Annotated in this window: 51 protein-coding genes and 1 pseudogene (1 of these 52 only partly in view); 33 read left to right on the forward strand and 19 right to left on the reverse strand. The window is 72.6% G+C overall.

The genetic code is table 11. The annotated features are described in order from the left end of the window. Positions 1–1,522: the start of an FtsX-like permease family protein gene (locus ACWG52_RS02865; RefSeq protein ID WP_389801932.1), read on the reverse strand. 1,799 nt of this gene lie to the left of the window's left edge; the window shows 1,522 of its 3,321 coding nt (coding positions 1–1,522); the start codon lies at positions 1,520–1,522; the stop codon falls past the left edge of the window. A gap of 196 nt (positions 1,523–1,718) precedes the next feature. Between ACWG52_RS02865 and ACWG52_RS02870 the strand changes: the two genes are divergently transcribed. Then, a complete protein-coding gene (locus ACWG52_RS02870) occupies positions 1,719–2,459 on the forward strand; it encodes an ABC transporter ATP-binding protein (protein ID WP_390165825.1) in 741 nt (246 codons plus the stop codon). Here ACWG52_RS02870 and ACWG52_RS02875 read toward each other — a convergent pair. After that, positions 2,454–3,167, reverse strand: a complete 714-nt coding sequence (locus ACWG52_RS02875) for a DUF4232 domain-containing protein (RefSeq protein WP_389801926.1) — start codon at positions 3,165–3,167, stop codon at positions 2,454–2,456. The genes ACWG52_RS02870 and ACWG52_RS02875 overlap by 6 nt on opposite strands. A gap of 221 nt (positions 3,168–3,388) precedes the next feature. On the opposite strand from ACWG52_RS02875, the gene ACWG52_RS02880 reads away from it, so the two are divergent. The 4 genes from ACWG52_RS02880 to ACWG52_RS02895 all read left to right on the forward strand — a co-directional run bounded on the left by ACWG52_RS02880 (position 3,389) and on the right by ACWG52_RS02895 (position 8,509). Next, a complete protein-coding gene (locus tag ACWG52_RS02880) occupies positions 3,389–4,780 on the forward strand; it encodes a helix-turn-helix domain-containing protein (protein WP_453127694.1) in 1,392 nt (463 codons plus the stop codon). A gap of 194 nt (positions 4,781–4,974) precedes the next feature. Continuing rightward, positions 4,975–6,651 carry an FAD-dependent oxidoreductase gene (locus ACWG52_RS02885; RefSeq protein WP_389801921.1) on the forward strand — a complete coding sequence of 559 codons (1,677 nt, stop codon included), beginning with the start codon at positions 4,975–4,977 and terminating at the stop codon, positions 6,649–6,651. Beyond that, a complete protein-coding gene (locus ACWG52_RS02890; protein ID WP_453127697.1) occupies positions 6,648–8,159 on the forward strand; it encodes an ATP-binding protein in 1,512 nt (503 codons plus the stop codon). The genes ACWG52_RS02885 and ACWG52_RS02890 overlap by 4 nt, the downstream gene beginning before the upstream one ends. Then, on the forward strand, positions 8,156–8,509 hold the full coding sequence (locus tag ACWG52_RS02895) for a UBP-type zinc finger domain-containing protein (RefSeq protein WP_266354262.1): 354 nt from the start codon (positions 8,156–8,158) through the stop codon (positions 8,507–8,509). Before ACWG52_RS02890 ends, ACWG52_RS02895 begins: the two co-directional genes overlap by 4 nt. A gap of 17 nt (positions 8,510–8,526) precedes the next feature. Here ACWG52_RS02895 and ACWG52_RS02900 read toward each other — a convergent pair whose 3' ends face one another. The 5 genes from ACWG52_RS02900 to ACWG52_RS02920 form a co-directional block, all read right to left on the reverse strand. Then, complete coding sequence (locus tag ACWG52_RS02900; RefSeq protein WP_389801915.1) at positions 8,527–9,267, reverse strand: DJ-1/PfpI family protein; 741 nt, start codon at positions 9,265–9,267, stop codon at positions 8,527–8,529. A 247-nt stretch (positions 9,268–9,514) separates the two neighbouring features. Further along, positions 9,515–10,297, reverse strand: a complete 783-nt coding sequence (locus tag ACWG52_RS02905; protein ID WP_389801912.1) for a crotonase/enoyl-CoA hydratase family protein — start codon at positions 10,295–10,297, stop codon at positions 9,515–9,517. Between the two features lie 72 nt (positions 10,298–10,369). Continuing rightward, the gene (locus ACWG52_RS02910) at positions 10,370–11,086 is read right to left on the reverse strand and encodes a response regulator (RefSeq protein ID WP_453127700.1); all 717 of its coding nucleotides are present in this window, start codon (positions 11,084–11,086) and stop codon (positions 10,370–10,372) included. A gap of 15 nt (positions 11,087–11,101) precedes the next feature. Continuing rightward, positions 11,102–12,412 (reverse strand): sensor histidine kinase, encoded by a 1,311-nt coding sequence (locus ACWG52_RS02915; RefSeq protein WP_389801907.1) that lies wholly within the window; start codon positions 12,410–12,412, stop codon positions 11,102–11,104. Between the two features lie 321 nt (positions 12,413–12,733). Continuing rightward, entirely contained in the window at positions 12,734–13,522 is a 789-nt protein-coding gene (locus ACWG52_RS02920) for an SDR family NAD(P)-dependent oxidoreductase (RefSeq protein WP_389801904.1), read from the reverse strand. 100 nt (positions 13,523–13,622) lie between these two features. Here ACWG52_RS02920 and ACWG52_RS02925 point away from each other — a divergent pair, with 100 nt between their 5' ends. The 6 genes from ACWG52_RS02925 to ACWG52_RS02950 all read left to right on the forward strand — a co-directional run bounded on the left by ACWG52_RS02925 (position 13,623) and on the right by ACWG52_RS02950 (position 18,839). After that, entirely contained in the window at positions 13,623–14,234 is a 612-nt protein-coding gene (locus ACWG52_RS02925; RefSeq protein ID WP_389801901.1) for a TetR/AcrR family transcriptional regulator, read from the forward strand. A gap of 352 nt (positions 14,235–14,586) precedes the next feature. Next, positions 14,587–16,068: a sensor histidine kinase gene (locus tag ACWG52_RS02930; RefSeq protein ID WP_390138475.1), complete on the forward strand. Its 1,482-nt coding sequence runs from the start codon at positions 14,587–14,589 to the stop codon at positions 16,066–16,068. Between the two features lie 6 nt (positions 16,069–16,074). Next, positions 16,075–16,482 (forward strand): roadblock/LC7 domain-containing protein, encoded by a 408-nt coding sequence (locus ACWG52_RS02935; RefSeq protein ID WP_030713382.1) that lies wholly within the window; start codon positions 16,075–16,077, stop codon positions 16,480–16,482. After that, positions 16,479–16,838, forward strand: a complete 360-nt coding sequence (locus ACWG52_RS02940) for a DUF742 domain-containing protein (protein WP_033216212.1) — start codon at positions 16,479–16,481, stop codon at positions 16,836–16,838. Before ACWG52_RS02935 ends, ACWG52_RS02940 begins: the two co-directional genes overlap by 4 nt. Beyond that, positions 16,819–17,439, forward strand: coding sequence for a GTP-binding protein (locus tag ACWG52_RS02945; protein WP_453127705.1), 621 nt, complete (start codon positions 16,819–16,821; stop codon positions 17,437–17,439). The genes ACWG52_RS02940 and ACWG52_RS02945 overlap by 20 nt, the downstream gene beginning before the upstream one ends. Beyond that, complete coding sequence (locus tag ACWG52_RS02950) at positions 17,436–18,839, forward strand: cytochrome P450 (protein WP_389801891.1); 1,404 nt, start codon at positions 17,436–17,438, stop codon at positions 18,837–18,839. Before ACWG52_RS02945 ends, ACWG52_RS02950 begins: the two co-directional genes overlap by 4 nt. 51 nt (positions 18,840–18,890) lie before the next feature. Here the strand turns inward: ACWG52_RS02950 and ACWG52_RS02955 are convergent, their stop codons facing one another. Both ACWG52_RS02955 and ACWG52_RS02960 read right to left on the reverse strand, forming a co-directional pair. Further along, a complete protein-coding gene (locus ACWG52_RS02955) occupies positions 18,891–20,042 on the reverse strand; it encodes a terpene synthase family protein (protein ID WP_389801888.1) in 1,152 nt (383 codons plus the stop codon). Then, positions 20,039–20,956, reverse strand: coding sequence for an SAM-dependent methyltransferase (locus tag ACWG52_RS02960; RefSeq protein WP_389801885.1), 918 nt, complete (start codon positions 20,954–20,956; stop codon positions 20,039–20,041). Before ACWG52_RS02960 ends, ACWG52_RS02955 begins: the two co-directional genes overlap by 4 nt. A gap of 593 nt (positions 20,957–21,549) precedes the next feature. Here ACWG52_RS02960 and ACWG52_RS02965 point away from each other — a divergent pair. Then, on the forward strand, positions 21,550–22,641 hold the full coding sequence (locus ACWG52_RS02965; protein ID WP_389801882.1) for a PP2C family protein-serine/threonine phosphatase: 1,092 nt from the start codon (positions 21,550–21,552) through the stop codon (positions 22,639–22,641). A gap of 88 nt (positions 22,642–22,729) precedes the next feature. Here ACWG52_RS02965 and ACWG52_RS02970 read toward each other — a convergent pair whose 3' ends face one another. Then, positions 22,730–23,632, reverse strand: a complete 903-nt coding sequence (locus ACWG52_RS02970) for a LysR family transcriptional regulator (RefSeq protein WP_389801879.1) — start codon at positions 23,630–23,632, stop codon at positions 22,730–22,732. Between the two features lie 74 nt (positions 23,633–23,706). On the opposite strand from ACWG52_RS02970, the gene ACWG52_RS02975 reads away from it, so the two are divergent. Further along, a complete protein-coding gene (locus ACWG52_RS02975; protein ID WP_389801876.1) occupies positions 23,707–24,684 on the forward strand; it encodes a threonine ammonia-lyase in 978 nt (325 codons plus the stop codon). A gap of 79 nt (positions 24,685–24,763) precedes the next feature. Then, positions 24,764–25,858 (forward strand): polyprenyl synthetase family protein, encoded by a 1,095-nt coding sequence (locus ACWG52_RS02980; protein ID WP_389801874.1) that lies wholly within the window; start codon positions 24,764–24,766, stop codon positions 25,856–25,858. A 26-nt stretch (positions 25,859–25,884) separates the two neighbouring features. On the opposite strand, the gene ACWG52_RS02985 is transcribed toward ACWG52_RS02980, so the two are convergent. Continuing rightward, entirely contained in the window at positions 25,885–26,628 is a 744-nt protein-coding gene (locus ACWG52_RS02985) for a DUF4386 domain-containing protein (protein ID WP_389801871.1), read from the reverse strand. A gap of 143 nt (positions 26,629–26,771) precedes the next feature. Between ACWG52_RS02985 and ACWG52_RS02990 the strand changes: the two genes are divergently transcribed. Further along, on the forward strand, positions 26,772–27,482 hold the full coding sequence (locus ACWG52_RS02990; protein ID WP_389801868.1) for a TetR/AcrR family transcriptional regulator: 711 nt from the start codon (positions 26,772–26,774) through the stop codon (positions 27,480–27,482). Between the two features lie 170 nt (positions 27,483–27,652). Then, positions 27,653–27,865, forward strand: a complete 213-nt coding sequence (locus tag ACWG52_RS02995; RefSeq protein WP_389801865.1) for a hypothetical protein — start codon at positions 27,653–27,655, stop codon at positions 27,863–27,865. A gap of 68 nt (positions 27,866–27,933) precedes the next feature. On the opposite strand, the gene ACWG52_RS03000 is transcribed toward ACWG52_RS02995, so the two are convergent. Continuing rightward, positions 27,934–28,248, reverse strand: a complete 315-nt coding sequence (locus tag ACWG52_RS03000; RefSeq protein WP_389801862.1) for an NIPSNAP family protein — start codon at positions 28,246–28,248, stop codon at positions 27,934–27,936. Between the two features lie 127 nt (positions 28,249–28,375). Between ACWG52_RS03000 and ACWG52_RS03005 the strand changes: the two genes are divergently transcribed. The 5 genes from ACWG52_RS03005 to ACWG52_RS03025 all read left to right on the forward strand — a co-directional run bounded on the left by ACWG52_RS03005 (position 28,376) and on the right by ACWG52_RS03025 (position 36,300). Continuing rightward, positions 28,376–29,617 carry a TerD family protein gene (locus ACWG52_RS03005; protein ID WP_390165801.1) on the forward strand — a complete coding sequence of 414 codons (1,242 nt, stop codon included), beginning with the start codon at positions 28,376–28,378 and terminating at the stop codon, positions 29,615–29,617. Positions 29,618–29,760: 143 nt separating this feature from the next. Next, on the forward strand, positions 29,761–32,463 hold the full coding sequence (gene lanKC / locus ACWG52_RS03010; RefSeq protein WP_453127708.1) for a class III lanthionine synthetase LanKC: 2,703 nt from the start codon (positions 29,761–29,763) through the stop codon (positions 32,461–32,463). Next, entirely contained in the window at positions 32,460–32,597 is a 138-nt protein-coding gene (locus ACWG52_RS03015; RefSeq protein ID WP_389801853.1) for a SapB/AmfS family lanthipeptide, read from the forward strand. The genes lanKC and ACWG52_RS03015 overlap by 4 nt, the downstream gene beginning before the upstream one ends. A 74-nt stretch (positions 32,598–32,671) precedes the next feature. Beyond that, on the forward strand, positions 32,672–34,480 hold the full coding sequence (locus tag ACWG52_RS03020; protein ID WP_389801850.1) for an ABC transporter ATP-binding protein: 1,809 nt from the start codon (positions 32,672–32,674) through the stop codon (positions 34,478–34,480). Continuing rightward, positions 34,477–36,300, forward strand: a complete 1,824-nt coding sequence (locus tag ACWG52_RS03025; protein WP_389801847.1) for an ATP-binding cassette domain-containing protein — start codon at positions 34,477–34,479, stop codon at positions 36,298–36,300. The genes ACWG52_RS03020 and ACWG52_RS03025 overlap by 4 nt, the downstream gene beginning before the upstream one ends. 31 nt (positions 36,301–36,331) lie before the next feature. On the opposite strand, the gene ACWG52_RS03030 is transcribed toward ACWG52_RS03025, so the two are convergent. Next, positions 36,332–36,946: a LuxR C-terminal-related transcriptional regulator gene (locus ACWG52_RS03030; protein WP_390138455.1), complete on the reverse strand. Its 615-nt coding sequence runs from the start codon at positions 36,944–36,946 to the stop codon at positions 36,332–36,334. A gap of 390 nt (positions 36,947–37,336) precedes the next feature. Between ACWG52_RS03030 and ACWG52_RS03035 the strand changes: the two genes are divergently transcribed. Beyond that, complete coding sequence (locus ACWG52_RS03035) at positions 37,337–37,744, forward strand: YciI family protein (protein WP_266354282.1); 408 nt, start codon at positions 37,337–37,339, stop codon at positions 37,742–37,744. An 8-nt stretch (positions 37,745–37,752) separates the two neighbouring features. Continuing rightward, positions 37,753–38,931 (forward strand): RNA polymerase sigma factor, encoded by a 1,179-nt coding sequence (locus ACWG52_RS03040; protein WP_453127712.1) that lies wholly within the window; start codon positions 37,753–37,755, stop codon positions 38,929–38,931. A 76-nt stretch (positions 38,932–39,007) separates the two neighbouring features. On the opposite strand, the gene ACWG52_RS03045 is transcribed toward ACWG52_RS03040, so the two are convergent. The 3 genes from ACWG52_RS03045 to ACWG52_RS03055 form a co-directional block, all read right to left on the reverse strand. Then, positions 39,008–39,229: a hypothetical protein gene (locus tag ACWG52_RS03045; RefSeq protein ID WP_389801836.1), complete on the reverse strand. Its 222-nt coding sequence runs from the start codon at positions 39,227–39,229 to the stop codon at positions 39,008–39,010. Next, complete coding sequence (locus ACWG52_RS03050) at positions 39,213–39,656, reverse strand: ribosomal maturation YjgA family protein (protein WP_389803286.1); 444 nt, start codon at positions 39,654–39,656, stop codon at positions 39,213–39,215. The genes ACWG52_RS03045 and ACWG52_RS03050 overlap by 17 nt, the downstream gene beginning before the upstream one ends. Positions 39,657–39,720: 64 nt before the next feature. Beyond that, positions 39,721–40,785, reverse strand: a complete 1,065-nt coding sequence (locus ACWG52_RS03055; protein WP_389801833.1) for an alkene reductase — start codon at positions 40,783–40,785, stop codon at positions 39,721–39,723. Between the two features lie 143 nt (positions 40,786–40,928). Here ACWG52_RS03055 and ACWG52_RS03060 point away from each other — a divergent pair, with 143 nt between their 5' ends. From ACWG52_RS03060 to ACWG52_RS03085, 6 genes are all read left to right on the forward strand, one after another. Beyond that, positions 40,929–41,471, forward strand: coding sequence for a MarR family winged helix-turn-helix transcriptional regulator (locus ACWG52_RS03060; RefSeq protein WP_389801830.1), 543 nt, complete (start codon positions 40,929–40,931; stop codon positions 41,469–41,471). A 123-nt stretch (positions 41,472–41,594) separates the two neighbouring features. After that, on the forward strand, positions 41,595–41,930 hold the full coding sequence (locus ACWG52_RS03065; RefSeq protein ID WP_389801827.1) for a three-helix bundle dimerization domain-containing protein: 336 nt from the start codon (positions 41,595–41,597) through the stop codon (positions 41,928–41,930). Between the two features lie 28 nt (positions 41,931–41,958). After that, the gene (locus ACWG52_RS03070; protein WP_389801824.1) at positions 41,959–42,918 is read left to right on the forward strand and encodes a polyphosphate kinase 2 family protein; all 960 of its coding nucleotides are present in this window, start codon (positions 41,959–41,961) and stop codon (positions 42,916–42,918) included. Positions 42,919–42,984: 66 nt separating this feature from the next. Then, positions 42,985–45,705 (forward strand): cation-translocating P-type ATPase, encoded by a 2,721-nt coding sequence (locus tag ACWG52_RS03075; RefSeq protein WP_389801821.1) that lies wholly within the window; start codon positions 42,985–42,987, stop codon positions 45,703–45,705. Between the two features lie 13 nt (positions 45,706–45,718). Next, a complete protein-coding gene (locus tag ACWG52_RS03080; RefSeq protein ID WP_389801818.1) occupies positions 45,719–47,494 on the forward strand; it encodes a SulP family inorganic anion transporter in 1,776 nt (591 codons plus the stop codon). A 61-nt stretch (positions 47,495–47,555) separates the two neighbouring features. Further along, positions 47,556–49,235 carry an alpha/beta hydrolase gene (locus ACWG52_RS03085; protein WP_453127715.1) on the forward strand — a complete coding sequence of 560 codons (1,680 nt, stop codon included), beginning with the start codon at positions 47,556–47,558 and terminating at the stop codon, positions 49,233–49,235. A gap of 22 nt (positions 49,236–49,257) precedes the next feature. Here ACWG52_RS03085 and ACWG52_RS03090 read toward each other — a convergent pair whose 3' ends face one another. After that, complete coding sequence (locus ACWG52_RS03090) at positions 49,258–50,004, reverse strand: CPBP family intramembrane glutamic endopeptidase (protein ID WP_390165793.1); 747 nt, start codon at positions 50,002–50,004, stop codon at positions 49,258–49,260. A gap of 538 nt (positions 50,005–50,542) precedes the next feature. On the opposite strand from ACWG52_RS03090, the gene ACWG52_RS03095 reads away from it, so the two are divergent. From ACWG52_RS03095 to ACWG52_RS03110, 4 genes and pseudogenes are all read left to right on the forward strand, one after another. Beyond that, entirely contained in the window at positions 50,543–51,532 is a 990-nt protein-coding gene (locus ACWG52_RS03095) for a cucumopine synthase-related protein (RefSeq protein WP_389801809.1), read from the forward strand. After that, the gene (locus tag ACWG52_RS03100) at positions 51,529–52,641 is read left to right on the forward strand and encodes an NAD(P)/FAD-dependent oxidoreductase (protein WP_390138442.1); all 1,113 of its coding nucleotides are present in this window, start codon (positions 51,529–51,531) and stop codon (positions 52,639–52,641) included. The genes ACWG52_RS03095 and ACWG52_RS03100 overlap by 4 nt, the downstream gene beginning before the upstream one ends. A 128-nt stretch (positions 52,642–52,769) precedes the next feature. After that, complete coding sequence (locus tag ACWG52_RS03105; RefSeq protein ID WP_453127718.1) at positions 52,770–54,587, forward strand: carbamoyltransferase family protein; 1,818 nt, start codon at positions 52,770–52,772, stop codon at positions 54,585–54,587. Positions 54,588–54,613: 26 nt separating this feature from the next. Next, positions 54,614–55,228: pseudogene (locus ACWG52_RS03110) on the forward strand (histidine phosphatase family protein); the annotation flags it as partial. Between the two features lie 105 nt (positions 55,229–55,333). Here the strand turns inward: ACWG52_RS03110 and ACWG52_RS03115 are convergent. Both ACWG52_RS03115 and ACWG52_RS03120 read right to left on the reverse strand, forming a co-directional pair. Further along, positions 55,334–55,810 carry an SRPBCC family protein gene (locus tag ACWG52_RS03115; protein ID WP_386017531.1) on the reverse strand — a complete coding sequence of 159 codons (477 nt, stop codon included), beginning with the start codon at positions 55,808–55,810 and terminating at the stop codon, positions 55,334–55,336. A gap of 245 nt (positions 55,811–56,055) precedes the next feature. After that, the gene (locus ACWG52_RS03120) at positions 56,056–56,565 is read right to left on the reverse strand and encodes a nucleoside deaminase (protein WP_389801799.1); all 510 of its coding nucleotides are present in this window, start codon (positions 56,563–56,565) and stop codon (positions 56,056–56,058) included. Positions 56,566–56,624: the final 59 nt, after the last annotated feature.

The raw sequence follows: 56,624 nt of genomic DNA on the forward strand, positions 1-56,624 counted from the left end.
GCCGTCCCCCGGCGCGCGCCGCGAACGGCAGCAGGCGCAGGACCAGCAGGGTGCCCCCGCACAGGGCGAGGGCGGGAGCGACGACGAGGACGGGGTCGACCCCGAGCGCGCCGTCGGCGGAAACCCCGGACGCGGGGGTGTCCGTACCGCCGTACTGCGCGAGCTGCTGATAGCCGAGGACGGCGAGGACCAGGACGGCCAGGTCGACGCCGGAGCGGGCGGCGCCCGTCACCAGGGCCTGGCGGCTGCCCACGCGGCGCAGTACGGCGGCCGAGGCACCGCGCAGGACGGAGGGCAGGGTCGTCAGCAGCACGCAGGCCAGGGCGCAGCCGGCGGCGACCGGCCACACCAGCCAGGTGTCCGGGATCTCCAGGTGGACCCGGCCGAGGGGGCCGAAGCGGCCGAACAGCCGCAGCAGGGGTGGTGTGAGCAGGGGCGCCAGGACGGCCGCGGGCAGGGCGAGCAGCAGCGACTCGGTCGCGGTGAGCGCGCCGAGCCGGCGGCGGGAGGCGCCGCGCGCGGTGAGGAGGACCCGTTCCGGTTCCTGGCGGACGGTCAGGATGTGCGCGACGAGGAGCAGGGCGGCCGTCGACAGGACGGTGAGCTGGAGGGCGCCCATCAGCAGGGTGGAGCGGGCGACGACCATGCCGGCGCTCAGCTCCGCCAGCAGTTTGGGCAGTTCGGTGGCGGCCCGCAGCGAGCCGACGCGTTCGAGGGTGGCACTCGCCGGTTCGGTGGCGGTCCGTACGGCCTCGGCCTCGTCGGCGCGGACCGTGCGCAGGTCCGGGGTGAGCAGCGTGAGGCGGTGGTCCTGCAGGAGGCCGCCGGTGGTGAAGGCGCTGTCGTCCACCAGGAGCGGGCCGTAGATGGCGAAGGTGTCGGACTGGACCTCGCGGCCGCCGAGCGGGTCGAGCCTCCAGTACGCGGCGTCCGGTTCGGCGGCCCGGTACACGCCGGTGACCAGCACGGTCAGCGGAGGTCCGCCGAACCGGTCGTCCAGCCGGACCGGTGCGGGCAGCGCGGACTCGGCCAGGCCGAGCCGGACGAGCGCCGCGCGCGGCACGGCGACCTGGGTCGCGGTGGCCTGGGCGCCGGCGCCCTGGGGTGCGGCGACCGGCCCGGGCCAGGCACCGGCGAGCAGCTGTACGTGGTCCTTGCCGAGGGCGGCGAGCACGGTCAGGTCGGCGTCACGGCCGGAGGCGGCGACGCCGGGCAAACCGTACGAGCGGCTGCGGGCGACGCTCTCGGAGGCCACCGGGAGCCGCCCGAACACCTCGTCCGCGAAGGCCTGTACGGACGCGTCGTCCTTGGCGCGGGAGTCCGCGGGACGGCCGCTGGTGATCAGGACGGTCGTCCGGGACTGTTCCGCCCCGGTCAGGGCCCGCCGGAGCCCTTCCTCGCCCACGCCACGGGTGAACGCCGTCAGCGCGGTCAGTGTGGTTGCGGTGATCAGTACGGTGAGCAGCACGGCGACGGCGAGCGGCCATCGCCCGCGCAGTCGGCGCACGACGAAGCCGAGCACGTGTTGAATTCCTCCCCCGTCCGGACCCTCGGTACCGGATAGCGGACGATGCTGTCAGATGTGGGCGAGAGAGGGAAGGGGCTTGCGTGATTGGTGCGACAGATGCGCAAATGCGATCGGAAAGCTGCAGTGGCAGCGTGAGCGGGACGCGGGGCCGGGCGCCCCGCGCGGACGACGCGACGGGGGAACAGACGCGATGAGGCATCACCAGGAACCGGCGACGGTCGCGACGAAGGCACCGCGGAAGGGCGACGACTCGCCGATCGTGGTCGTCGACGACGTGCACCACAGCTTCGGCAGCGGTCCGCAGGCCGTCCACGCCCTACGCGGTGTGTCCTTCGAGGTCCGCCGCGGCGAACTCACCGCCCTCAGGGGCCGGTCGGGATCCGGCAAGACCACCCTGCTCAATCTCGTCGGCGGTCTCGACACCCCGACCGGCGGCCGCATCGCCCTCGACGGCACGGACCTCGCGACCCTCGACGAGGCGGGCCTGCTCGCCCTGCGCCGCGACCGCATCGGCTTCGTCTTCCAGTCCTTCGGCCTGATACCCGTCCTCACCGCCGCCGAGAACGTCGGCGTTCCGATGCGGCTGCGGCGCGTCCCCGCCAAGGTGCGCGAGGAGCGCGCCCGTACCCTGCTGGCCCTGGTCGGACTCGCGGACCACGCCGAGCAGCGCCCGGGCGAGCTCTCCGGCGGCCAGCAGCAGCGCGTGGCGGTGGCCCGCGCCCTGGCCAACGACCCCGAGCTGATCATCGCGGACGAACCCACGGGCCAGCTCGACTCGGAGACCGGGCGCTCGGTGATGGAACTGCTGCGCGCGGTGGTGCGCAGCGAGTCGGTCACCATCCTGGTCGCCACCCACGACCCGAACCTGATCGAGCTCGCCGACCGGGTCGTGGAACTGCGCGACGGCCGCATCGTCGACGCCGACTCATGAGCCGAGCGCGTCCGCGCTGTCGCGCTGCCAGTAGGTGACCGTCAGCGAGCTGTCGTAGGCGACACCGGCGGCCGGGAGGTCCGGGGTCGCGGACGCGCCGCCGTCGCTGAGCGGCGTACGGCCCTGGAAGGCGATCGTGAGCCGGTGTCCGGTCGTCCCGCCCTCGCCGCTGCCGTCGGCCGCCGAGAGCAGGACCCCCGCGTAGCCCTGCTCGCCCGGCGCGAGGGACACCACGGCCTGCGGCCGGGTGTCGGGCCGCGCGGCCGGCACCCACTGCATCTCGTCGAAGCGGAGGACGGGGTGGTAGGTCAGATCGCAGGTCTTCGACCCGATGTTCTTCACCGTGATCAGCATGTGGTTGAGCGGCCGGGAGACGGGCTGCGCGGTGACGCGCGTGGTCGAGCCGTTGCACAGGACGCGCTCCCCCGCACCCGACGGGGCCGCCGGGGCGGCGGAGTTCTTGGGGGCAGGTGCGGTGGCCGGCGCGGAGGTCGGGGCGGTCGAGGGGGCGGCGGTCGTGGCGGGTCCCCCGGTGGCCTCTGCGGCGGAGCCCGAAGCGCTCGCCTCTCCCCCGTCCTTGAGGCCCGTACCGTCCTGACACGCGGTGAGGGAGAGGACGAAGAGCGGGGCCGCGGCCACTCCCGCGAAGCGCCGGAGCGGGTGCGGACGGGAGGTGCGGACGAGCGGGGTGCCGTGGAACGCGTGCATGACTGACGACCTCTCAAAGGGCGTGACCGCAGGGCCGGTCGGGGTCCGTCCGGACCGGCCGCCGGGAGCGGTGTGCTTGGATGGCCCCAGCTTGAGCGGTGATCCGTCCCAGCCACCACATCCGTTGGGCAAACCGGCATGCTGGGATACCGCAACAGGCTCTGAGCTGCGGAAACAAGCTGTTCCTGGGATGCGGGACAGGCCATGGGGTGGGAGGAACGGTGCCGGAGGACACGGCTGGACCCGAGTTCGCCGAGCTGCTGCGGCAGTTGAAGGAGCGGTCCGGACTCAGCTACGGAACGCTCGCCCGGCGGCTCCACATGAGTACGTCGACACTGCACCGTTACTGCAGTGGCGAGGTCGTCCCGGCGGACTACGCACCGCTCGAACGACTCGCCCGCCTCTGCAAGGCCACCCCCGAGGAACTCCTGGCCCTGCACCGGGGTTGGGTGGAGGCGGACGCGAACCGCCCGCGCAGGGGCACGGACACGAGCGGCGCGGCGACGACCGAAGCGGCGGCCGAGGCACCCGCGGAGGCCGACGAGGCGACCGGGGTGGCCGGGGTGGCCGACGATGCTCCCGCGGAGGTCGTGGGGGTGACGGAGGCCGCGGAGGTCGTGGAGGTCGTCCCGGTGGCCGGGACCGCGCGGCAGCCCGCGCCGACCCGGCGGCCCCGCCCGCGCAAGGCTGCGCTCGCCGCGGTGGCCGTGCCGGTCGTGGCCGCCGTCACCGCCCTGGCCTGGCTGCTCACGCCCGACGGGGGCCGGCCGGGACGGGGCGCCGAGGTCCGGGACAGCCCCGTCGCCGCCGGCCGCACCCCCGGGGCGGAGCCCTCCCCGCAGGGCCCCGACGGGTCCTCGGGACCGACGTCGCCGTCGCCGTCCGTGTCCGCGCCCTCCGGCACCGCCCCCGCCGCGCCCGCGCCCGGAGGCGACGGCGCGGGCGCGGGAGGAACCGGAGGGACAAGCGGAGGGGCGAGCGGAACCGCCGGCGACGCTGCCGGCACCCCGGTGAAGGTCACCGTCCGCCCGCACACCTGGGAGGCCCCCTGCGGCCAGCACTACCTGATCGACAAGCCCCCGACCCAGGTCGGACCACCGCCCGTGGAACGCGACGCGCCCGCCTGGGTCGCGGCGGCCGGGGCGGTACCCGCAGGCGAGCAGTACGTCACCCTCACCCTGCAGGGGTCCGGCAAGGACACGGTGGTCCTGGACGGCCTGACCGTCCGCACCGTGGCCAAGCGCGCCCCGCTCCCCTGGAACGACTACGCCATGGGCTACCCGGGCGTGGGCTGCGGCGCGGGCGTCCCGACCCGCTCGTTCGGTGTCTCCCTCGACTCCGCGCGACCTGCTGTCGCCCCCACGGAGGGCCGGCCGGGCTTCCCGTTCTCGGTGACCGAGTCGCAGCCCGAGGTGTTCCACATCCTGGCCGCCGCCTCCGCCCACGACGTGAGCTGGTACCTGGAGCTGTCCTGGTCCAGCGGCTCCCGCCACGGCACCCTCGCGATCGACCACAACGGCCGCCCCTTCCGGACCAGCGGACACGACGGCCGGCCCGGCTTCGAGTTCCCCCTCGGCGGCGAGGGCTGGGTCCGGGCGGGCAAGGGCTCCTGACCCCGCGCCCCCAGCGCCGGCCGGGCCGGAACCGGCCCGCGGGCCGTTGACCAGGAGCGACCGGGCGGGTACCAGGAGCGCACGGCCCGCCCCGTCCCGAAGCGGTCCCGAAGGATCGCCCCTACGATGGGCGGGAACCGGCGCGGGCGGCTCGCCGGGCTGCCTGCCCAGAGCACTCGGGGTGGAGACGACGTATGGCACAGGCCGCCGACACGGCGCGGACCGTCATCCTGACCGTGGACGACGACCCGGGAGTCTCCCGGGCCATCGCCCGTGACCTGCGGCGCCGCTACGGCGCGGAGTACCGGATCGTGCGCGCCGAGTCCGGCGAGTCCGCGCTGGACGCGCTGCGCGAGCTGAAGCTGCGCGGCGATCTGGTGGCGGTGATCCTCGCCGACTACCGGATGCCGCAGATGAACGGCATCGCCTTCCTCGAACAGGCCCTGGCCGTGTACCCGGGCGCCCGGCGGGTGCTGCTGACCGCGTACGCCGACACCAACGCGGCGATCGACGCGATCAACGTCGTCGACCTCGACCACTACCTGCTCAAGCCCTGGGACCCGCCGGAGGAGAAGCTCTACCCGGTCGTCGACGATCTGCTCACGGCCTGGCGCACCAGCGACTACCGTCCGGTCCCCGCCACCAAGGTGGTGGGGCACCGCTGGTCGGCGCGTTCCTCGGACGTGCGGGAGTTCCTGGCCCGCAACCAGGTGCCGTACCGCTGGTACTCCTCCGACGAGCCGGAGGGGCGGCGGCTGCTGGAGGCGGCCGGGGCCGACGGCCGCCGGCTACCGCTGGTGATCACGCCCGAGGGCACCGCGCTGATCGAACCCGAGGCACCCGAGCTGGCCTCCCACGTGGGGCTCGCGACGACGCCGGCCGCCGACTTCTACGACCTCGTCGTCATCGGTGGCGGCCCGGCCGGGCTCGGCTCGGCGGTGTACGGGGCCTCCGAGGGGCTGCGTACCGTACTGGTCGAGCGGTCGGCGACCGGCGGACAGGCCGGCCAGAGCTCCCGCATCGAGAACTACCTCGGCTTCCCGGACGGCGTGTCCGGCGCCCAGCTCACGGAGCGGGCCCGCCGGCAGGCCGGCCGGTTCGGCGCCGAGATCCTCACGGCGCGCGAGGTCACCGGGCTGGAGGTGAACGGCGCCGCGCGCGTCGTCCGCTTCTCGGACGGCTCGGCGATCGCCGCCCACAGCGTCATCCTGGCGACCGGTGTGTCGTACCGGCAGCTCCGCGCGCCGGGCTGCGACCAACTGACCGGCTGCGGGGTGTACTACGGCTCCTCGCTGACCGAGGCGGCCTCCTGCCAGGGGCAGGACGTGTACATCGTGGGCGGCGCCAACTCGGCCGGGCAGGCGGCGATGTACCTGGCGCGGGGCGCCAAGTCGGTGACGCTGCTGGTGCGCGGGGAGTCCCTGACGGCATCGATGTCGTACTACCTGATCCAGCAGATCGAGGAGACGCCGAACATCACCGTCCGCACCAGGACGGTCGTCGAGGCGGCGCACGGCGAGGGGCACCTGGAGCAGCTGACGCTGCGGGACGTGGACGGCGGGGCGAGCGAACTCGTCGACGCGCAGTGGATGTTCGTGTTCATCGGCGCGGCCCCGCTGACCGACTGGCTGGACGGCACCGTGCTGCGCGACGAGCACGGTTTCATCCTGGCCGGTCCGGACCTGACGGCGGACGGGCGCCCGCCGGCCGAGTGGGGACTGGACCGGCCGCCCTACCACCTGGAGACCAATATTCCCGGCGTGTTCGTGGCGGGCGACGCACGCGCCCAGTCCGCGAAGCGCGTCGCGTCCGCCGTCGGAGAGGGAGCCATGGCCGTGATGCTCGTCCACCGGTACCTGGAGCAGTCATGAGCGGACAGGTCATGCCCTGCAGCCCGCAGGAGATCTCCTCGCTGTTCCTGTTCGAGAAGCTCACCCCCGAGCAGCTCGGGCGGCTGTGCGGCGAGGGGCGGGTGGAGCGGTTCGACGTCGGTCCGGTGTACACCGAGGGCGGCCCGGCCACCTGCTTCTACGTGATGATCGAGGGCACGGTCGTCCTGTCCCGCCGGGTCGGCGGCGACGACGTCGAGGTGAGCCGCACCTCGCAGCGCGGCGTGTACGCGGGAGCGATGCAGGCGTACCTGGGTGACCAGGTGCCGCAGACGTACACCAACTCGATGCGGGTGACCGAGCCGACACGGTTCTTCGTGCTGCCCGCGCAGTCGTTCGCGGACATCATGCGGGAATGGTTCCCGATGGCGGCACACCTGCTGGAGGGACTGTTCTTCGGCTCCAAGAACACCCAGCGTGCCATCGGGCAGCGTGAACGGCTGCTGGCACTGGGGTCGTTGTCCGCCGGGCTCACCCACGAGCTCAACAACCCGGCGGCGGCGGCCGTCCGGGCCACGGCGACCTTGCGGGAGCGGGTCGGCAAGATGCGGCACAAGCTGGCCCACATCTCCCAGGGCCAGTACTCGCGCGAGACGATCGCCGACCTCATCGAGATCCAGGAGCGGACCGTCGAGCGCGTCGCGAAGGCGACCGCGCTCAGTCCGCTGGAGGCCTCGGACCGGGAGGACGAACTCGCCGACTGGCTCGACGACCACGACATCGCGGAGGGCTGGCGGCTCGCGCCGACCTTCGTCCAGGCCGGCCTGGACACGGACTGGCTGGAGCAGGTCGCGGCGACCGTGACCGAGGAGATCCTGCCGTCGGCGATCGGCTGGCTCAACTACACGGTCGAGACCGAGCTGTTGATGGACGAGATCGACGACTCCACCACACGGATCTCCCACCTCGTGGACGCGGCCAAGCAGTACTCGCAGCTCGACCGCGCCCCGTACCGGGTCGTCGACGTCCACGAACTCCTCGACAGCACGCTGTTGATGCTGTCCGGCAAGATCGGCTCCCGGGTGCGGGTGGTCAAGCAGTACGACCGCTCCGTACCGGACGTGCCCGCCTACCCGGCGGAGCTCAACCAGGTGTGGACCAACCTCATCGACAACGCCGTGTTCGCCATCGGGAGCACCGGCGGCGAGGGCACGTTGACGGTCCGGACGGGGCGCGAGGGCGACCGCCTGCTGGTGGAGTTCCGGGACACCGGGCCCGGTGTCCCGGCGGACATCCGCAGCCGCATCTTCGACCCCTTCTTCACCACCAAACCGGTCGGCGAGGGCACCGGGCTCGGCCTCGACATCTCCTGGCGGATCGTCGTCAACAAGCACCACGGCAGCCTCCAGGTCGAGTCCGCCCCCGGTGACACCCGGTTCCAGGTGCTGCTGCCGCTGACCGCGCCGACCCCCGAGGCCGAAACCGGAACCGAGACGGAACCCGCGACCGCGACCGGGAGCACGACCGAGACCGCTGAGGAGCCCGCATGAGCGACATCGAGGGAATCGACCCGACCGCCGCGCCCACCGGCACCGGCTGCGTCGAGTGCGACGAGTTGGGCGGCTGGTGGTTCCACCTGCGGCGTTGCGCCCAATGCGGACACATCGGCTGCTGCGACTCCTCGCCGGCCCAGCACGCCACGGCCCACTGGAAATCCACCGGTCACCCCCTGGTGCAGAGCTTCGAGCCGGGCGAGGAGTGGTTCTGGAACTACGACACGGACGCCCTGTACGACTCCGGCCCCGAACTGACCGCTCCGCGCGACCACCCGGCGGACCAGCCGGCACCCGGCCCGACCGGCCGGGTGCCCGAGGACTGGACCCGGCGCCTGCATCGCTGACCTGTGCGCACCGCCGTCTACCGCCGTCCGGCGTCGGGCGGCGTCCACACCGTGCCGCGGGCCTCGTACTCGAGCATGACCTCCACGCCCGTGGCGGCCTCGGCGCCGAGTTCGCGGCGTACCAGCCACAGGGCGAGGTCCAGCCCGGAGGTGATGCCTCCGGCGGTGACCAGGTCGCCGTCGTCCACCACGCGGCCGTTCTTGAGGAGGCCGCCCTGCTTCTCGAGGTCGGGCCGCGCCTTGTGGTGGGTGGTGCAGGGCCGGTTCGTGGTCAGCCCGGCGGCCGCCAACAGCATGGCGCCGGTACAGACGGCGCTGATGGTGAGGCCGGTACGTGGCGCCGCGGCCAGTTCCCTCGGGAGGACGCCGCTGCGGATCTCGGCCCATACGCCGGGGCTGTCGCGGCGCGCGTATCCGCCGCCGGGCACGAGGAGGATGTCCGCGGCGCGCGGATCCCAACCGTGCTCGACGCTCACGCGGGTGCCGTAGGCGGCCCGTACGACCCCCGGCCCGGAGGTGGAGACGTACCGCACGTCCACCTCCCGGTTCGTGAAGAACCGGGCCGCGCAGAAGACCTCGTAGGGCGCGGCGAAGTCGAGCTCCTCCACCCCGTCGTACAGGACCACGTGCACGCGTAACGGCCCGGTCGGCTTCCCGGCGGGGCGCGGTTGCGCCGCCGCGGCCACCCCGGCGGCGCCCCCCAACGCGGCCGCGGCCCCGACGGCGACCTGGGCCCGGAGCACGTTCCTGCGGTTCATCCGATGGTTCCTTCCGATCGCTGCAGCCGGCCTCGGCGACCGGCCCGTCGCTCTACGACAGGAGTCGAGAGGGCCGTCGGTCGGGTTCCCGCGCCGTGTTGTGGCGGGCACCACAGCAGGCGGTGCTCCCGCGTCCGAACGCGGACGACCTGGCCGCCGCCCGCGCGTTCGCCGAGTGCCGGCGGCGCGGTCGACGGCCGGGTCCGGGGGCGCGGCGACCGGGCACGCCGCGCCCCGAACCGAACCGCTACGTTCCGAAGGCGCCGTGCCGGCCCGCCCCTGCGGCGAACCGGCCCGCTCCGGCCCGCGTCTCCCCCGCGGTCAGGGGCACCAGGCCGTGCCGGTACTCCCCCGCCAGCGCGTCCTCCTCGGACCGTCCGTGCTGTTCCCGTACGGACAACCGGTCGTGGCGCAGGCAGAGCTGGGGGAATCCGGCGATCTCGCGGGCCAGTTCCTCGGCCGCCGTCCTCGATCGGCCCGTGGGGACCACGCGGTTGGCCAGCCCGATCCCGTGCGCCTCGGTCGCCGACACCGGACGGCCCGTCAGGATCAGGTCCATGGCCCGACTCTCGCCGATCAGGCGGGGCAGTCGCACGGTACCGCCGTCGATCAGGGGGACGCCCCAGCGGCGGCAGAACACGCCGAACACCGCGTCCTCCTCCGCCACCCGCAGGTCGCACCAGAGCGCGAGCTCCAGGCCCCCCGCCACCGCGTGCCCCGCGACGGCGGCGATCACCGGCTTGCTCAACCGCATCCGGGTCGGCCCCATGGGTCCGTCGCCGGAGGCGAGCACCTGGTTGCCGCGTTCGGTGCCGATGGCCTTGAGGTCGGCGCCCGCGCAGAACGTGCCGCCCTCGCCCCAGAGCACGGCGACGGCCGCCTCCTCGTCCGACTCGAACGCCCGGAACGCATCGGCCAGTCGTGCCGCCGTCGGCCCGTCGACGGCGTTGCGTACCTCCGGCCTGCTCAGGATCACCGTGTACACGGGGCCGTCCCGCTCCACACGTACCGAGGCCTGTTCGTCCGCCATGCCCGTTCCCTTCCCGCTCGCCGGTCACCATTGTGGAGTGGGGGCCGCCCTGCGTGGGACTCCCCCGGCCGATCAGCCCGGCGGGCCCGCGTCGGGCGGGGAGGACGGGAGGCTCGTCGGGCCTCCGGGGGTCACGAGCGCCGTCTCGTAGGCGAAGACGACGACCTGGGCGCGGCTGGAGAGCCCGAGCTTGGCCATCGCCCGGTTGAGTTGGGTCTTCACGGTGGCTTCGCTGATGAACAGCCGCCGGGCGACCTCGACGTTGGTCGCGCCCGTGGCCACGAGCCGCAGGACATCGCGTTCCCGGCCGGTCACGGTGTGCCAGTCCGGGGCGATCGCCTCGGGTGCTGTCGGCCCCGGATGGTAGGCCTCGATCAGGCGTCTGGTGACGGTCGGCGCGAAGAGCATGTCGCCCGAGGCGACGGTGTGGATGGCGGCGACCAGGCGCTCGGGAGGCGTTTCCTTGAGCAGGAACCCGCAGGCGCCCGCACGCAGGGCGTTGTAGACGTACGCGTCGAGGTCGAAGGTGGTCAGCACGAGGATCTTCGGCGGTGCGTCACAGGTGTCGCCGGCTCGGCGGAGGATGCGTTCCGTCGCGGTGATGCCGTCGGTACCCGGCATCCGGAGGTCCATGAGGACGACATCGGGTGCGGTGGCCTCGGCGAGTCGGACGGCTTCCTCCCCGTCACGGGCCTCGCCGACCACGGACAGCCCCGGGGCCGCGGTCAGGAGGGACACCAGTCCGGCACGGATGAGCAGTTGATCGTCGACCACCAGTACCGTGGGCATCGGGGAATGCGATCCTCATCGGATAGGGACGTCCCCGGTGCCCGGGGACGGGAGGCCACCCGGCCGGTCACTGGTGGTGGGCGCCGGAAGGGTGAGCCGTACCTCGAATCCGCCGAGGGCGCGGGGGCCGGCGGTGACCGACCCGCCGTAGATCTTCGCGCGCTCTCTCATACCGATCAAGCCGTGACCAGGCGTCATCTCCTTGTTTGGCCGGAAGTCGTCACCCGCCTCGTTCGTCACGGACACCACGAGGGTGCGCCGTGCGGAGCTGATGCTCACGGCCGCCGTGGTCGGTCCCACGTGCTTGAGGACGTTCGTCAGCGCCTCCTGGACCACTCGGTAGACGCACAGGGCCATGCCCTGCGGAAGCCGGGGCGGGGAGCCCGCGACATCCAGGGTGACGTCGACGCCCGCGCCGCGCACGCGCTCCAACAGTGGCTCCAGAAGGTCGAGTCCGGGGGCCGGGGCGTAGCCGGCGCCGTCCTCCAGCGCGTCCGGGCCGTCCGGGGCGGATCCTCGCTCGCGCCGCCCGTGGCGCTGCCCGTCCTGCTGTCCTTCCTGGCCGACCCGCAGGAGCACGAGCAGCCGGCGCATCTCCTCCAGCGCCTCCCGGCTGGTGTCGGCGATGGTGTCCAGGGCTCGGCGGCTCGCCGCCGGGTCCGTGGGGAACACGTACGAGGCCATGCCCGCCTGGAGGGAGATCACCGACATGTGGTGGGCGACGACGTCGTGCAGTTCCCGCGCGATGCGCACCCGCTCCTCGGTGAGCGCCTGAAGTGCCTTCTCCTCCTGTTGTCGGCGCAGGCGGAGGGTCAGTTCGGCGAACTGCCTGTTCCGTTCGGCGAGCGCTCCCGAGCCGCGCCCGACCACGAACACGGCGGCCGGGAACAGGACCGCCTGGGCCAGGACGGTCGGCATGGAGCTGTGCTCGATGTTGCCGATGCCGGCGTACACCCACACTCCCCCCACGACGGCCGCGCAGACGAGCGCGGTGGGGCGACGCCGGGTCGCCGCCACCGTGTACAGGCCCAGGAGCGCGGGCATCGAGTTGACCACCGGCCAGTACCCGCAGGCGATGAACAGGATCCACAGCGCGCCGGCGGCGGCGAACACCGCGACGGGCGCGAGGCGGCGGGCCACCATGACCAGACCGACCAGAGCGGTCAGGACCGCCCCCAGCACGTCCACCGGCCGCCATCCGGCCGGTGGCTGTTCCTGCCCCAGCAGCAGCCCGGCGCCGACGTACCCGAGGGCGAGCGACACGTCGGTGACCAGCGGGCGGTACCTTCCGTCGAGCCTGTCGAGAAGTCCCGATCCAGCGTGCATCGGCGCAGCCTACGGGCCATCAGGCGGCGGGGCCATGGGCCTGCGGCGGGACCGGCCCCTACCGCGCCCGCGGGATCCCCACTACCGCCGTGGTTGCAGGTCGGCCGCCCGCCACCCGCCCGGGGTGGAGAGCCGGATCGATCCGACGCGTGCCGCACCACGGAGTCGGTGAACCGCCGCTCCGTCCGACGGGCCTGTCCGTGGGTGCCCGAAGGGCGGGTCGTCACCCCTGTGACGGCCCGCCCTTCGGTGCCTGGGGAGAGGCGTCCGGGCGTTCCGGTGGCGCGCCTCGATCGGGTTCCGCGATCCGGTTCCGCCCGCTCACGCCTTGAGTGCGCGCCCTGCCACGGCGAGGGCGAGGCGGCGGGGGACCAGGGCGGACGCCGTGGCGTTGATCCGGTTGGCGAGGCCGACCACGATGCTGGCCGGGGTCCTGCCGCGCTCCAGTGCCCGGCGCGTCGCGGTGACGACCTGCTCCGGCGTGGCCATCCGGCCCACGGCGGCGTCCCGGCTGCCGACGACGTCGAAGAACTCGGTGCGGACCGGCCCCGGCGAGACGGCGAGCACCCGCAGGGAGGAGGCGCGGGTCTCGTAGGCGACGGCTTCGGTGAAGTTCAGGACGAAGGCCTTCGTGGCGCCGTAGACCGCCATCGCCGGGGTCGGCTGGTAGGCGGCCGCGCTGGCCACGGTGACGAGGGCACCCCGGCCGTCGGCCGTCAGGGCGGGCAGGAACTCCCGGGTCAGCTCCGTCACCGCGAGCACGTTGAGCCGGATCATCTCGCTGACCCGGGTGGGGTCCTCGTCGGCGAAGGGGCCGTGGGTGCCGAAGCCCGCGTTGTTGATCAGGGTGTGGACCGGTACGCCGAGTGCGTCGAGGTCCGCGCGCAGCGCCGCCGCGGCACCGGGCCGGGCCAGGTCCGCGGCGATCGGGCGGGCCGTGACCCCGTAGCTGCGTTCCAGGTCCGCCGCCAGTTCCTGGAGCCGGTCGACGCGCCGGGCGACGAGGACGACGTCCGCTCCGCGCTGCGCCCACTGCCGGGCGAACTCGACACCGAGGCCTGCACTCGCCCCGGTGATCAGGGCTGTGGTTCCGCGGTATGTCATAGACATGGGTCGGCGCTCCGTTCCGGGACTCCGGTTGATGGTCGATACTCGAATGTAGGCAGAGCAAACATTGTTGTCAATGACAACATCGGAGGAGGAGATCGCCTTGGCAGACGCCGATGCGCCCTATCACCACGGCAATCTCAGGGAGGCCCTGCTGGCCCGCGCGGAGGTCGTGCTCGCGACCTCGGGGGCGGACAGCCTCTCCCTCCGCGCCCTCGCGCGGGACCTCGGCGTCAGCCACGCGGCGCCGGGCCGCCACTTCCGCGACCGCCAGGCGCTGCTGGACGCCCTCGCCGTGGGCGGCTTCACCCGACTCAACGCACGCCTGCGGGCCGCCGTGGGCACCTCGGGACCCGTCACCACCCGGCTCGCCGGCATGGGCCGCGCGTACATCGACTTCGCCGTCGCGCACGCCCCGCTGCTGAGCCTGATGTTCACGGCCAAGCACGCCGACCGGTCCAGCGCCGAACTGCGCGAACTCGGCCACCAGAGCCTGGAGATCGCCGCCGAACTGATCGCCCTCGCCCAACGGGAGGGTGTCGTACGGGCGGGCGACCCGGCCCGGCTCGCCCAGGTCGCCTTCTCCGTGGTGCACGGCCTCGCGTCCCTGGCGGTCGGCTCCCTCCTGGAGGACACGCCGCTGGAAGAGGCGACCGAGCTCGCCCTCGACGTCCTCCTCACCGGCCTCGGCGCAGACCGACGAGACGCCCCGTAGCGCATATCCGTCCACGGCGCCACCGGGGGGCGAAGGGGCGCGGCCGGAACCGATCGGAACGTGCCCGGGCATTCCGGCCCGGAAATCGGGGCCGGCAGGCGGCCGACCTCGTGTTTCGTCGACCCGGAGCGCGCGCGGTCCCCTTTTCTCACCGAAATCCGACGTCATCGATGGCGCATAACGGTTCCTCCGGTCCGATGAACTCCAACGAAAGCTCGCATGAGGGAAGTTGGGCGTAGTTATGCTCCCGCCCACCGGTCAGAAGGCCCCCCTTTTCGATAGTTCGAGGACGCCGATGGAGCAAAGAGGTACTCCCCCCGAAAGTCCCCACCTGGAGGGAAGAGCAAGCCGGATGCTGCCCGCGATCGCGGTCGTGACCGTCGCCTGCCTGGCAGGGGCGCTCGTCTCCTCCTCGGCACCGCTCGGCACCGCCCTGATCGCCGTCGGCGCCGTGTGCACCGCAGCGGTCTTCGTCGAGGCGAGACGGCGCGGCCGCGCCCTCGCCGCCGGGCGCGCGCAGGTCGCGGCACTCCAGCACGCCCTGGCCCGGCAGGAGGTCGAGGCGGCCCGGCTGTCCGAGTCCGTGCTGCCCGAGGCCATCGAGCGCCTGCGCAAGGGCGAGCTGGCCGAGGAGGTGCTGACCGCCCTGGGCGGACGCGGCGGCCGCGGCAACCGCTGGGGCGACGACGAGGCCCTGACTCCACGCTTCAGGGCCGCCCTCCAGGCGGTGCTGGCCCACGTCATCGACGCGGTCGACAACGAGGAGAGCCTTCGCGACTCGGCACAGCGTGCCTTCGTGAACGTCGCCCGGCGCGTGCAGGCCATCGTCCACCAACAGGCCCACGAGATGCGCGAGATGGAGGACCGGCACGGCAGCAACCCGGACGTGTTCGGCGACCTCCTGCGACTCGACCACGGCACCGCCCTGATCGGCCGGCTCGCCGATTCCATCTCGGTCCTCGGTGGCGCGCGCCCCGGCCGGCAATGGAGCAGGGCCGTCACCCTGTACAGCGTGATGCGCGGCGCGATGTCGAGGATCATCGACTACCAGCGCGTCGAGCTCCACTCCGTCTCCGAGGTCGCCGTCGTCGGTCCGATCGTGGAACCGCTGATCCACACGCTCGCGGAACTGCTGGACAACGCCACCCGGTACTCGCCGCCGCACACCCGGGTCCACCTGACGGCCGTCGAGGTGCAGTCGGGCATCGCCGTGGAGATCGAGGACGGCGGCCTGAGCATGAGCGAGGAGGCCCGCAGCCGGGCGGAGAAGATGCTCGCGCAGGCACAGTCCGGGATCGACCTCAACGACCTGGGCGAGACGCCGCGGCTGGGGCTGGCGGTGGTCGGCCGGCTGGCGCAGGCGTACGGGTTCCAGGTGTCCCTGCGCTCGTCCGCGTACGGCGGTGTCCGTGCCGTGGTGATCGTGCCGCAGCACCTGATCACCACGGCCTCCTCCGCGACCGGTCTCGCCCACGGCATCGGCTCCTCCTCGGGGCCCAGGGCCGTGGCCGCCACCCCGCGCGAGCACCCCTTCGACCGCACGTCGGCGGGCGTGGGCGTGCCCCGGCCGGCCCCGGCGCCGGCTCCCGGGCCGGCGCCCGTCGGCACCGGGCAGCCGGAGATCGCCGCGCGTACGGCGACCGGCCTGCCGCAGCGACGTAGGAAGGACCGGGTGGCCACGTCCGAGGTCCGCCCGGCCCCGGAGCCCAGGTCGGCCGACGACGGCGGCCCCGGAATGTGGCTGGAGGCGTTCCACAGCGGACTGTCCGGCACGCCCGGCCACGATGCACCGGGTACCGAAGGCACGTCGGGTTCAGCGACCAAGGGGGCGTAAACAGTGATGACCCAGCGAATCAGCAGCATGGACTGGATGCTCAAGGACCTGGCGGCCGGCGTGCCGCAGACGCGGCACGTGATCGTACTGTCGGCGGACGGGCTGTGCGTGGCGCAGTACGGGGCGGAGACCGACACGGCCGACCGCCTGGCGGCGGCCTGCGCGGGCCTGCAGAGTCTGGCCGGAGCGGTCGCCGCGGAACTGCCCCGCTCGGAGGGCCGGATGCGTCTGGTCGTGATCGAGATGGACGGCGGGTTCTTCTACCTGATGGCCGCCGGTGACGGCTCCTACCTCGCGGTCCTCGCCGACGAGGGTGTGGACGCGGGCCTGATGGGCGCGCAGATGCGCAACCTGGTGACCCGAATGGGGGACCACCTGAGCAGCCCGCCCCGACATGACGGGCAGCCCGCGTGAATGAGCCACCCACAAGCTGGGAGGACAGCAGCCCCGAACGGCTCTACGTCATCACCGGCGGACGCAGCGGACCCTCCACCGCCGTCCATCTGGACCTCGTGACCTTAGTCGTGGCCAAAGGGTCCGCCCGGCCCGAGATGCAGCCCGAGCAGGCGGCCATCCTGCGGATGTGCCGGTCACCGCTGTCGGTGGCCGAGATCGCCGCGTACGCGGGCCTGCCCGTGAGCGTCGTCACCGTGCTCGTCGGGGACCTGATGGCCGCTCAGCGCGTGTACGTCCGCCCGCCCGTTCCCGCCGCGCAGCTACCCGACCTTGCTCTGATCGAGGCAGTGATCGATGGACTTCAGAAGCTCTGAGCCGTCCGCCGGGCCGAGCCCGGCGGACATACTCCCGCAGACGGCCGCGGCTGCCGTGAAGATCGTCATCGTCGGCGGATTCGGCGTGGGCAAGACGACGATGGTCGGTGCGGTCAGTGAGATCAAGCCGCTGACGACCGAGGAGACGATGACCAGGGCCGGTGTCGGCGTCGACGACACCTGGGGCGTGGACCGCAAGATCACCACCACCGTCGCCATGGACTTCGGCCGCATCAGCATCAACGACGAACTCGTCCTCTATCTGTTCGGCACACCTGGCCAGGAGCGCTTCTGGTTCCTGTGGCGCGGGCTCTTCGAGGGCGCGCTCGGAGCGGTCGTCCTCCTCGACACCCGCCGTCTGGAGATCAGCTTCGATGTCATCGGACGGCTGGAGGAACGGGGCGTCCCCTTCGTCGTGGCCGTCAACTCCTTCCCCGGCGCACCCGAGCATCCGCTGGAGGAACTGCGCCAGGCCCTCGATCTGCCCCCCGCCGTCCCGATCCTCGTCTGCGACGCCAGACGGCGGGACTCGTCCCGCGATGTCCTGCTGACCCTCATGCGCTACCTGCACTCCCAGGCAGCCACCCAGGAGGCAATGTGAGCACCACCCCCACCCCACCGCCCGAGTGCCCCGCCCACGCGGCGGCGACCGCGGGCGGTCTCCACCGGCTCCACGGAGCGGAGGCCCAGGCCGATCCCCTCGCGCTGTACGAGAAGCTGCGGGCCGAGCACGGGCCGGTGGCCCCCGTACTGGTGAGCGGTGACCTCCCGGCCTGGCTGGTCCTCGGCCACCGGGAGAACCTGGACGTGGCGCGCACGTCCTCGCGCTTCGCCCGCGACCCGCGGGGCTGGCGCGACATGCGCGAGGGCAGGGTGCCGGCGGACACCCCGCTCGGCCCGATGGTCTCCTGGGTGCCGGTGTGCAACTTCACCGACGGTCCCGTGCACGAGCGGCTGCGCGCCGCCGTGGTGGAGTCCCTGGAGCGCTTCGACAAGCGCGGCATCCGCCGCTACGTGACGCGCTTCGCCAACCAGCTCGTCGACCAGATCGCCGGCGAGGGGTACGCAGACCTGGTGCCGGCCTTCTCCGACCAGCTCCCCATGCTGGTGATGACCCAGCTCGTCGGGGCGCCCGACGAGCACGGCCCCCTCCTGGTCAACGCGGCGCGCGACATGCTCCAGGGGACCGAGACGGCCCTGCAGAGCGACCGTTACGTCACCGCCACGCTGGAAGCGCTGGTCGTGGAGCGCAAGGCCAGGCCCGTGCGCGACCTGGCCTCCTGGCTGATCGAGCACCCCGCGAACCTGAGCGACACCGAGGTGCTGATGCACCTGCGCGTCGTGCTGATCGCGGCCTACGAGACCACCGCCAACCTGATCGCCAACACGCTGCGGACCGTGCTGACCGACCCGCGTTTCCGGGCCAGCCTCTCCGGAGGCCATATGACGCTGCCCGACGCCCTGGAGCAGGTCCTGTGGGACGACCCGCCGATCAACACGATCATCGGGCGCTGGGCCACCGGTGACACCCTGCTCGGCGGCCAGCAGGTGAAGGCCGGCGACATGATCCTGCTCGGGTTGGCCGCGGGCAACGCCGATCCGCAGATCCGCCCGGACCCCGAGGCCTCCGTCCGCGGCAACCGTTCCCACCTGGCGTTCAGCAGCGGCCCGCACGAGTGCCCGGGCCAGGACATCGGCCGCGCCATCGCGGACACCGGCATCGAGGTCCTGCTGGACCGGCTGCCCGACCTCCAACTGGCGGTCGACGCGAGCGAACTGCAGTGGCGCGGCACCCTCATGTCGCGCCATCTGCTGTCCCTGCCCGTACGGTTCGCCCCGCGCTCCGCACCGAACGCGGAGCCCCAGGTCGAGCAGCCGGCCGGCCACCCCGAGCACCCCGAGCACGTGTTCGTCCCGCCGCAGCCGACGGCGGCGCCCGTGGTCCCCGGTCGCCGGCGTCGCGCGGTGAGCTGGTGGCGTCGGCTGCTCGGCATCGGCTGACAGCTCCGCGCACCGAGGCCCCGACCGCACCGGCCGGGGCCTCGGCCTCGCTCAGTCGCGTACGTGCCGCCACCATGAGGCGAGGGCGGGCACGTCCGGCGGCTCGGTTCCGGTGCGGCTGGGAACATCGGCGAACCGGATCGCGAACCGGGCTTCCGCGAGGGGCAGTTCGTGCCGGTTGCGGGGGCTCGCGTACCGGGGCGCCCGGCTCTGCCAGGTGATGGAGCCGGCCACGTAGTGGCCCAACGCCGCCAGGTGTCGGCGCAGTTCCGCGTCCGCGCCGACCTCCAGCCTCTCCCTGAGCGTCATGAAGAGGACCATCACCCGATCGCGCAGGGCCACCGCGAGCGGTACGGCCTCGGCCGGCGAGCAGTTCTCCTGGTGGGCGAGGACGTTGACGAGGTTCACCTCCCGCGGCTCCAGGTGATCGTCCTTGTCGTAGGAGAACAGGTCGTTGTCCGCGCTGACGACGAATCCCGCCGCGTCCGTCAGTGCCGTCAGGGCGCGGGAGCAGAGCACCTCCGCCGGCAGTCGGTCCCCGCGCGCGACGTCGGACCAGGTCAGCGAGAAGCGCGTGCCGTTCGCCAACGGCCCCATGGCGACGAAGTCGTTCAGCCCCGGCATGACCCCCGCCTCGGCCTGGGCGGCCCGCCAGGCCGCTCCGAGCAGCCAGTCGCGCGTCCCCTCGACGAACCTGCGCAGTTCGTAGGGCGCGAGCAGGGCATGGGTGCGGCGGACCAGGTCCAGCAACGCGCGGGTCATCGGTCCGTCGGGCAGTACGGATGCCCCCGGGTCCTCGATGGTGCGCAGCAGGCGTACGCCGTGTTCGACGACGGCGCCCGTACCGACCTCGTCGGAGCCCGAATCCTGCCAGTCGTCGACGGCGTTGGCCCAGTAGTTCCACTCGGCGAAGAGCAGCAGGGCGTCGACGCTCCCGTCGGGGATGATGCGGCAGGAGAAGTCGGCGCTGTGGGTGGCCAGTCCCCAGGCGCGCTCGACCGGATCGGGGTAGACGCCGAAGGCGTCCAGCCACTCGACCGCGCGGGCCTCCACCTGTTTCGCCCGGGGATGGACGAGGTCGCGATCCAGGGGGCAGTAGAAGGACGGCAGGCGCGCACCGAGGCGCGAGGGGCGCGGCGCCGGGGGCGGTACCGGTGGCGATGCGGGGGCGGGTACGGATGCGGGTACGGGTGACACCGTCATCGGCGGCTCCCGATCCGGAACTGCAGCAACCGCGTCTGCACCGCGTGGTCGCGCCAGAGCCGGAAGAATCTGCTGTGGGCGATCGTCGACTGTTCGAGCCGCTCACCGGTCCACGCGCCGGGCTCGGTGTCGGCCCCCGCGCGGAGCCGGTCGAGTTCGGCGGTGTTCCACGCCATGGACTGCACCCAGAACTCCGCCACCGAGTCCGTCACGTCCTCCTCGTGTACGAGTTCGAACCCGGCCGCCTCGGCCGCGGCCAGGTATTCCCCTCTGAGTCCCAGTCGCGTTCTGTAGTAGCCGTCGATGAACTCGCGCCATGTGGAGCGGCCGACGAAGTGTTCCTGGATGCCGAACCATCCGCCGGGCTCCAGTGCCTTGGCGACGACTTCGAAGAGCCGGGTCCGGTCGGTGTAGCCGCTGCTCTCGTTGGCGTAGACGGCGTCGTACGCGCGGGTCTCGTCCAGGTCGTGCACATCCGCGAGGACGGGGTTCACCCGCTCCCCCACCCCCGCCTGCAGGGCGAAGTGCCGGACGATCGGGATGTGTTCGGACGCGACGGTGAGGCTGGTGACCGAAGCTCCGTGTTCCTGCGCCCAGTAGAGCGAGGTGCCGCCCAGGCCGCAGCCGATGTCCAACAGCCGCCGCGGAGGCGCCTCGTGCGCGCCCCACGCTCGGGCCGAGTGCTCGACTATCCGCTCCTGCGCGTCGAACAGGCGCTGCTTCACCATGCTCTGGGGGACGGTGGTGTCCGGCGGGCCGTCCGGGTACAGCCCCACGTGGAAGTGGACACGCGGGCCCGGGCCGTACTTGTGCAGGATCTCCTGGGTCTTGTGGCTGTAGTACAGCCGTATGGGATCGTCCGAGGTCGAAGCCCGATCGTCGGCTAAGGATGCTACGAGGGGGGTGACGCGCATGGGGTGTCCGCCCTTTCGTGGGGTAGGGCTGCCTCCGGGACACGTTGTCACCGCGCTCACCGCGTCCCGTCCGGCACACTGTCGAAGCACGGATCATCGTGGCACTTCGTAGGCTCTACGTCAGCCCACTGGAGCAACACGGAACGGCGTCCGAATATCGCCGGTGGCGGGCCGAGCGGCACCGGTCGTCGGGCAGGGCCGAGGCCGATCGGGTCGGGGGGACCGCCACATCAGGTCCCGAAGGCCGTGTCGGCGGCGTCCGACGGCACCCGTTCGGTCCGGGCCGGTGAGGGTGGCGAGATACCGCCCGTGCGAGAGGGCCGCCGGCCGGTGCCGGTGGCCGGGCTTCACCCCCTTGCGGACAGGATCGGTCCGCAAGGGCGGTCCTGCCCGCAGCGGTGCGGGCAGCGACGCGTCCGATGCGCCCGGACGCCCTACGTTCTGCCTGGTCGGACCGTGTGCGGGGCTCGCGGGGACGGCCGACGGCCGGCCGGTCCCGAGGGCTCTGTCGACGCGGTCCGACGGTTCGGGGCCGGCGGCCGACTGCGATCTCCAGAGCGCTGTGTCCTCATTACGTAGATATCCTGTGAAGTGTGATCGAGTCCGGACGGCCGCGGCTCCGCCGGCGCCCCGGCCCGGGAAGACTTGTGCGGCTGTCGCCGGTCATCCTGACCGTCGTCATTGCCAGCCTGGCCTACGCCACTCCCCCGGAGATGGCCTTCAGCCGCCTCCTGCCCGCGGCGCCGGCCCTCGCCGCCGCCATGTGGCCGGTGCTCCCCACCGTCCTGCTCGGGACGGTCTGCCTCCTCTTGATGATCGGCCTCGGCATGGTCTTCCCCGACCTGGGGACGTGGTGGACGGCCGCGGGGATCATCGCGGTCACCGTGGCCGCCGCGTACGGCAGCCACGTCCGGCTCCAGCGCGAGCGCACCCTCTTCCAGGTCCGGCTCGTCGCCGACGCCGCGCAGCAGGTGGTGCTCAGCCCCATGCCGCGCCGCTTCGGCCGGGTCGAGATCGAGTCGCTCTATCTCGCGGCCGCGGCGGAGGCCCGGATCGGCGGGGACTTCTACGAGGTGGTCGACACCCCGTTCGGCATCAGGCTGCTCATCGGTGACGTGCGGGGCAAGGGCCTGCCCGCGGTGGGGGCGGCCGCGGCGATCGTCAACGCCTTCCGGGAGGCCGCCTACGACGAGACCGACATGGTCGCCATCGCGCGCCGGATGGATGCCAGCAGCATGCGGTACAACGGCGCCTTCCCACCCGAGGGGCCGCTGGAGCGCTTCGCCACCGCGCTGCTCGTCGAGATCCCGCACGGGGGCAGACGGATCGACATCCTCAACTGCGGACACCCCCCGCCTCTGCTCCTGAACGCCGGGAAGGTCCGGGCCCTCGAACCCAGCACCCCCTCACCCCTGCTGAGCCTCGCGGAGTTGATCGGCGACCACTACAGCGTCGACACCTTCGACTTCGCCCCCGACGACCTGCTGCTTCTCTACACCGACGGGATCGCCGAGACCCGCGCACGCGACGGCGAGTTCTTTCCGCTGGCGGCCTGGATGGGGCGACAACCCCCGACGCCGCCCGACGAGCTGCTCACGGCACTCCACCGCGACCTGCTCGACTACAGCAGGGGCCGTCTCGACGACGACATCGCCGCCCTGGCCGTACGTCTGTGCGACTCCTGAGGTCGACCGGCGGCCGGGGCTCCGTCAAGGGCCGTGACGTTCCGCCTCCCACGGCCACGAGACCGTCCTTCAGGGGGCGGGAGCGGCTTCAGGGCCACGGGACGGTGTCGACGGCGGTGTTTTCGAGGACCCTCAGGAAGGCGTCGACGGGGGCCGCGAGCGGTGGGGATCCGTAGACGACGGCGTCCACGACGCGGTGGTCGTCCGGTAGGCGGTCGATCCGCACATCGGGGTGGCGGTGTGCGCGCAGGGCGAGGCCGGGCAGCGTGGTGACGCCGAGGCCGGCGGCGACGAGTGCCTGGGCCGCGACGTAGTCGTCGGTCTCGAAGGCGATCTCAGGGGTGAAGCCGTGCTTCCCGCACGCCGACAGCAGGTGCGTGCGGCACCGCTCGCAGCCGGCGATCCAGCGCTGGTCGCGGTAGGTGTCGAGGTCGGTGGGCGGGCCGGGCCAGGATGCGCCGGCCCTGCTGACGATGTAGAGGGGCTCGTGCAGGACCGACGTCACGGTGTGGCCCTCGCGGTCGCCGGCCGGGCCGTCGCCGTGGTGGAAGGTGAGGGCGACATCGACCTCGCCGCGTCGTAGCGCCGCCAGGGCTTCGGGGGGTTCCGCCTCGGTCAGCGCCAGTTCGATGTCCGGGTGGGCGACGCCGAAGGCGGCGGCCACGGTCGGTACGACCGTGGCGAGCGCGGAGGGGAACGCCGCGAGGCGCACCCGTCCGGCGCCGAGCCCGGCGTGGGCCGCGAGTTCGGTCCGGGCCGAATCGATGCGGCCGAGGATCTCCTCCGCGCGGTCGGCGAGCAGCCGGCCGGCCTCGGTCAGTCGGATGCCACGGCCCGCCCGCTGGACGAGCGGCACCCCGGCTTCGGCTTCGAGCCTGGCGAGGTGGTGACTGACCGAGGGTTGCGCGTAGTGCAGGGCGGCAGCGGCAGCCGTCACCGAACCCTCGCGGGCGATGGCGGCGAACACCCTGAGCCGGTTCTCGTCGAACATCCATCGATGATATCGATGGATTCATCGGAAACTGACATTTGTCCTATGGGTCGGCTCCTGCGCAGCATGAGGACATGCACAGTCCGACGATCTCCGACGTCCTTCGCGCGCGTCGTCTGCAGAGCGCGCACCTGTCCCCGACCCCCTTGCTCTCCTATCCGGCGCTCGACGCCTCCGTCGGCGCCGGTGTGCGGGTGCTGGTCAAGCACGAGAACCTGCAGCCGACCGGCGCCTTCAAGGTCCGCGGAGGCATCGCCCTCCTGGCCGCGATGGACCCGGACGAGCGCGCCCGCGGTGTCCTGTCGTACTCCACGGGCAACCACGCGCAGTCCCTCGCCCATGCCGCCGCCCTCTTCGGTGTCCCGTGCACCATCGTCATGCCGGAGAACCCGAATCCCCTGAAGGCCGAGGCCGTACGCCGTCTCGGCGCCGAACTGGTCGCCTACGGAGGGGACTTCGACGAGGCCCGCCGCCACGCCGAGCAGCTCGCGCCCCGGCGCGGGATGCGTCTGGTCGGCGCGGCGAACGAACCGGCCCTCATCGCGGGCGTGGCCACCGCGTACCTGGAGGTCTTCGAGCGGGAACCGGACCTCGACGCGATCGTCGTGCCGGTCGGCGGTGGCAGCGGCGCCGCCGCCGCTTGCCTGGTGGCGGCGGCGATCAGCCCGCGCTGCCGGGTCATCGCGGTGCAGTCCCGCCACTCGCCGGCCGCGCACGACTCGTGGCGCGCGGGCCGCTGCGTCGAGCGTCCGAACACCACGACCGCGGAGGGCCTGGCCACCGGGTCGGGCTTCGAACTGACGCAGCGTCTGCTCCGTGCGCACCTCTCGGACTTCCTGCTGGTCGACGACGACGAGATCCGGCGGGCCCAGTGGCTGCTCATGCGTGACGCCCGCACGGTCGCCGAGGGGGCCGCCGCCGCATCACTGGCGGCGCTCGTCGCCGCGCGCGAGGACCTCGCGGGGCAGCGGGTGGCGATCATGTGCACGGGCGGCAACGCCGGCGAGGGCGACCTGCGGGCCTGCCTCTCCGCGGCGGCCTCGGTGAGCTGAACGGCCCGCGGCGACGTCGAGCGAGGTCCGGCGTCGACGGCCGACCCACGGGGGTGGCCGGTCGTCGATACTGATCTTCATGCATGCCAATGTCACCGCCGCCACCCTGGAACGCGTCGCCGGTCACCGGATCCGCTTCGACGCCCGGTTCGAGCGGTACTTCGACAGCCTCGGTGAACGCCTCGACGTCCCGGTGCCCAGCCGGTACGTCCCGCGTTGCCTGGAGCTCCTGCGGGAGTTCTCCATGCGCGGCGGCAAGCGACTGCGGGTCGTCCTGCTGTACGAGGCGGCCCGGCTGGTCACCACCGACGACGTACCGGGGCTGGCCGAGGCAGCGCTGAGCATCGAACTGCTCCAGACGCACGGGCTCGTCCACGACGACATCATCGACGACGCGCCCCTGCGCCGAGGCGGCCCCTCGACGTACTACGCCTACCGCTCGGAGTTCCCCGGCCAGGACGCCACCGCCCTCGGGCTCGCGATCCTCGCCGGGGACCTCGCCGCTTTCCTGTCCACCCAGGTGCTGCTGGAGGCCGAGGTGCCCGCCGAGCTCCGTCAGGCGCTGCTCGGCGTGCACACGCGCACCGCGGCGGAGACCGTGGCCGGGCAGATCGCCGACCTGGAGCGGGACTCCCACACCCTCCCCGACGAGGAATTCCTGCACACCGTCACCGACTTCAAGAGCGCGCGGTACTCGATCCTCGCGCCGCTGACGATGGGGCTGCTGGCCGCGGGTGAGGATCCGGCGCCGCACCGCGAACGTCTGCACCGCTACTCCCGGCTGGTGGGCATCACCGAGCAGATGCGCGACGACTTCGTCGACCTCTTCGGACCGTCCGGCGCCGGCCCGGCGGCCGAGCTGAAGTCCACCGGGGCGGACATCCGCTCGGGCCGTCGCACCTACGCCGTGCGCGCGGTGCTTGCCGCCGCGACCGGGGCCGACGCCGCCCTCGTCGAAGCCGCGCTCGGTGATCCCGGCTGCCCGGACGAAACCCTGGGCCGGATCCGGGAGATCGCCCGCGCCTGCGACGTGGACCGGCTGCTGGGGGCGGAGATCCGGCGGCACGCGGAGGCGGCCTCGGCCGAGGCCGCGTCGTGGGAACCGTACTGGCGCACGGAGGCCGTGGAGTTCTTCCGGGGCCTGCCGATGTGGAACGTGGACCGGATGCCCTGAGAGTCGACGAGGGTCGACGAGGACCGTCACACGGCGGCCGCGGCAGGCCCGGCGGTCCCGACGGTCCCGCCGTCCAGGTCCGCGCCCGAGCCCGCACCCGCGCCCTCGTCGAAGCCCTTGGCCAGCAGCTGGACGGCCAGGGTCACTTCCCAGGCGAACACGGGCAGCGCCGCGAGGGACCCCGCCACCGAGACCTGCTCGTAGATCCCGAACAGCACGGCGGTCGCCGAGGCACAGATCAGCGTCCCGCCGACCAGCCCGAGGACGGCGAGCGGTCGGGGCACGAGCCGTGAGGTGTACATCAGGCCGGCCAGGACCAGGGTGTTGGCCCCGAGGACGAAGTTCGGCCCGAACAGGAACGTCCAGTCGTGGAGGGCCACCAGGGCCTGGCCGGCCGTGACCAGGGAGGCCTCGTCGGCGCCCGTCGCACCCTGCGCCCCCGCCCTCAGCGTCACCACCGACAGCACGCTGACGATCCCGACGAGGATGACGGCGGCCTCCAGCAGCCGCCCGCAGACATAGCCGACAGCCGCCCCCTCGTCGCGCCCGCGCAGCACCGGGTACAGCACGGCCCCTGTGCCCGTGACCGCCAGCACGAGGACGAACTCGCACAACGCCCCGAGGAACACCCGGGTGTCGGCGCCCGGCCCGAGGACGTAGCCGGCGTCGTCCAGAAGGGGGCGGTAGAGCGCGAGCCCTCCGATCGCGGCGATCTCGGTGACGAGGAACAGCACACCCGCGACGATCGCGGTTCTCCTGGTCGAACTCATACGGAACAGCCCCTCCCTCAAAGGTGTACGGCGTACACCTGATGGCTGGCGCTCACCCTAGGTGTACGCCGTACACTCGTCAAGGCGCGGCCGACGCCACCCGCACCACCCGTCTCCGGGAACGGATCGAGGGAGAAGCCCCCATGCCCGAGCAGCCGCAGGAATCGCAGGAACCGCGCCGGACCCCCCTGAGCCGGGACCGGGTGCTGCGCGCCGCCGTGGCCTTCGCCGACGGCGCCGGGATCGAGGCGCTGAGCATGCGCAGACTCGCCCAGGAGCTGGGTGTCGTCCCGATGGCGCTCTACAAGCACGTGGCCAACAAGGAGGAACTCCTGGACGGCATGGTGGAGGTGGTGGTCGCGGGCATCGCGAGCCAGGCTCCCGGATCCGACTGGAAGAGCGCGGTCCGCGCGCGGATCCTCGGGGCGCGCGGCGCCCTCCTCGCGCACACCTGGGCGGCTCAGGTCATCCGGTCGCGCACCAGCCCGACACCGGCCGTGCTCGCGTACCTGGACTCGGTGATCGGCACGTTCCTGGCCGGCGGCTTCTCGACCGACCTCACCCACCATGTGATGCACGCCCTCGGCAGCCGGGCGCTGGGCTTCACCGAGGAGTTGTTCGAGGACCCGGCGGGTACCGCACCGCAGGACGCGGGGGCTCAGGCGGCCGCGTACGAGGCGATGGCCCGGCGGTACCCCCATGTCACCGAGCTGGCCCGGGCGGTGGCGCACGACCGGCGGACGGTCGTCGGCGAGGGGTGCGACGACCAGTTCGAGTTCGAGTTCGCGCTGGACCTCCTGCTGGACGGGTTCGAACGACTCCACGGGCAGGGCTGGAGGTCCACGCCCTCGTGACGCGGAACCGATCGACGGTCCGGACCGGACCGGGCCCGTCGGTACCGGGCGCGGGCATTCGGGTGGCGGACCGCCGTGTCGGAGCGCCCGCTCCGACCAGGTTCGCCATCCTGGGCCGGGCACGGCATCGCGATCGCCGGTGCCCTCCCCACGTCGAGAAGGAGTACGGCATGCCGACGGACGCGGTCGGGCGATTCCTCGCGGCTCTCGGACCGCAGCATCAGGAGGCCGTCACCAGCAGACCGCGGGAGGAGCAGGAGCGGCTCGCGGCCGCCTGGGAGCGGGAGCTGGCCTCGGACGACGAGCTCGACACGCTCGACGAGTTGTCACCGCCCGCGGCGGAGGCCGAGGCGGCCCGCCGGGTCCTGGACCGCGAAGGGTGAGGTGAGTTCGCGGCTCGGCCCGGACCGGTGCCCGCCTGCCGTCATGGGCGGGCGCCGGTCCGGACCGGTCAGACGGCGGGGGTGTCGAGCGGCCGCAGGAAGCGGCGCTCGTACCGCTTGATGCAGCGGGTCTCGCGGGCCAGCTCGAAGGCGGCCTGGCACTCCGGATCGGACATGCTGTCCGTGCGGTACCGCTCGTAGGCGGCGAAGCCGGGGAAGGAGAAGAGGGCGTAGGCGATGTCGCTGTCGCCCTCGCTGGGCAGGAAGTAGCCGTGGTGGGTACCGCCGAACCGGTTGACGAGCCGGACCCAACGGCGTCCGTACTCCTCGAAGTCCGCGAGCTTGTCGACGTCGATCTCGTACTTCAGATGAATGGTGATCACCGCCCCATCATGCCGGGACCCCGTGACGTCCCCCGGGGCGGAGGCAATCGCCGCCTTCGGGGCGGAGATCGGGCCGAACCCTCGTACGCTGCGGGAGTCGGAGTGAAGCAGCGGAAGGGGGAACCGCATGTCCATGCGCAAGGGTGCCAACGTACCGGTGCCGAGTGCCGCGGTCCGGGTGGAGCTGGGTTGGCGAGGGGGTCCCGGTGCGCCCGATGTGGACGTGTCGGCCCTGCTGTTGACGGCCGCCGGCAAGGTGCGGTCGGACGACGACTTCGTGTTCTACAACCAGCCCGTGCACCCCAGTGGCGCCGTGCGTCACGAGGGGCGGCGGCAGGACGGCGCGGGCGTGCTCGAAACGATCGCGGTGACGCTGTCCGGGGTGGAGGACGAGATCGGGACCGTGGTGGTCGCGGCTTCCACCGACGGCACGTTCGGTCAGGTGTCCGACCTCTTCGTACGCGTGCTGGACGCGCGGAGCGGCGAGGAGACGGCGCGGTTCGACGCCACGGACGCCACGTCGGAGACCGCGTTCGTGCTCGGGGAGCTGTACCGGCGGGCCGGTGCGTGGAAGTTCCGGGCGGTGGGCCAGGGGTACGCCTCCGGGCTGGCCGGTCTCGCCACGGACTTCGGGATCACGGTGGACGATCCCGCCCCGACCCCGGCCCCGCCCGCGCCCGTTCCGGCGCCCGTGCGGCCGGAGGTGACCGTGCCCGCGCCCGCCCGCCCGGTACGGCTGTCGAAGATCACCTTGACGAAGGCGGCCCCCGCGGTGTCGCTGACCAAGCAGGGGGCCACCTCCGGCGGCATGCGCGTCAATCTGACCTGGAGCGTCGCCGCGCCGCCGCGCGGGTGGATGCGCAAGGGGAACGACGCCGTGCGGCTGGAGGACGTCGACCTCGACCTCTCCTGCCTGTGGGAGCTGCGGAACGGAACGAAGGGGATCGTCCATCCCATCGACAACCAGTTCGGCTCCTTCCACCAGCCGCCGTACATCCAGCTGGACCACGACGACCGGACCGGTGCGAGCGAGGCCGGCGAGAACCTCATGATCAACCTCGATCACGCGGCCGAGATCAAGCGCCTCCTGGTCTTCGTCGTCATCTACGCCGGAGCCACCAGCTTCGCGGGCCTGCAAGGGGTCGCCACCCTTCATCCCCCCGTCGGTCCGCCGATCGAGGTGCGCCTGGACGAGTGCACCGTCCCCTCTCCGGTGGCCGCGATCGCCCTGATCGAGAACGTGGGCGGGGAGCTGATCGTCCGACGCGAGGCGAAGTACCTCCTGCTGGCGCCCGGCATCTTCAAGCAACAGGCCGCGGACATCGAGTACGGCTGGGACATGAGCTGGCAGTCGGCGAGCAAGGACTGACGATCTGACCCTCGGGCCTCCTCAGGCCTCCGCGGGCCCCTTGTGACTCGTGCGTACTGCACACCTCATCGGTGACAGCCGCGACTGTCGCGGCCCTCGGACCGCGTGACAGCGTGGACACGTCACCGACCGAGGGAGCAGGAGTGAACAAGGGGTACGCCGCCTTCTGCGACGCCGACCGCTGGTTCTACGACGCGCCGTACCGGCGGACCGAGGAGAACTACCCGGCCGCCACGGCCCCCGTGCCGGCGGGGTGGCAGACGCACCGCAGCGGGGACTGGTCGGCGCTGCGGCCCGTCGACGCCCTGCTTCCCTCCCAGGGCTGGAAGATCCACGTCTCGGCGTGCCTGGACAACGCCGAATCCGTCCTCGAACGGGTCCACGCGTACTGCGTGGAACGCCGGATCGCGTTCAAGTTCGTGCCGAGCCGGTACCTGCTGCACCTGCGCAACGCGAAGTACGCCGACCGCGCGGCGAGCGGCAAGTTCCTCACCGTGTACCCGACGGACGAGGAGCAGTGCCGGCGCATCGCCGAGGAGCTCGACGCGTTGCTGACCGGGGAACCCGGCCCGTACATCCTGAGCGATCTGCGCTGGAACGACGGCCCCGTGCACCTGCGTTACGGCAGTTTCACCCTGCGGCACTGCTACGACGACCGCGGTGAACTCGTCCCGGCGATCGAGACCCCGGACGGCCGGCTCGTGCCGGACCCACGGGGTCCGGTGTTCCGACCGCCCGAGTGGGTCGAGCCGCCCGCGTTCCTCGCACCCCATCTGGCCCGACGCGCGGCCGTCACCCTCGAAGGGCTTCCGTACACGGTCGAACGGGCCCTGCACTTCTCCAACGGCGGCGGTGTCTACGTCGGCCGTGACGTGCGCACCGGCGAGCCGGTCGTCCTGAAGGAGGCGCGCCCCTTCGCGGGGCTCGCGGCCGACGGGGCGGACGCCGTCACCCGGCTGCACCGTGAACGCAGGGCCTTGGAGCAGTTGGCCGGGCTGGACTGCGTCCCCTCGGTGCACGGCACCTTCACCGTCGGGGACCACCACTTCCTCGTGATGCAGCACCTGGAGGGCAAGCCCCTCAACACCTACTTCGCCCGCCGGCACCCGCTGATCGAGGCGGAGCCCGATCCCGAGGAGCTCGCCGAGTACACCCGGTGGGCGTTGGAGATCCACCGGCAGGTGACGCGGGCCGTGGAGGCCGTGCACGCCCGCGGCATCGTCTTCAACGACCTGCACCTGTTCAACGTGATGGTCGCGGAGGACGAGGTGACCGGCGCGCCGTCGGTCGCGCTGCTCGACTTCGAGGCCGCCGCCCACGTCGACGAGGGGCTGCGCCAGACCGTCGCCAATCCGGCGTTCGTCGCCCCGGCCGGCCGACGCGGCTTCGCCGTCGACCGCTATGCCCTCGCCTGCTTGCGGCTCGCGCTGTTCCTCCCGCTGACCAGCCTGCTGGTGCTGGACCGGGCCAAGGCGGCGCACCTGGCCGACATCGCCGCCGAGCAGTTCCCGGTCCCCCGCGCGTTCCTCGACGAGGCGGTCCGGGAGATCCTCGCCGACCCGGACCCGGACCCGGACCCAGACCCGGATCCGGACCCCGGTTCCGACCCTGCCTCCCGCGCGGATTTCGGCCCTCACCCGGTCGTACCCCGCGCCCGCCGCCGCTACCTGCCCGTCGAACCGGACGATCCGGAGGCCGCCCGTGCCTCGATGACGGCGGCGATCCGGGCGAGCGCCACCTTCGACCGAGAGGACCGCCTCTTCCCCGGGGACCCGGCCCAGTTCGCGACGGCCGGCGGCGGAACCGGCTTCGGCCACGGCGCGGCCGGTGTGCTGTACGCGCTCGCCGAGACCGGCGCCGACCCCTGGCCCGAGGCCGAGGAATGGCTGCTGGCCCGGACCAAGGAACCGGCTTCCGGCATGCCGCTGGGGTTCTACGACGGCCTCGCCGGTCTCGCGTGGACCCTGGAACGGCTCGGGCACCGCGACCGGGCGCTGGCCCTGGCCGAGCAACTGCTGGGCCAGCCCTGGCAGTCGGTCGGACCCGACCTGCACGGCGGACTCGCCGGCATCGGCCTGGCCCTGGACTCCCTGGGCTCGACCACCGGCGAGAGCGCACTGCACGACGCGGCCCTGCGCTGCGCCGATCTCCTCGCCGACCCCGCGACCACGTCCGGGCCGAACCGGGCCGGGCTTCTGCACGGGCACAGCGGTCCCGCGCTGCTCCATCTGCGGCTCTACGAACGCACCCGCGACCAGGAGTGGTTGATCCGGGCCGGCCGGGCCCTGCATCGCGATCTCGACCGTTGTGCGACCAGCGCCTTCGGCACGCTGCAGGTCGACGAGGGCTGGCGCACGATGCCCTACCTCGGCGCCGGCAGCGTGGGGATCGGCATGGTGCTGGACGACTGGTCGGAGCACGCGCGGGACGACCGCTTCGAACGCGCCCGGCCGGAGATCGTCCGCGCCGCCCAGGCGACCTTCTACGCCCAACCCGGGCTGTTCCGCGGCGCGGCCGGGATGATCCTCCACCTGGCGCGGACCACCACGCCGGGTCCCGGCTCCGGCCCCGCGGACATCGCCCGGCAGGTGGAGGCCCTGGCCCGGCACGCGGTCCCGTACCGCGGCTTCCTGGCCTTCCCCGGCGAGCAGATGATGCGCCTGTCCATGGACCTGTCCACGGGCACGGCCGGTGCGCTCCTCGCCCTGGGCAGCGCCGCGCCCGGTGGGCGCGCGCAGCTGCCGTTCCTCCCTCCGCCGCGGTCGGCCGCGGCGGTCCCAGAGCCGGTCCCCCTCGCGGGGGCCGTGTCCCATCGGAACACCACAGTGAAGAGGAAACGGACATGACGCTTCTCGACCTGCAGTCGATGGAAACCCCGAAGGAAGAGACCAGCGAGGCCGCGCACGGTGGCGGTGGCGGCAGTCGCGCCAGCCTGCTGCTCTGCGGCGACAGCAGCTTGAGCATCACGACCTGTAACTGATCAGGGATCAGGTCCTCCCGGGCCCGGGCGGTACACCGCCCGGGCCCGCACCACACCCCTGGAGGCCGCGCCCCATGACCGTGCCCGCTTCCTCCGGCGAGGCGTCGACCGCCCGCACCGCCGACCGGGCCCTGCGGGCGGCCGCGCGGCACAGCGCCGGCCGGCTCGCCGCCGCGTCCGCCTGCTCGGTGGCCGCCGCCGGCGCGGCCCTGGCCGAACCGGCGGTCCTCGGCCACACCCTCGACCTGCTGCTGCGGCAGGATCCCGCGGGCGCCCGGTGGACCGCCTGGTGCGCGGCGGTGATCGCCGCCGAGGTGCTGCTCGACGCGGCGACGGCCCGGCTGACCGGCGGTGTCGACGCCCGCTCCACCGCCTGGCTGCGTCGGCTCGGGCTCGGGCGACTGCTGCGCACCGCGCCGCACCGGGCCGCCCGCCACTCCCCCGGCGAAGTCTCCGCCCGACTGACCGCGCAGGCCACCACCGCCGGGGCCGTTCCGGCGGCCGTCGTGACCGCGTCCGTGGCACTGATCCCCCCGCTCGGCGGGCTCGTCGCGCTGGTCCTGGTCGACGTATGGACCGCGCTGGCCTTCCTCGCCGGACTGCCTTTGCTCGCCGTGCTGTTGAGGGCGTTCGCCCGAGACTCGGGCGCCAGCGTCAGCCGCTACCAGGAGGTCCAGCTGGACCTGGCCGGCCGGCTCGTGGAGGCTCTCGGGGGCGCCCGTACCATCGCCGCCGCCGGGACCGCCGCACGCGAACAGGCGCGCGTACTGGCCCGGTTGCCGGAGCTCGGCGCCGAGGGACGGCGGACGTGGCGGATCTACGGCGCGACCGTGGCGCGTACCGGTGCCCTCATGCCCCTGCTGCTCTACGTGGTCCTCGGCGTGGGCGGGGTCCGTCTCGCCGAGGGCGCCCTCGGCGTCGGCGGGCTCCTCGCCGCCGTCCGCTACGCGGGCCTCGCGGCCGGGGTCGGCGCCGTGACGGGGCGGCTGGCCGCCGTGGTCCGCGGCCGGGCCGCCGCCCGCCGCACCGCGGCCCTCTTCGAACTGCCCGAGCTCCCCCAGGGGGAGCGCCGATCGCTTGCCTCGGGACCGGGCACGCTGGAACTGTGCGGGGTACGGGTCGTCCGCGCGGGCACCGTACTGCTGCACGACGTCGACCTGCGGATCCCCGGCGGGGCGACCGCCGTCGTGGTCGGCCGATCGGGCTCCGGCAAGACGACCCTGGCCGCTGTCGCGGGGCGGCTCACCGCGTGCGACGCGGGCCGGGTCCTGCTCGACGGCGTGCCGCTGGACGAGCTGTCCGCCGAGGAGTTGCGCCGCGAGGTCGGCCACGCCTTCGAACGACCGGCCCTCTTCGGGGGCACCGTCGCGGACGCCATCGCCTTCGGCGACGGCCCGCGACCGTGCCCCGGGTCCGGCCCGGACCCGGAGGCCGTGCGCGCCGCCGCGCGGGCGGCCGGGGCGGACGCCTTCGTGCGCCGGCTGCCCGAGGGCTACGACACGGCGCTCGCGGACGCGCCGCTGTCCGGCGGCGAGTTGCAACGTCTCGGCCTGGCACGGGCGTTCCACCGTGCGGGGCGGCTGCTCGTCCTGGACGACGCGACGTCGAGCCTGGACACCCTCACCGCCCGTGAGGTGGAGCGGGCGCTGGCCCGCGAGGTCCGGCCGGGGACCCGCCTGGTCGTCGCCCACCGCGTCTCCTCGGCCGCCCGCGCCGACCTCGTCGTATGGCTCGACGCGGGGCGGGTGCGGGCGACCGGTCCGCACGCGGAGCTGTGGCGGGACCCCGCCTACCGGGCGGTGTTCGGCGAAGGGGCCCGACCGGAGACGGATGCGCGGCCGGAGGCGGATGCGGAGCCGCCGGGCCGGGAGGCGGTGCGATGAGCGAGCACGGCACGTGGCGCCGGGTGTCCCGCGAGGGCCGCCGCTTCGTGCGCGGCCGGACCCGGACCCTGCGCCGGCTCGTGCTCTGGTCGCTGCTGGAGTCCGCGCACACCTTCCTCGGGGGGTACGCGGTGGCCCGCGCCCTCGACGACGGCTTCCTGGCCGGCCGCACCGGTACCGGCATCGGCTGGCTGGCCGTGGCCGGGGTGGGCTCGCTGCTCGGCGCCCTGGCCCTGCGCGGGGTGTTCGGCGGGCTCGCGGACCTGGTCGAACCGCTGCGCGACGGCCTCGTACGGCGCTCCGTGCGCCAGGCGATCGGGCTGGCCGTCTCCGATCCGGCGAGGGCGTCGCGGGCCGGTGACTCGGGTGCGGTGTCCCGGCTGACCCAGCAGACCGAGATGGCCCGGGACTCCTTCGCCGGACTGGTGCTGATCGCCCGGTCGTTCGTCTTCACCGCTCTGGGCGCGCTGCTCGGGCTGGCCGCGCTGGCCCCCGTCCTGCTGGTCCTCGTATTGCCCGCGCTGTTCCTGGGGACGGCGGCCTTCCTCGCCACGCTGCGCCCGATGGCGCGCGTGCAGCGGGCGGCGCTCGACGCCGACGAGGCGCTGTCCGGGCGCACGGGCGAACTGGCGGCGGGGTTGCGTGACGTGGTCGCGTGCGGGGGCGGGGCGAGCGCGGGGGCCGGGATCGAGCCCCTGATCGCCGAGCAGGAACGGCTGACCGGGCGGCTCGCGGGGTGGACCGCCCTGCGCACGCTGGCCCTGGGCGTCGCGGGCCGGTTGCCGGTCGTCGTCCTGCTCGCCGGAACCCCCTGGCTGCTCGGGCGCGGGGTGAGCGCGGGGGCCGTGGCCGGGGCGCTCACCTACCTCGTGCAGTCGCTGCTGCCCGCCCTGGACGCGCTGATGACGGCGGTGGGCGCGGCGGGCACCCGGTTGCTGGTGGTGCTGGACCGGTTCTGCGATCCGGAAGAGGCCCCGCGGCCGAACGCCGAACCCCTGGCGGCGGACCCGGGACCCGCATCCGACCCGTTCGCTGCACCCGCTGCACCCGCGCCCGCCTCACCGGCCGCACCGGCCGCTCCCCCCGCACCGGCCGTCGAGCTGCGGCGGGTCCGGTTCGCCTACGGTCCTCGCGCGCATCCGGTGATCGACGACCTCGACCTGGTGGTCCGGCCCGGCGAGCACCTGGCCGTGGTGGGGCCGAGCGGCATCGGCAAGTCCACCCTCACCGCCCTGATCGCCGGTCTGCTGCCGCCCGGCCGGGGAACCGTACGGGTGGCGGGCGCCCCCGCGTGCGGCACCCCGGGGCGCGCCGCCCCCGGGTACGGCCCCGACGTCCGCCGGACGCTGCTGCCGCAACAGGCGTACGTCTTCACGGGTACGGTCCACGAGAACCTGACCCACCTGTGCCCCGGCCCGGTGTCCCGGGGCGAGGTGGAGCGGGCCACGGCCGTCCTCGGCGCGGACGCGCTCGTGGCCCGGCTCGGTGGACCGGACGCCGTCGTCGATCCGGGCCGGCTCACCCCGGGCGAGCGGCAACACCTCGCCCTCGCCGCCGCCTACCTCTCCCCCGCCCCCTTGCTGCTGCTGGACGAGGCCACCTGCCACCTCGACCCGGGGGCCGAGGAGCGTGCCGAGCGGGCGCTCGCGGAGCGCCCCGGCACGCTGGTGGTGGTCGCCCACCGGATCTCCTCCGCCGTCAGGGCCGACCGGGTCCTCGTACTCGACGGGACCCGGGCGGTGTGCGGCACGCATGCGGAGCTCCCGGCCAGGTCGCCCCTGTACCGGGATCTGGTGGGTCTGTGGAACGCGCAAGGGTGAGGAAGGGTCCGGGGCCCCTCGGGCCGGCGGCTCAGACCCAGCCGGCTCGCCGAGATATCCGGATGGCATCGATCCGGTTGCGGGCGCCGGTCTTCCGGGTCACCGCGGCCATGTAGTTGCGGACGGTTCCGCTGGCGAGGTGCAGGGCGCGGGCGATCTCCGCGATCGAGTCGCCCTCGGCGGCGCGGGCCAGCACGCTCAGTTCGCGCGGGCTGAGCGGCATGGGGTCGGCCTCCATGAAGGCCGAGGCGAGCGCGGCGTCGATGAAGCGTTCCCCCGCCGCGACCTTGCCGACGGCCCGGACCAGTCGGGCGGGCGAGCCGTCCTTGTCCACGTAGCCGAGCGCCTGGGTCCGGAAGGCGCGCCGCAGCGCGCCGGGCAGGTCGGCGCGGGCGAGCACCAGCAGTGGGGTGGGTGCGGGCGAGGAGGGCAGCAGGCGGGCGGCGCCCACGTCCGCGTGGAGGGCGGCCGAGACGCCCGGACAGTCGAGGTCCACGACCACCACGTCGGGTCGTAAGAACTCGGCCTGGCGCGCGGCGGCCCGCCAGCCGGCCGAGGTGACGTCGAAATCGCCTTCCGATCTCAGCAACGCGGCCAGGGCCGACCTCACGAGGCACACGCTGTGCAGCACCAGAACCTTGGTCATCGGGTTCCCCTCACGAGACGATCGATCAGCATCAAGCGGCTGCCCAGCTACCACCGCGAGGGAACGTCACGGCGGGAGGCGTGCGGGGGCGCGTGGCCGGAGGCGGCCGGTCCTGCCGCTGCGCCCCGGCGTCGCCGGTGGCCCTCCGACCTCGGCGGGCATCCGGAAAGTGCCGTGGAACCGCGCACGGGGCCGAAATCCGGATGGGCTGATTCCGCGTGCATTCGGCGGGATCCGCGTCGCCCCGCCCCCCACGATGCGCGGCCGCGCGGGGTCCGGATCGGCCCGGAGCGAAAAACTTCGGACGGGGATGTCGAGAACCCGTGGCCGGCTCCGTCCCAGGGGTGAAGGCGACCACAATGGGTCGCACCAGCACCGAGGAGAAGCGTCATGGCCAAGTACCTGCTGCTCAAGCACTACCGCGGCGCCCCGGCAGCCGTCAACGACGTCCCCATGGACCGGTGGACGCCCGAGGAGATCTCGGCACACATCCAGTACATGAACGACTTCGCGGCACGCCTCGAAGGCACCGGCGAGTTCGTCGACGGTCAGGCACTCGCCCCCGAGGGGACCTTCGTCCGCTACGACGGCGAAGGGCGCCCGCCGGTCACCGACGGTCCGTTCGCGGAGACCAAGGACCTGATCGCCGGCTGGATGGTGATCGACGTCGACAGCTACGAGCGCGCCGTGGAGTTGGCCGGAGAGCTGTCGGCAGCCCCCGGGGCGGGCGGGAAGCCGATCCACGAGTGGCTCGAACTGCGTCCGTTCCTGTCCGCGCACCCGAGCACCACGGAGTGACCTCACCGATGGACGAGGCCCTGCTCAGGAGCCTCACGCCGGGCGTGCTCGGGATCCTCGTCCGCCGCGGAGCAGACTTCGCGGCGGCCGAGGACGCCGTCCAGGAGGCACTGGTCGAGGCGGTCCGCACCTGGCCCGCCGAACCGCCGCGGGACCCGAAGGGCTGGCTGGTCACCGTGGCCTGGCGGCGCTTCCTCGACGCGACCCGGGCGGACAGCGCCCGGCGCCGGCGCGAGGACCTGGTGGACGAGGAACCGCCGCCCGGACCCGCACCGGCCGTGGACGACACGCTCCAGCTGTATTTCCTGTGCGCCCACCCGTCGCTGACGCCGTCGGCCGCCGTGGCGCTCACGCTGCGCGCCGTCGGCGGGCTCACCACGCGCCAGATCGCCCAGGCCTACCTGGTGCCCGAGGCGACCATGGCGCAGCGCATCAGCCGGGCCAAGCGCACGCTCTCCGACCATGGGGTCTCCCCTGCTCGAAGAGCCAGGGGAAGGTTCGACCGTCCCGGCGATGTCGCCACCGTGCTGCGCGTGCTGTACCTGGTCTTCAACGAGGGATACTCCGGCGATGTCGACCTCGCCGCCGAGGCCATCCGGCTCACCCGGCAGCTCGCGGCCCGCGTCGACCACCCCGAGGTGGCCGGACTGCTCGCCCTCATGCTGATCCACCACGCCCGGCGCGCCTCCCGGACCGCGTCCGACGGCAGCCTGGTGGCGCTCGCCGAGCAGGACCGGGGCAAGTGGGACACCGCGGCGATCGCCGAGGGCGTACGGATCCTGCAGGCGGCCCTCGCTCGTGACCGGCTGGGCGAGTTCCAGGCGCAGGCCGCCATCGCGGCTCTGCACGCGGACGCGCCCACCGCCGAGCAGACGGACTGGGTGCAGATCGTCGAGTGGTACGACGAGCTCGCGCTCCTGACCGACAGCCCGGTCGTACGGCTGAACCGCGCGGTGGCCGTCGGTGAGGCCGACGGACCGCGCGCCGGGCTGGCGGCGCTCGCGGCGCTGGACGAGGCACTGCCCCGCCGCACGGCGGTGGCCGCGTACCTCCACGAACGCGACGGCGACGTGGTGACGGCGGCCCGGCTGTACGCCGAGGCCGCCATGAAGGCGCTGAACTTCGCCGAGCGCGATCACCTGACGCGCCAGGCCGCCCGGCTGAACACCGCGCGCCGGTCCCCCTGACCGGCCCGCCGCGCCCGACCGGCCCGCCCGTCGGGCACCTGCTGCGCTGCTGCGGGACGCGGTGGTGTCCGACGGGTCAGGGCGCCGTGGGGGCGACGGTCGGCGAGTTCCCTCCCGTGGGCTCGGGGTCGGGCGCGAACGGCCCCACCCGGTTGGTCATCATGATCATCATCGTCGCGACGAAGACCAGGGTGATGACGATCAGCGCCGCCCCGATCGGGTTGGCGGGGTTGTAGTGGTAGCGGTTCGTCCCCCACCTGCTCCGCTTGAAGATCGGCTCATCATCGTCGTGGGTCATGTCCGACCTCTCTGTCGGGCCCGTCGGACGGCGCGAGCGCGGTGTGGAGGAGGCAGCCGGCCGCCGCGCCGACCACGTACCAGAACAGGTCGGGTGCGTTGAAGGTGGAACCGAGGACCAGGCGGGCCACCAGGCTGTGCCGGGAGAGCTCGGCGGGTGCGGCGGTCAGCTGGAGGAATTCGACGGCCCAACTGGCGGCCAGCGCGGTCCCGGCGGCCCGCAGGGGTGTCAGCCGGGGCGCGACCAGTACGACGAGGGTCAGCAACAGGACGGTGTACAGGGCGTCTCCGCCGTACTTCGCCGTGCTCCCCGTCGTGGCGGCCCGCAGTCCCAGCCCCGCGCCCACGGTCACCACCGCGGCCGCGGCGGCCACCGACCGGGTCCGTCGGAGGGCGGGGGCGGCGGCGCCGGCGCGGCGGCGGGGTATGGAATCCACGGGGTCATACTGCCGGAGCCGGCCGGGCCGACCGACGAGGCACCCCTGAACTCCTCTAGCGCGTCGGGTAGTCCGTGTAGCCGCGGGCGTCGCCGCCGAAGAAGGTGGTCGGGTCAGGGGTGTTGTACGGGCCTTCGGTGCGCAGGCGCTCCGGCAGGTCCGGGTTGGCCAGGAAGAGCGCCCCGAAGGCGAGGAGGTCGGCGACGCCGTCCTCGATCAGCGGGAGGGCGCGGTGGTCGGTGGGTCCGTCGGTCGCCGGGTTCAGTACGAACGGTCCGGAGAACTGCTTGCGCAGGGCGAGGGTGGTCTCCCGTGCCTCCGGGCCGTGCTCCAGGACGTGGAGGTAGGCCAGGCCGAGTCCGTCGATCTCCTTGACCAGGGCCTCGTAGACGGGCCGCGGGTCGGGCTCGGAGATGTCGTTGTACGTGTTGCCGGGCGAGACGCGCAGCGCGGTGCGCTCGGCGCCGATCGCGGCGGCCACCGCCTCGACCACCTCGACCGCGAAGCGGATCCGGTTCTCCGTGGGGCCACCCCACTCGTCGGTGCGCAGGTTCGAGCCGGGGGCCAGGAACTGGTGGATCAGGTATCCGTTGGCCCCGTGCAGCTCCACGCCGTCGAAACCGGCCTCGATCGCGTTGCGGGCGGCCTGCGCGTAGTCGGCGACGGTCCGACGGATCTCGGCCGCGGTCAGCTCGTGCGGGGTGACGAAGTCCTTCATGCCGTCGCCGGTGAAGAGCTGCCCCGGGGCGGCCACCGCGGAGGGGGCCACGGGGACGAGGCCGTCGGGCAGCAGGCTCGGGTGGCCGATGCGGCCGGAGTGCATCAGCTGGGCGAAGATCCGGCCGCCCGCCGCGTGCACGGAGTCGGTGACCTCGCGCCAGGCGGCGACCTGCTCGGCGCTGTGCAGGCCGGGGGTGAAGGGGTAGCCCTGCCCGACGACGGAGGGCTGGATCCCCTCGCTGATGATCAGGCCGGCGGATGCGCGCTGGGTGTAGTACTCGGCGACGAGGCCGGTGGCGACGCCGCCCTGACCTGCGCGGCTGCGGGTCATCGGGGCGAGGGCGATCCGGTTGGCGAGGGTGGTGCCGGCGACGTGTACCGGTTCGAAGGCGGTGGTCATTGCTACCCCACAAGATAATTGGTCGGCCAATGATTGACTGCGAGATGCAGCGTACCCCATTACTTGGCCGACCAAGCTAAAATAAGGACGGGCGGTAGAATCCACAGCGCAGACATGCCGGACCGACCAGGAGGAGCCCTTCCATGACCGCGGAATCCGTACAGGAGCCGCGCCCCGTCACGCAGTGCGCGGCGGTGCCGAGTGCGGTGCTGGACGGGCCGGTGAGTCATGCCATCAGCCGGGTCGCCCGACTCCACCGGATCACAGCGGGCCGGGCCCTGCGGAACCTGGGGCTGCACCCGGGGCAGGAGTTCCTGATGATGCACCTCTGGGACTGCGGGGCCGTGCGCCAGTCCGAGCTGATCAAGGCGCTCGGCCTCGACCCCTCGACGGTGACCAAGATGCTCCAGCGCCTGGAGCAGTCCGGCCACGTGCGGCGCCGCCCGGACCCCGCGGACCGCCGGGCGTCCCTGGTCGAGGCGACGGACGCCAGCCGCGAGCTCCTGGTCGAGGTCCGCGAGGCGTGGGGCGAGCTGGAACGCCAGACCCTGGACGGTCTGGACGCCGCCGAACGCGCCGAACTGACCCGCCTCCTGGGCAAGGTCGAAACCACCTTGTGCGCGGAGGTCGCCCGCGGCGGCCTCGCGGAGTGCGATGCCACCTACAAGGGACCCGACGCCTGCTAGGCCGCGCAGGGTCGCACGGACCGCACGATGGGCGATCTTGTCCCATTTGGCAGAGAATCGCCATGAAGGACGTCCTCACCCGATGTCGGCATGTGCGGATCGGCGGTCCGAAGGTCGTGGGAAATGGCACCGGCAACACTCCAGGGCGCGGAACGGACCGGGATCGCCCCTGCGCTCGAAGATCCCGGTGCGCCGACACCGCACGAGACACGGGACGGGACCCCGGACGAGTGGTCGCCCACCCCGGAGGAACTCGCGGCCGTCCGGACCACCGTGGCGCGCCTGAGGGCGGCCTACCCCTCGGTCGACGCGGACACCGTCGAGGCGACGGTGGAGGCCGCGTACGGCTCGTTCCGGCAGGCCAAGGTCAGGAAGTACGTCCCGATCCTGGCCGAGCGCCGGTCCCGGAAGGCGCTCGCCGCCGGGAGCGTCCCGGACCCGGTGAGGGACGGGCCGTGACCCCCCGCCGGGGAAGGGGCGCGTGCTGATGGCCGACAAGAGGGCCGAACGCATCGCGGACTTCATCGAGCCCCTCCGGGTGCCGCCGGGATCGAAGGTGCACCTGGCACGGGACTTCGACCCCCGCTACAAGGCCGGCATGAAGAAGCGGGACGGGACCGAACTGCTGCGGACCGGCGTGTCGCTGCTCGCCGAGTACCAGGAGCGGCTGGCCGCGCAGGACACGTACGGCGTGGTGCTCGCCCTCCAGGCACTCGACGCCGGGGGCAAGGACGGGACGATCCGCCATGTGATGAGCGGGGTCAATCCCCAGGGCGTGCGGGTCAGCAGCTTCAAGGTGCCCTCCTCCGAGGAACTCGACCACGACTACCTGTGGCGCTACGCCCGGCGGCTGCCCGCGCGCGGCGAGATCGCGATCTTCAACCGCTCGCACTACGAGGAGGTCCTCGTCGTACGGGTCCACCCCGAGGTCCTGCTCCGGCAGAAGCTGCCGGAGCACGTGCTCCGTCCGGACATCTGGGAGCGGCGCTACCGGGAGATCAACCGCTGGGAGCGCTATCTCACGGACAACGGGTTCAAGATGGTGAAGATCTTCCTGAACCTCTCCAAGGAGGAGCAGCGCACCCGCTTCCTGAAGCGGATCGACCTGCCGGAGAAGAACTGGAAGTTCTCCGCCGCCGACGTCCGGGAGCGGCGCCGGTGGGACGAGTACCAGCACGCGTTCTCCGAGATGCTGTCGGCGACGAGCACGAAGTGGGCGCCCTGGTACGTCGTGCCGGCGGACCGGAAGTGGTTCGCGCGGATCTGCGCGGCGGCGATCCTCGCGCACACCTTGATGGAGATCGATCCGCAGTACCCCGACGTGGGTGAGGAGGCCCGCAAGGATCTCCTCGTCACGAAGCGGACTCTGGAACGGGAGGCCCCGGCCGGTGCCCCGGCCGATCCGTACGCCGCCCGGCAGGGCAGGTCGAAGAAGAAGCGTGGCTAGGGCCCCTGGGACGGCGCGCGGCCGGCTCGGACGCGTCCGGGCCGGCCGCGGATCGGAGGCACAACCATGACGGTGCGGTCTGATTCCGTGGCGCAGCAGCCCCCGCCCGCCGGGGACGGTTGGTACACGCGCTCCCCCGAGGAGGTCGTGGCGGCGTTCGACGTCGATCCCGCGGTCGGTCTGTCGGCGGCGCGCGCGGCCGAACTCCTGGCCGCGCACGGCCCGAACGCACTGCCCGAGGAGCGACGGACCCCGGCCTGGCGCCGGTTCCTCGCCCAGTACCGCAGCTACATGCAGATCGTGCTCGTGGCCGCGGCGATCGTCTCGCTGGTGATCCAGGAGTGGACCACCGCGATCCTGCTGATCGTTCTGACGCTGCTGAACGCTGTCGTGGGCCTGCGCCAAGAAGGCAAGGCCGAGAGCGCCATGAACGCGCTGAAGTCGATGATGAAGGCGACGGCGCGGGTGCGCAGGGACGGCAGGGAGGCCGAGATCCCCGCCGAACAGCTCGTCGACGGCGATGTCGTGCTCATCTCCGCCGGGGACCAGGTGCCTGCGGACGGACGGCTCATCGAGGCCAGCGCCCTGCAGATCGACGAGTCGGCGCTGACCGGTGAAAGCGTTCCCGCGGCGAAGGAGACCGGCGCGCTGCGCGGCAGTGGGCGCTCGCCCGGCGACCGGACCAACACGGCGTTCATGAACACCCCGGTCACCCACGGCAGCGGCGTCATGATCGTCACCGGGACGGGGGCGGACACCGAACTCGGCAAGATCTCCGGAATGCTGTCGGCCACAGAGAAGGAAGTGCCGCCGCTCACCAAGGAGCTGGACCGGCTGACCCTGTGGATCACGGCGGCGGCGGGCCTCACCATGATCGTGATGTTCGCCCTGGGACGGCAGCGGGACCAGGCCTGGGACGTCCTGTTCGTCAGCGCCGTCTCGCTGGCCATCGCGGCCATCCCCGAGGCCCTGCCGACCGTGACCCAGGCGATCCTGTCCGTCGGGAGCCTGAACCTGGCGAAGCGGAACGCCATCGTCAAGGAACTGCCGTCGGTGGAGACGCTGGCGTTCACCTCGGCGATCAACTCGGACAAGACCGGCACCCTGACGATGAACCAGATGACCGCCGTCGAGGTGCTGAGCCCCACCGACCGGTACACCGTCTCGGGCACGGGCTACGGACTCGAAGGGAAGGTCCACCACGCCGCCGGGTCCGCCGCGGGCATCGAGGACGCGATCCTGCCCTACGTGGTCGCCAGCGACGCCAAGCTGGTGGGCGGCGCGGTGGTGGGCGATCCCACCGAGGGGGCCCTGCTGGTGCTCGCGCACAAGGCCGGTCTGGACACCGACGCCACCCGCGACGCCCTCCCCCGGCTCGCCACCCTGCCGTTCGACCCCGAGTACAAGCTGATGGCCACCTTCCACGCGGCGGCCGACGCCTCCGGGCGGCAGGTCGTGCGCTGCTTCGTCAAGGGCGCGGCCCCCGCGGTGATGGCGCGGGCCGCCACCGCGCTCGCGGCGGGCGAGACCGTCCCGTGGGACGCCGGACTGCTCCGCCGGGCCGAGGAGGAGAGCGAGCGGATGGGCGGCGAGGGGCGGCGGGTGATGGCCGCGGCCGTGCGGGACCTGGACCCGGACGAGTTCGATCCGGACGGCGACCTGCTCGCGTACGTCACAGAGCTGCGGATGACCAGTCTCGTCGGCATGGTCGATCCGCCCCGCGAGGAGGCGAAGGCGGCGGTGGCCGACGCGCAGGCCGCGCACATCCGGGTCCGTCTGGTGACCGGGGACGACGTCACCACCGGGGCGGCGATCGCCCGGCAGATCGGGATCCCCGGCGAGGCCGTCCTCGGCTCCGAGTTCGCGGCCATGAGCGAGGAGGAGCAGCTCGCCCGGATCGAGGGGATCGGCGTGGTGGGGCGGGTCGCCCCGGAGCACAAGGTGCTGCTCGCGAACACGCTGAAGAAGAAGGGCGAGGTCGTGGCGATGACGGGGGACGGCGTCAACGACGCTCCCGCCATCAAGGCGGCCGACATCGGCATCGCCATGGGCAGCGGCACGGACGTGGCCAAGAACGCCGGACGCATGATCCTGTCCGACGACAACTTCGCCACCATCGTCTACGCCGTCGAACAGGGCCGGACGATCTACGACAACCTCACCAAGTACATCCGGTTCGTGCTGCTCCTGCTGGTCACCTTCGTGCTGACGTTCCTCGGGGCCACCGTTTTCAACATCGCCGCCGGTGAGCCCTTCACCCCGCCGCAGGTGCTGTGGATCCACTTCGTCGTCAACGCCTCCTTCGGCTTCGCGCTCGGCTTCGACCGGGAGAGCGAGGGCCTCATGCGGCGCCGGCCCCGTCCGCGCGGGGAGTCGGTGCTCACCCGTCCCGTGCTGGTCACGGTCGGGCTCGGCGGGCTGGCGATCACCATCCTCCTGCTCGGCCTGATCACCCTCGGCGAGCGCCACTTCGACGACGTCGAGATCGGCCGGTCGATCGCGTTCACGGCCTTCGCCCTCTGCCTGATCGTGGCGGCGTTCGAATGCCGCAGCGAGACGGATTCCGTGCTGACGACCTCCACGTTCGACAGCAAGCAGATGAACTGGGTCGCGCTGGCGCAGTTCGTGCTCGCCGTGCTGGTGACACAGATGGACGGCTTCCAGCGGATCCTCGGGACGACCGACATCGACGCGCGGCAGTTCGGCTGGGCGCTGCTCGCCGCCGTCGTGCTGCTGCTCGTATGGGAGTTGGGCAAGCTCGTGGCCCGCCGGTCGAGGGCCGCGTGAGGACGGCCGGTCCGTGACCACCCGGCACCCCGACCACGGGGGCCTCTCCCGTCTCCGGGCGGTTCCCGGGATCCGTGCGGTGGCCTCCTACAAGCGCGCGTGGCTGCCGAAGGATCTGGTCGCGGGCGTCGTCCTGACCACGCTCCTGGTGCCGCAGGGCATGGCGTACGCGGAGCTGGCGGGACTACCGGCCATCACCGGCCTGTACACGACGATCCTCTGCCTGCTCGGGTACGCGGTCTTCGGGCCGTCCCGGATCCTGGTGCTGGGCCCGGACTCCTCGCTGGGTCCGATGATCGCCGCCACGGTGCTGCCGCTGGTGGCGGCCGACGGAGATCCCGACCGGGCCGTCGCACTGGCGTCGATGCTCGCGGTCATGGTGGCGGCCATCATGATCCTGGCCTCGGTGGCGAAGCTCGGCTTCATCGCCGACCTGATCTCCAAGCCGACGATGATCGGCTACATGAACGGCCTGGCGCTGACCATCCTGGTCGGCCAGCTCCCCAAGCTGCTCGGCTTCAAGGTCGAGGCGGACAACCTGCTCGGTGAGTGCGCCGGCCTCGTGCGCGAGATCGCCGAGGGGGCGGTGGTGCCGGCGGCCGCCGCCGTGGGCGTCGGCGGCATCGTCCTGATCCTGGTCCTGCAGCGCTTCCTGCCGAAGGTCCCCGCGGTGCTCGTGATGGTGGTCCTGGCGATCGCCGCGGCCGCCGTCTTCGACCTGGACGAGCACGGGGTCGGGCTCGTGGGGGTGCTGCCGGAGGGGTTCCCGCCGTTCACGATCCCCGAGGTGCGGCTCGCCGATCTCGCTCCGCTGCTCGGCGGCGCGCTGGGCATCGCCCTGGTGTCGCTGGCCGACACGATCTCCAACGCGTCCGCCTTCGCGGCCCGCACCGGCCAGGAGGTCCGCGGCAACCAGGAGATGGCGGGTGTCGGTGCAGCCAACCTGGCGGCCGCCCTCTTCCAGGGGTTCCCCGTCAGCACCAGCGGATCCCGGACGGCGGTGGCCGAGCGGGCGGGCGCCCGGAGCCAGCTCACCGGCGTGGTCGGAGCGCTGCTCATCGTCCTCATGCTCGTGCTGGCTCCGGGCCTCTTCCGCGACCTTCCCCAGCCAGCCCTCGCGGCCGTGGTCATCACCGCGTCGCTGTCCCTGGCCGACGTACCGGGAGCCGTACGGCTGTGGCGACAGCGCCGGGCGGAGTTCCTGCTCTGCTTCGCGGCCTTCGCCGGCGTGGCCCTGCTCGGCGTGCTGCCCGGCATCGCGATCGCCGTGGCCCTGTCCGTGCTCAACGTCTTCCGGCGCGCCTGGTGGCCGTACGACACCGTGCTGGGGCGGGTGCGGGGCCTGGAGGGGTACCACGACATCCGTTCCTACCCGAGTGCCGAGCGGCTGCCCGGCCTGGTGATCTACCGGTTCGACGCCCCGCTCTTCTTCGCCAACGCCAAGACCTTCCGGGACGAGGTCAGACGGCTGGCCGACGCGGATCCGCGGCCGAGCTGGATCGTGGTCGCGGCGGAGCCGATGACGGATGTGGACACCACCGCCGCCGACATCCTGGAGGAGCTCGACGAGGTGCTCAACGCGCAGGACGTGCACCTGGTGTTCGCGGAGCTCAAGGATCCGGTGCGACGCAAGATCGAGCGGTACGAGCTCACCCGGACCATCGACCCCCGGCACTTCTTCCCCACCGTGGAGGCCGCGGTCGCCGCCTTCCGCCTGCGCACCGGAGCGCGGTGGACCGCGCCGGACGCCGACGGGACGGCCGGCTCCCCGCCCGGCGGCCCGAAGTGAGCGCCCACGCCCCGGATGGCAGGACGGACAACGCCAGGGGACCATGTCCCTGGAGGCTGCCATGAGCCACGACCCGCCCGTCCCTCCCGCGGAGGAGGAGCCGGCACGCGCACACCGCCGGTTGCCTCGTCTGACGCTCCCCGGCTGCTGGGGCGCGCTCCTGCTCGCCTGTCTGTCCTTCACCCCCTCGCTCCTCCCCCGCGGCGGCGTACTCCAAGGGCTGATCGCCGGCATCAGCGCGGCCATCGGCTACGGGCTCGGCGTGGTCGCGGCCGTCGTGTGGCGCGCCTTCGCCGACCGGGACGCACGCGTCCCCTCGCGCCGGTCGTGGCTCGTCCTGATCATCTGCGCGGTGGTGCTCCTCGCCGTCGCGTTCGGGCTCGGCCAGTACTGGCAGCACGAGATCCGTCGGCTCATGGGGGTCACCGAGTACAACGTCCTCACCGCCGTCGCCTGCCCGTTCGTCGCGGCCCTCGTCTTCCTGCTGCTGCTCTTCGCCGGGCGGGGGCTCCGCGCCCTGTACCACCGGGCCGCCGATCTCCTCGGGCGTTGGATCGGCCGGCGGGCGGCGCGGGTGGTGGGCTGGACCCTGGTGGTCGGCCTGGCGTGGGCCGCGTTCTCCGGGCTGCTGCTGAGCGGCTTCGTCAACGCGTCCAACGAGGCCTTCTCGCTGCGTGACACGGAGACCCCGGACGGCGTGCACCAGCCCACGTCGGCCCTGCGCTCGGGCGGGCCCGGCTCGTCGGTGCCCTGGGACTCGTTGGGCCGGGAGGGCCGGGCCTTCGCCGGCTCCGGACCGACGGCCGAGGAGATCGGCGCGTTCACCCACCGTACGGCGCAGGAGCCCATCCGCGCCTACGCCGGTCTGGCGACCTCCGACGACACGGAGACCCGGGCCGCCCGGGCCGTCGCGGACCTCGAACGGGCGGGCGGCTTCCAGCGCGAGAACCTGCTCGTGATGACCACCACGGGCAGTGGCTGGATCGACCCCGCCGCTGTGGACTCGTTCGAGTACCTGGGCAACGGCGACTCGGCCACCGTGGCGATCCAGTACTCGTACCTGCCGTCGTGGATGTCGTACCTGGTGGACCAGTCCAAGGCGCGCGAGGCCGGCCGTGATCTCTTCGACGCCGTCTACGACAAGTGGTCCAAGCTGCCCCAGGACGAGCGCCCGCGCCTGTTCGTGGCGGGCGAGAGCCTGGGGTCGTTCGGCGGTGAGACGGCCTTCAGCGGGGAGGCCGACCTGCGCAACCGCACCGCCGGGACGGTGTTCGCCGGCCCGCCCAACTTCAACACGCTCTTCCGCGAGTTCAGCGACCACCGCGACGCGGGCAGTCCCGAGATCGAACCCGTCTACCGGGACGGGCGGACCGTCCGGTTCACCGAGGACCCGACCAGCGGGATCCCTCCGGCGGACCGGCCGTGGGACGGGCCGCGGGTGCTCTACCTGATGCACCCGTCCGACCCGATCGTCTGGTGGAGCCCCGCGCTGGCCCTCACCGAGCCCGACTGGATCGGGGAGCGGCCCGGCTCGGACGTGCTCGAAGCCATGGTGTGGATCCCGTTCGTGACCTTCTGGCAGGTCACCGCCGACCTGCCTTTCTCGACCGGTGTGCCGGACGGCCACGGCCACACGTACAAGGCCGCGTACGTCGACGCCTGGAACGACATCATGCGGCCCGAGGGCTTCGCCACCCAGGACCTGAACGAGCTCAAGGACATCGTCTCGCCGCGGAACTGAGCCCGCCCGCCCCGCCTCCGGGTCAGCGCAGCAGGTATCCGACGAGGTAGCCGAGGGCGTTGACCGCCCAGTGCAGGCCCATGGGGGCCAGCAGGCTGCCGCTGCGGCGGCGCAGTTCGCAGAACAGGACGCCCGCCGCCGCCGTGAACAGCACGGCCCCCAGCACCGCCAGCACGGCCCCGAAGCCGGAGTCCCCGACGACCGTGTTCACGGCGGGTTTCGCGGTCGCCAGGTGCAGCGAGGGCAGCACGTGCCACAGCCCGAACAGCACGCTCGACACGGCGGTCGCCCAGAGCGCCCCGCGCACCCGGTCCACCAGGCCGTAGAGCACACCGCGGAAGGCGATCTCCTCCACCAGGACCGTGCCGACGGGGACCAGCACGAAGGCGCGGAGCAGCACCTCGCCCCCGTCCATCGCCGCGTACCGCCGGTCCTCGAACAGTCCTCGGGTGGCCGGCAGCAGGGCCCCGATCAGGTAGACGACGGCGACCAGGCCGATCAGGGCCAGCGCCCAGCGGGCACCGCGGGCCAAGGTGCCGCGAGCCAGGCCCGCGTCCGCGAGGGTGCCGCCGGCCCAGCGGAGCACACCGAGCAGCAGGACGCCGACCACGACGGCCGTCACCAGGCCCCACAGGCCGGTCCACCGGTGCAGGGCCAGATTGGCGGCGACGAGAACGGCCACCGTGACTCCCACGGCCGGCCAGGTACCGATGCGTGACAGGCGTCGGCGGGCGGGCCGCCCGGCGTCGTCGGCTGTGCTGCGGGGCAAGGGAACCCACCTCGGTCATGACGACAGGTCAGTCGGCCTCATCTTGCACCCTCGGCCGTCGGCGACGGGGCAGCGGCGCCGCCGATCGGTTCCGGAACCGGTCGCGACCGCACACAGCAATCGTCCTTCCGCTGACTGGTCACACGGGACTTTCCGGGACCCGCCGACCACAGGAGGAACACCCGAAAGGCCTTCCGCTCGGCCGGTTCCCATAGGTTCCGGAGGCCACGTCCGGCGCCTGTCGGGCGCCTTCCGCCCTACCGACTCGACCGACTTCGGGCGTCAACTCCCGCGCCCACCAGGAGGATTGGATTCCGGTGCGGTCGACCGGGGTATTGACCAGGGACATGACACAGACCCGGATCGGTTCTTGTAGATCTCTACGAAGTGTGGGTTTCGGCCGGCGATCGTTTTCATGTCTTCCGTCCCTGCCTGACTTCGCTCGGTTGCCTGTGTACTCCTTCACACACGACGCAACGAAACAGGGGGATCGGGCTCGCCGTGCCTCCTGGCGTCGTGCCGAACGAAGGAGAGAGCCTTGAGCGAGACCTTATCCGGGCCGCCGCGGACGTCAGCCGGCCGACTGCTCGACATAGCCTGGCCCGACCTGGGCATCACCGTCACCGCGGAACTCGACGGCCGTAACCCCGAACTCGCCGACGCCCTGTGGGAGTCACTGCCCTACCGGAGCCTCCAGGGACACGCCCTGGTCGCCGGGGCCCACCTCTACCACGTGGCCCCCGTCCCGTCCCTGCTCCATCTGCCCGCGTCCACCCGGATCCCCGACCGGCGCGAGGCACCCGACGGAACGGTGTTCTGCTCCGCCCTCCAGCACCTCGGCATCAAGTACGGCACCCTCACCGAACCGATGCCCGCCTCCCCCATCGGCCGGATCCGCCCCGAGGACATGCCCGCCCTCCTCGAAGCGGGCCGCGAGACCTGGGACGCCGTCTACTCCACGAAGAAGGAGATCCTGGTCGAGGTCCGGCCGGCGGGCACCGCGGGCGGCCACAGCATCCCCCGTCTGCACGCCACCCACCCCGACGCGAACCGCCTGATCCACGACCTCCACACCGAGACCGAGCGGATCTGGCTGGAGGCGCCGCCCGAACTCGCCGACATGCACCGGGGCTGGATCCCCTCCGGAGCCGGCACCTTCGACACCGTCCTGCCCACCCTCCTCTTCGTCAACGGAGAGACCCGCCCCCTGGGGTACGCCACCTACGGCGGCCTCGTCCGCGCGGCCGTCGCCGACATGCCCATCGACTCCCTGCGCCAGATGACACGCCTCCTCGTCGGCATCCCCGCCGAGTTCCTCGGCTACTGCGGCCTGAACCCGCTCTGGACCTACACCCAGCGCTTCCTCGCCTGCCTCGACCACCTCGACCGCGAGGACTTCCTCGCCGTCACCGGCCAGATGGCCCTCTACATCAACTGCCTCGGCGGCTGGAACCTCCACCTCTACCCCTGGAACACCGCGGACCACCTCCGCCGGCACGACCCCGCACACGCGGGACAGCCCGCATGAGCACACACCCCACCCGCACCGACGCCCTCGTCATCGGCGGAGGAGTGATCGGTACGTCGATCGCCCACCATCTCGCCGAGGCCGGCGTGGGCACCGTCCTGCTGGAGCGCGGCACACTCGGATCGGGATCGTCGGCGGCCACCGCGGGGGTGGTCCGCACCTACTTTCCCGGCAGCCCCCTCACCGGCAGCCTCGCCGTCCGGAGCCTTGCGGCGTACCACTCCTTCGCCGAACGGACGGGGACTCCCCTCGGCCTCGAACGGGTCGGCTTCCTGGTCCTGTTCACCGAGGAGCGGCAGGTGGAGGAGTTCCGGCGCGAGCACGCCGCGCAGCGCGCCGCGGGGGTGAAGGTCGAGCTGGTGACCGCGGCCGAGGCGGCGCGGCTCAACCCGCTGCTGGACGAGCGCTCCGTCCTGGCCGCGGCTTGGTCGCCCGAGGCCTACTCCTGTGATCCCGCCGCGATCGTGCGCGGTCATGCCGCCGCCGCGCAGGAGGCGGGCGCCGTCCTGCTCACCGATACACCGGTCACCGGTATCGACCCCGACGGGCGCGTCCGCACACCCACGGGCGACATCCGCGCCGAGACCGTCATCTGCGCGGCCGGCCCCTGGTCGACCGCGGTGGCCGCCCTGGGCGACGTACACCTCCCGGTGAGCGCGGATCCGATCGAGCTGCTCCTCACCGACCCGCCCGACACCCCGCCCGCCACTCTCCCGATGACCCTGCACGCCGGCTCCGGCCTACGGATCCGGGCCTGGCGGGACCGTGTCCTCGTCGGGATGGGCCGGCCCGGCCCGGACGAGTCCCGGCAGGCCTGGCTCGGCCGACTGTCCCGCCTGCTGGGCACCGTCTACCCGGCACTCGACGGCATCCGCGTCCATCGCGGGTGGAGCGGAGCGCTGGATGCCGGCCCGGACGGAGTCGCCCTCATCGGGCGGCATCCCGCCCGGCCCTTCTTCTACGCGGCGGGGTTTTCCGGCCAGGGGCTGTGCCAGGCACCCGCCGCCGGGGAGATCGTCCGCGATCTCGTGGCCGGCAAGCAGCCGTGGACCGACCCGGCAGGGCTGTCCGCCGACCGCTTCCCCGCGGTCGCCCCGTCGCTCCGGTAGTCCCCGCCGGAGCCTTTCCCGAACTCCCTCGCACGCACGGCCGGTGACGTGGCTCGCGCCGCGTCACCGGCCGTCCTGCGGCGCCCGCCCGCGTGCGGCCGCGTCGCACGACAGAGAAGGAAATCGCCATGATCGTCTTGGGTTGCAACGGTTTCAGCCGCGTCTCGGAGGTCTTCGCCCAGCACTTCGGGTCCGTCGGCACCGAGAAGCACTACCTCCTCGGCCACGACGCCGGCGCATCGCTGCTGGTGGACGGCCGCCTGGTCGCCGCCGTGGAGGAGGAACGACTCAACCGGGAGAAGAAGACCACCGACTTCCCCTTCCACTCGGTGAGCTGGTGCCTCGAACAGGCGGGGCTACGGTTCTCGGACATCGACCTCATCGCCATCCCCTGGAACTTCTCCCCCGAGGTCTTCGACGAGATGCTGGCCGGCATCACGTCCGCGCCGATGGCGCCGTCGGCGAAGCTCGACCTCATCGCCGGGATCGGCAAGCTGTTCACCGAGGTCGTCAGCCACGACGCGATCCTCGCCGACTTCGCCGCACGCACCGGCTTCACTCCCGATCCCGCCAAGGTCGTCTTCGTACCGCACCACCTCGCCCATGCGATGACCGGCTACTACCTGGGCGGGATGAAGGACTCCGCGTTCCTCGTCAGCGACGGCCGCGCCGAGGTGTTCTCGTCGGTGACCGGCGAGATCCGCGACGGCCGGATCCGCGTCTTCGACGAGTCGGCCGTAGGGGCCCAGCATTCGATCGGGCTGCTGTTCGCCGCGATCACCCGGTACCTGGCCTTCGTGCCCAACAACGACGAGTACAAGGTCATGGGCCTGTCCGGCTTCGCCCGGCCGCCGGCGCCGAATCCGTTCCTGGAACACCTCGTCGACCTGCACGAGGACGGGCGTTACACCTTCAGCCGGCCCCTGGAGACGGACGACCCCCGCGGTCTCGACCCTCTCTTCGAGGAGTACTTCGGTCCCGCGCAGGACACCCTCGCCCACCGGGCGCGGGTCGCCGCGGCGGCGCAGGAGATGCTGACCGTCGTCACGAACCACCAGTTGCGGGCGCTGGAGGCCAGGACCGATCTGAACCACCTGCTCTTCGAAGGCGGTGTGGCGCTGAACTGCTTGAACAACACCCCGCTGTTCGAAGGGTCGCGGTTCGACGACATGGACGTGAGCTTCGGCGCGAGCGACACGGGCATCGTCATCGGCGCCGCCGTCCACGCGTGGCTCGGCCACCCGGACACCTCCGACGCGCAGAGGACCACGCCGGCGCCGGTCACCCCGTACCTCGGGCCGGAATACGACGACGCGACGATCGAGCGGGCCCTGCGGGAGTTCGGCGGGCGGGTGGAATGGACCCGGCTGAACGACGACGAGGTCGTCGACCAGGTCGCGAAGCTGCTCACCGAGAAGGTGGTCATAGGCTGGTACGAGGGCCGGATCGAGCACGGCCCGCGGGCTCTGGGACACCGCAGCATCCTGGCGAACCCGCGCTTCCCTGACATCAAGGATGTGATCAACACCCGCGTCAAGCACCGCGAGCCGTTCCGTCCGTTCGCACCGATCGTGCTCGAAGCGGACGCCCCGAAGGTCTTCGAGATGGGCCGCAAGGCCCGCTCGCCGTACATGACCTTCGTGTTCCCGGTGCGACCGGAGTTCCATGACGTGATCCCGGGGGCTACCCATGTGGACGGTACCTCCCGCGTCCAGACGATCACCGACCGGGACACCCCGCGGCTGGCGGCCCTGCTCCGCCGGTTCACCGCACTGACCGACGTGCCCTGCCTGCTCAACACCTCGTTCAACGTGGCGGGCGAGCCGATCGTCTGCACGCCCGCCGACGCGCTGAACTGCTTCCTCGGTACCGAGATCGACTACCTCGTGCTCGGCAACCACCTGGTCACCAAGGCCGCCGTGCGCACCCCCGGGCGACCGCTTTGAACGCCGCGCCCACCGGCCGGACCACACCCACGACCCTCCTGCTGATGCGGCACGGCGAGACGGCTCTGACGCCGGAGCGGCGCTTCTCCGGCAGTGGCGGCGGCGACCCTTCGCTGTCGGCCGCCGGACGCCGGCAGGCCGAGGCGGCCGCGGCGATGTTCGCCGCGCGCGGGGCGGTGCGGGCGGTCGTGTCCTCACCGCTTCGGCGCTGCCGGGAGACCGCCGAGGCGGTGGCCGGACGACTGGGCCTCGACGTGCGGGTCGACGCGGAGCTGCGCGAGGCGGATTTCGGGGCCTGGGAGGGGCTGACGTACGCCGAGGTGGAGCAGAGCCGTCCGCAGGAGCTGGCGCGATGGCTGCGCTCACCGGCGGCCGCGCCGTCGGGCGGTGAGCCCTTCGTGGACGTGGTGCGGCGGGTGGCACGGGCCCGGGACGAGCTGCTGGACCGGTACGCGGGGCGGACCGTGCTGGTCGTCTCGCATGTGACGCCGGTGCGGCAGTTGATCCGGCTGGCGCTCGGCGCGCCCCCGGAATCGCTGTTCCGGATGGAGACCGCGGCGGCTTCGGTGTCGGCGGTCGCCTACGACGCGGACGGCATCGCGACCGTGCGGTTCGTCAACGACACCGCGCACCTGCGGTGACCGCCGGCCCGGGCGGCGGACCACCCTGCCTGAGCGCCGGGTGACCGCCGCCCGGGCCAGGGGGTGCCTTGTCGATCAGGGCGGAGCGGTGTGGATCAGGGTGGATCAGGTGCGGCGCTCGGGGGCCGCGAAATGGTCGCGTACGGAGTCGGTCTGGTTCTCCATCATGGTGATGACCGCCTGCACGACCTCGGGGTCGGCGTCGTCGGCGATCCCGAGCACCCGCGACCACTCGAAGAAGCTGCGGCCCGGGTCATCGGTGATCGGCCGGACACGGATCGTGGCGTCGTAGCTGGTGATGCCCATCGTCGGCGCGACGGCCCGATAGGTGGAGGACCGGTCCACCTCGTTGCGGCCGGCGATCTCCTGCTGGACGAGGCCGTCGTTGAACACGAGGGTGAAGTCGTACCGCGCCGGGACGACGTCGGGGGTGCCGCCCTCGGCCCAGCCCACGTTCTTCACGGCAGGACCGGACACGATCTTGACGACGTTCATGGGGTTGCGGACCTCGGCCCACACGGTGTCCGGATCGGCGTCGAGGATCGTCGAGTGGTGCATGGTGTGCTTCCGCTGGATCGCCACGAGAGCTCCTTGCCAGAGAGGGACATTGCCTTTTGACCCGTTGCACGTTGCGTGAGGAAGAGTGCTGCCACCGGTGACGACCGGGCGGCGGACGACGATGTCGATCCGGCGCCCGGTTCTCGGGGTGTTCACTGCCGTTCGTGGACGTTCACCTGGTGTTGCGGTGCCGGAAAGTTCCGGCGTCCACACTGGTGCGGTCGGCGCGGTTCACCCGACGTCGGCCCGGTGAACCGCGAACCGGTGACTCAGTAGTCGATGCGGTCGCTCTTGGCCAGCCACGCGTCGAACGGAGCCGTGCGGTTCGGCAGGTCCAGGTGCTCGATCGCCAGCGGCCACTTCGACGCGGGCTGCTTCTCGAACAGGTCGTAGAACTTGCGGTCGTCGAAACCGGCCACCGCGGCGTCGTGCCGGTCGGCGGCGAAGACGATCAGGTCGACCCGCGCCCACAGCGCGGAGGACAGACACATCGGACACGGTTCGCACGAGGTCACCAGGACGCAACCTTCGAGCGAGAAGGTGTCGAGCTTCTTGCAGGCGGCGCGCATCGCGCTCACCTCGGCGTGGGCGGTCGGGTCCAGAGAGGAGGTGACCTGATTGTTCCCGAGCGCGACGATCTCGCCGTCCTTGGCGACCAGGGCGCCGAACGGCCCGCCGCCGTTGGCCACGCTGTTCGTGGCCAGTCTGATCGCCTCGTCCAGCCAGGTGCGCTTGAGGTCCTGGATATTTACTTCTTGGGTGTGCGCAGTCACGGTCACTCCTTAGGAGACGGTGGGGGATTTCCCTGGTGTTCTGCCCGTGCGGGACAGCAGGGACG

Source organism: Streptomyces sp. CLCI03 (assembly GCF_053615355.1).

Bases quoted from the DNA above. Each gene is read 5' to 3' on its own strand.
- ACWG52_RS02870 (WP_390165825.1), top strand. From the start codon at position 1,719: ATGAGGCATCACCAGGAACCGGCGACGGTCGCGACGAAGGCACCGCGG.
- ACWG52_RS02875 (WP_389801926.1), bottom strand. From the start codon at position 3,167: ATGCACGCGTTCCACGGCACCCCGCTCGTCCGCACCTCCCGTCCGCAC.
- ACWG52_RS02885 (WP_389801921.1), top strand. From the start codon at position 4,975: ATGGCACAGGCCGCCGACACGGCGCGGACCGTCATCCTGACCGTGGAC.
- ACWG52_RS02890 (WP_453127697.1), top strand. From the start codon at position 6,648: ATGAGCGGACAGGTCATGCCCTGCAGCCCGCAGGAGATCTCCTCGCTG.
- ACWG52_RS02895 (WP_266354262.1), top strand. From the start codon at position 8,156: ATGAGCGACATCGAGGGAATCGACCCGACCGCCGCGCCCACCGGCACC.
- ACWG52_RS02900 (WP_389801915.1), bottom strand. From the start codon at position 9,267: ATGAACCGCAGGAACGTGCTCCGGGCCCAGGTCGCCGTCGGGGCCGCG.
- ACWG52_RS02905 (WP_389801912.1), bottom strand. From the start codon at position 10,297: ATGGCGGACGAACAGGCCTCGGTACGTGTGGAGCGGGACGGCCCCGTG.
- ACWG52_RS02910 (WP_453127700.1), bottom strand. From the start codon at position 11,086: ATGCCCACGGTACTGGTGGTCGACGATCAACTGCTCATCCGTGCCGGA.
- ACWG52_RS02915 (WP_389801907.1), bottom strand. From the start codon at position 12,412: ATGCACGCTGGATCGGGACTTCTCGACAGGCTCGACGGAAGGTACCGC.
- ACWG52_RS02920 (WP_389801904.1), bottom strand. From the start codon at position 13,522: ATGTCTATGACATACCGCGGAACCACAGCCCTGATCACCGGGGCGAGT.
- ACWG52_RS02930 (WP_390138475.1), top strand. From the start codon at position 14,587: ATGCTGCCCGCGATCGCGGTCGTGACCGTCGCCTGCCTGGCAGGGGCG.
- ACWG52_RS02935 (WP_030713382.1), top strand. From the start codon at position 16,075: ATGACCCAGCGAATCAGCAGCATGGACTGGATGCTCAAGGACCTGGCG.
- ACWG52_RS02945 (WP_453127705.1), top strand. From the start codon at position 16,819: ATGGACTTCAGAAGCTCTGAGCCGTCCGCCGGGCCGAGCCCGGCGGAC.
- ACWG52_RS02955 (WP_389801888.1), bottom strand. From the start codon at position 20,042: ATGACGGTGTCACCCGTACCCGCATCCGTACCCGCCCCCGCATCGCCA.
- ACWG52_RS02960 (WP_389801885.1), bottom strand. From the start codon at position 20,956: ATGCGCGTCACCCCCCTCGTAGCATCCTTAGCCGACGATCGGGCTTCG.
- ACWG52_RS02970 (WP_389801879.1), bottom strand. From the start codon at position 23,632: ATGTTCGACGAGAACCGGCTCAGGGTGTTCGCCGCCATCGCCCGCGAG.
- ACWG52_RS02975 (WP_389801876.1), top strand. From the start codon at position 23,707: ATGCACAGTCCGACGATCTCCGACGTCCTTCGCGCGCGTCGTCTGCAG.
- ACWG52_RS02980 (WP_389801874.1), top strand. From the start codon at position 24,764: ATGCATGCCAATGTCACCGCCGCCACCCTGGAACGCGTCGCCGGTCAC.
- ACWG52_RS02985 (WP_389801871.1), bottom strand. From the start codon at position 26,628: ATGAGTTCGACCAGGAGAACCGCGATCGTCGCGGGTGTGCTGTTCCTC.
- ACWG52_RS02990 (WP_389801868.1), top strand. From the start codon at position 26,772: ATGCCCGAGCAGCCGCAGGAATCGCAGGAACCGCGCCGGACCCCCCTG.
- ACWG52_RS02995 (WP_389801865.1), top strand. From the start codon at position 27,653: ATGCCGACGGACGCGGTCGGGCGATTCCTCGCGGCTCTCGGACCGCAG.
- ACWG52_RS03005 (WP_390165801.1), top strand. From the start codon at position 28,376: ATGTCCATGCGCAAGGGTGCCAACGTACCGGTGCCGAGTGCCGCGGTC.
- ACWG52_RS03015 (WP_389801853.1), top strand. From the start codon at position 32,460: ATGACGCTTCTCGACCTGCAGTCGATGGAAACCCCGAAGGAAGAGACC.
- ACWG52_RS03020 (WP_389801850.1), top strand. From the start codon at position 32,672: ATGACCGTGCCCGCTTCCTCCGGCGAGGCGTCGACCGCCCGCACCGCC.
- ACWG52_RS03025 (WP_389801847.1), top strand. From the start codon at position 34,477: ATGAGCGAGCACGGCACGTGGCGCCGGGTGTCCCGCGAGGGCCGCCGC.
- ACWG52_RS03030 (WP_390138455.1), bottom strand. From the start codon at position 36,946: ATGACCAAGGTTCTGGTGCTGCACAGCGTGTGCCTCGTGAGGTCGGCC.
- ACWG52_RS03035 (WP_266354282.1), top strand. From the start codon at position 37,337: ATGGCCAAGTACCTGCTGCTCAAGCACTACCGCGGCGCCCCGGCAGCC.
- ACWG52_RS03040 (WP_453127712.1), top strand. From the start codon at position 37,753: ATGGACGAGGCCCTGCTCAGGAGCCTCACGCCGGGCGTGCTCGGGATC.
- ACWG52_RS03045 (WP_389801836.1), bottom strand. From the start codon at position 39,229: ATGACCCACGACGATGATGAGCCGATCTTCAAGCGGAGCAGGTGGGGG.
- ACWG52_RS03055 (WP_389801833.1), bottom strand. From the start codon at position 40,785: ATGACCACCGCCTTCGAACCGGTACACGTCGCCGGCACCACCCTCGCC.
- ACWG52_RS03060 (WP_389801830.1), top strand. From the start codon at position 40,929: ATGACCGCGGAATCCGTACAGGAGCCGCGCCCCGTCACGCAGTGCGCG.
- ACWG52_RS03065 (WP_389801827.1), top strand. From the start codon at position 41,595: ATGGCACCGGCAACACTCCAGGGCGCGGAACGGACCGGGATCGCCCCT.
- ACWG52_RS03070 (WP_389801824.1), top strand. From the start codon at position 41,959: ATGGCCGACAAGAGGGCCGAACGCATCGCGGACTTCATCGAGCCCCTC.
- ACWG52_RS03075 (WP_389801821.1), top strand. From the start codon at position 42,985: ATGACGGTGCGGTCTGATTCCGTGGCGCAGCAGCCCCCGCCCGCCGGG.
- ACWG52_RS03085 (WP_453127715.1), top strand. From the start codon at position 47,556: ATGAGCCACGACCCGCCCGTCCCTCCCGCGGAGGAGGAGCCGGCACGC.
- ACWG52_RS03100 (WP_390138442.1), top strand. From the start codon at position 51,529: ATGAGCACACACCCCACCCGCACCGACGCCCTCGTCATCGGCGGAGGA.
- ACWG52_RS03105 (WP_453127718.1), top strand. From the start codon at position 52,770: ATGATCGTCTTGGGTTGCAACGGTTTCAGCCGCGTCTCGGAGGTCTTC.